The organism is Mucilaginibacter sp. SG538B (assembly GCF_013376065.1).
Taxonomy (GTDB): domain Bacteria; phylum Bacteroidota; class Bacteroidia; order Sphingobacteriales; family Sphingobacteriaceae; genus Mucilaginibacter; species Mucilaginibacter rubeus.
Map to the genome: position 1 here is coordinate 115344 of NZ_JABMJI010000002.1, position 57671 is coordinate 173014.

58 protein-coding genes and 1 tRNA gene (2 of these 59 cut by a window edge) are annotated in these 57671 nt (G+C 42.6%); 48 read left to right on the plus strand and 11 right to left on the minus strand.

Going from position 1 to position 57671, the window contains the following annotated elements:
* The 27 genes from FHW88_RS09780 to FHW88_RS09910 form a co-directional block, all read left to right on the plus strand.
* Positions 1 to 752 carry the 3' portion of a glycosyltransferase family 2 protein gene (locus FHW88_RS09780; protein ID WP_129569972.1) on the plus strand. 157 nt of this gene lie to the left of the window's left edge, so the window shows 752 of its 909 coding nt (coding positions 158-909); its start codon lies beyond the left edge, outside the window; it ends in the stop codon at positions 750 to 752.
* 395 nt (positions 753 to 1147) lie between these two features.
* The gene (locus tag FHW88_RS30395; protein ID WP_371328325.1) at positions 1148 to 1378 is read left to right on the plus strand and encodes an acyltransferase; all 231 of its coding nucleotides are present in this window, start codon (positions 1148 to 1150) and stop codon (positions 1376 to 1378) included.
* On the plus strand, positions 1375 to 2274 hold the full coding sequence (locus tag FHW88_RS09790) for an NAD-dependent epimerase/dehydratase family protein (protein WP_176625131.1): 900 nt from the start codon (positions 1375 to 1377) through the stop codon (positions 2272 to 2274). The genes FHW88_RS30395 and FHW88_RS09790 overlap by 4 nt, the downstream gene beginning before the upstream one ends.
* Positions 2253 to 3398: a glycosyltransferase gene (locus FHW88_RS09795; RefSeq protein WP_176625133.1), complete on the plus strand. Its 1146-nt coding sequence runs from the start codon at positions 2253 to 2255 to the stop codon at positions 3396 to 3398. Before FHW88_RS09790 ends, FHW88_RS09795 begins: the two co-directional genes overlap by 22 nt.
* Positions 3399 to 3407: 9 nt before the next feature.
* On the plus strand, positions 3408 to 4340 hold the full coding sequence (locus FHW88_RS09800; RefSeq protein WP_176625135.1) for a glycosyltransferase family 2 protein: 933 nt from the start codon (positions 3408 to 3410) through the stop codon (positions 4338 to 4340).
* Positions 4337 to 5488 carry a glycosyltransferase family 9 protein gene (locus FHW88_RS09805; RefSeq protein ID WP_176625137.1) on the plus strand — a complete coding sequence of 384 codons (1152 nt, stop codon included), beginning with the start codon at positions 4337 to 4339 and terminating at the stop codon, positions 5486 to 5488. The genes FHW88_RS09800 and FHW88_RS09805 overlap by 4 nt, the downstream gene beginning before the upstream one ends.
* A 56-nt stretch (positions 5489 to 5544) precedes the next feature.
* Positions 5545 to 6933, plus strand: a complete 1389-nt coding sequence (locus FHW88_RS09810) for an MBOAT family O-acyltransferase (RefSeq protein ID WP_176625139.1) — start codon at positions 5545 to 5547, stop codon at positions 6931 to 6933.
* Positions 6933 to 8042, plus strand: a complete 1110-nt coding sequence (locus FHW88_RS09815) for a hypothetical protein (RefSeq protein ID WP_176625141.1) — start codon at positions 6933 to 6935, stop codon at positions 8040 to 8042. Before FHW88_RS09810 ends, FHW88_RS09815 begins: the two co-directional genes overlap by 1 nt.
* A gap of 20 nt (positions 8043 to 8062) precedes the next feature.
* Entirely contained in the window at positions 8063 to 8899 is an 837-nt protein-coding gene (locus tag FHW88_RS09820) for a glycosyltransferase family 2 protein (RefSeq protein WP_176625143.1), read from the plus strand.
* 28 nt (positions 8900 to 8927) lie between these two features.
* Complete coding sequence (locus tag FHW88_RS09825) at positions 8928 to 9869, plus strand: glycosyltransferase family 9 protein (RefSeq protein ID WP_176625145.1); 942 nt, start codon at positions 8928 to 8930, stop codon at positions 9867 to 9869.
* Positions 9862 to 10788 carry a glycosyltransferase gene (locus tag FHW88_RS09830; RefSeq protein WP_176625147.1) on the plus strand — a complete coding sequence of 309 codons (927 nt, stop codon included), beginning with the start codon at positions 9862 to 9864 and terminating at the stop codon, positions 10786 to 10788. The genes FHW88_RS09825 and FHW88_RS09830 overlap by 8 nt, the downstream gene beginning before the upstream one ends.
* Positions 10778 to 11632, plus strand: a complete 855-nt coding sequence (locus tag FHW88_RS09835; RefSeq protein ID WP_090530008.1) for a hypothetical protein — start codon at positions 10778 to 10780, stop codon at positions 11630 to 11632. The genes FHW88_RS09830 and FHW88_RS09835 overlap by 11 nt, the downstream gene beginning before the upstream one ends.
* A gap of 102 nt (positions 11633 to 11734) precedes the next feature.
* A complete protein-coding gene (locus FHW88_RS09840; RefSeq protein ID WP_176625149.1) occupies positions 11735 to 12559 on the plus strand; it encodes a glycosyl transferase in 825 nt (274 codons plus the stop codon).
* A 120-nt stretch (positions 12560 to 12679) separates the two neighbouring features.
* A complete protein-coding gene (locus tag FHW88_RS09845; RefSeq protein WP_176625151.1) occupies positions 12680 to 13495 on the plus strand; it encodes a hypothetical protein in 816 nt (271 codons plus the stop codon).
* A gap of 11 nt (positions 13496 to 13506) precedes the next feature.
* On the plus strand, positions 13507 to 14436 hold the full coding sequence (locus FHW88_RS09850; protein ID WP_176625153.1) for a glycosyltransferase family 2 protein: 930 nt from the start codon (positions 13507 to 13509) through the stop codon (positions 14434 to 14436).
* A complete protein-coding gene (locus FHW88_RS09855; RefSeq protein ID WP_255485287.1) occupies positions 14436 to 15434 on the plus strand; it encodes a glycosyltransferase in 999 nt (332 codons plus the stop codon). Before FHW88_RS09850 ends, FHW88_RS09855 begins: the two co-directional genes overlap by 1 nt.
* Positions 15431 to 16459: a glycosyltransferase family 4 protein gene (locus FHW88_RS09860; RefSeq protein ID WP_176625157.1), complete on the plus strand. Its 1029-nt coding sequence runs from the start codon at positions 15431 to 15433 to the stop codon at positions 16457 to 16459. Before FHW88_RS09855 ends, FHW88_RS09860 begins: the two co-directional genes overlap by 4 nt.
* Positions 16456 to 17673 (plus strand): hypothetical protein, encoded by a 1218-nt coding sequence (locus FHW88_RS09865; RefSeq protein ID WP_176625159.1) that lies wholly within the window; start codon positions 16456 to 16458, stop codon positions 17671 to 17673. The genes FHW88_RS09860 and FHW88_RS09865 overlap by 4 nt, the downstream gene beginning before the upstream one ends.
* A gap of 3 nt (positions 17674 to 17676) precedes the next feature.
* Positions 17677 to 18960, plus strand: a complete 1284-nt coding sequence (locus FHW88_RS09870) for a hypothetical protein (protein ID WP_317171360.1) — start codon at positions 17677 to 17679, stop codon at positions 18958 to 18960.
* Entirely contained in the window at positions 18947 to 19837 is an 891-nt protein-coding gene (locus tag FHW88_RS09875) for an FkbM family methyltransferase (protein ID WP_176625161.1), read from the plus strand. Before FHW88_RS09870 ends, FHW88_RS09875 begins: the two co-directional genes overlap by 14 nt.
* Entirely contained in the window at positions 19838 to 20995 is a 1158-nt protein-coding gene (locus FHW88_RS09880; protein WP_176625163.1) for a glycosyltransferase family 4 protein, read from the plus strand. It abuts the gene before it with no gap.
* A 105-nt stretch (positions 20996 to 21100) separates the two neighbouring features.
* Complete coding sequence (locus tag FHW88_RS09885; protein WP_176625165.1) at positions 21101 to 22510, plus strand: exosortase Y-associated Wzy-like protein; 1410 nt, start codon at positions 21101 to 21103, stop codon at positions 22508 to 22510.
* Positions 22511 to 22591: 81 nt separating this feature from the next.
* The gene (locus tag FHW88_RS09890; protein WP_176625167.1) at positions 22592 to 23215 is read left to right on the plus strand and encodes a class I SAM-dependent methyltransferase; all 624 of its coding nucleotides are present in this window, start codon (positions 22592 to 22594) and stop codon (positions 23213 to 23215) included.
* Entirely contained in the window at positions 23212 to 24075 is an 864-nt protein-coding gene (locus FHW88_RS09895; protein ID WP_176625169.1) for a glycosyltransferase family 2 protein, read from the plus strand. The genes FHW88_RS09890 and FHW88_RS09895 overlap by 4 nt, the downstream gene beginning before the upstream one ends.
* Positions 24072 to 24638 (plus strand): exosortase Y, encoded by a 567-nt coding sequence (gene xrtY / locus FHW88_RS09900; protein ID WP_176625171.1) that lies wholly within the window; start codon positions 24072 to 24074, stop codon positions 24636 to 24638. Before FHW88_RS09895 ends, xrtY begins: the two co-directional genes overlap by 4 nt.
* A complete protein-coding gene (locus tag FHW88_RS09905; protein WP_229701750.1) occupies positions 24604 to 25176 on the plus strand; it encodes a putative colanic acid biosynthesis acetyltransferase in 573 nt (190 codons plus the stop codon). The genes xrtY and FHW88_RS09905 overlap by 35 nt, the downstream gene beginning before the upstream one ends.
* Before the next feature lie 31 nt (positions 25177 to 25207).
* Positions 25208 to 26779: a hypothetical protein gene (locus tag FHW88_RS09910; RefSeq protein WP_176625173.1), complete on the plus strand. Its 1572-nt coding sequence runs from the start codon at positions 25208 to 25210 to the stop codon at positions 26777 to 26779.
* On the opposite strand, the gene obgE is transcribed toward FHW88_RS09910, so the two are convergent.
* The 4 genes from obgE to FHW88_RS09930 all read right to left on the minus strand — a co-directional run bounded on the left by obgE (position 26772) and on the right by FHW88_RS09930 (position 29163).
* Entirely contained in the window at positions 26772 to 27779 is a 1008-nt protein-coding gene (obgE, locus tag FHW88_RS09915) for a GTPase ObgE (RefSeq protein ID WP_090530054.1), read from the minus strand. The two genes, FHW88_RS09910 and obgE, sit on opposite strands and share 8 nt — an antisense overlap.
* A gap of 112 nt (positions 27780 to 27891) precedes the next feature.
* Positions 27892 to 28470: an adenylate kinase gene (locus tag FHW88_RS09920; RefSeq protein WP_090530057.1), complete on the minus strand. Its 579-nt coding sequence runs from the start codon at positions 28468 to 28470 to the stop codon at positions 27892 to 27894.
* 98 nt (positions 28471 to 28568) lie between these two features.
* A tRNA-Arg gene (locus tag FHW88_RS09925) sits at positions 28569 to 28642 on the minus strand.
* A 59-nt stretch (positions 28643 to 28701) separates the two neighbouring features.
* Positions 28702 to 29163 carry a redoxin domain-containing protein gene (locus tag FHW88_RS09930; protein ID WP_176625175.1) on the minus strand — a complete coding sequence of 154 codons (462 nt, stop codon included), beginning with the start codon at positions 29161 to 29163 and terminating at the stop codon, positions 28702 to 28704.
* Between the two features lie 178 nt (positions 29164 to 29341).
* Between FHW88_RS09930 and FHW88_RS09935 the strand changes: the two genes are divergently transcribed.
* The 3 genes from FHW88_RS09935 (at position 29342) to FHW88_RS09945 (ending at position 31485) form a co-directional block, all read left to right on the plus strand.
* Complete coding sequence (locus FHW88_RS09935; protein WP_176625177.1) at positions 29342 to 29872, plus strand: hypothetical protein; 531 nt, start codon at positions 29342 to 29344, stop codon at positions 29870 to 29872.
* A gap of 103 nt (positions 29873 to 29975) precedes the next feature.
* Positions 29976 to 30926 (plus strand): hypothetical protein, encoded by a 951-nt coding sequence (locus FHW88_RS09940; RefSeq protein ID WP_176625179.1) that lies wholly within the window; start codon positions 29976 to 29978, stop codon positions 30924 to 30926.
* A gap of 16 nt (positions 30927 to 30942) precedes the next feature.
* Positions 30943 to 31485, plus strand: a complete 543-nt coding sequence (locus FHW88_RS09945) for a hypothetical protein (RefSeq protein ID WP_176625181.1) — start codon at positions 30943 to 30945, stop codon at positions 31483 to 31485.
* Between the two features lie 104 nt (positions 31486 to 31589).
* Here FHW88_RS09945 and FHW88_RS09950 read toward each other — a convergent pair whose 3' ends face one another.
* Positions 31590 to 31763: a hypothetical protein gene (locus tag FHW88_RS09950; protein ID WP_176625183.1), complete on the minus strand. Its 174-nt coding sequence runs from the start codon at positions 31761 to 31763 to the stop codon at positions 31590 to 31592.
* Here FHW88_RS09950 and FHW88_RS09955 point away from each other — a divergent pair.
* From FHW88_RS09955 to atpC, 5 genes are all read left to right on the plus strand, one after another.
* Positions 31756 to 32319, plus strand: coding sequence for a hypothetical protein (locus tag FHW88_RS09955; RefSeq protein ID WP_176625185.1), 564 nt, complete (start codon positions 31756 to 31758; stop codon positions 32317 to 32319). The genes FHW88_RS09950 and FHW88_RS09955 overlap by 8 nt on opposite strands.
* A 110-nt stretch (positions 32320 to 32429) precedes the next feature.
* Positions 32430 to 32882 (plus strand): hypothetical protein, encoded by a 453-nt coding sequence (locus FHW88_RS09960; RefSeq protein WP_176625187.1) that lies wholly within the window; start codon positions 32430 to 32432, stop codon positions 32880 to 32882.
* Between the two features lie 347 nt (positions 32883 to 33229).
* Positions 33230 to 34216, plus strand: a complete 987-nt coding sequence (locus tag FHW88_RS09965) for an NAD(P)H-quinone oxidoreductase (RefSeq protein ID WP_176625189.1) — start codon at positions 33230 to 33232, stop codon at positions 34214 to 34216.
* 174 nt (positions 34217 to 34390) lie between these two features.
* The gene (gene atpD / locus FHW88_RS09970) at positions 34391 to 35896 is read left to right on the plus strand and encodes a F0F1 ATP synthase subunit beta (RefSeq protein WP_090530069.1); all 1506 of its coding nucleotides are present in this window, start codon (positions 34391 to 34393) and stop codon (positions 35894 to 35896) included.
* Positions 35897 to 35978: 82 nt separating this feature from the next.
* Positions 35979 to 36230 carry an ATP synthase F1 subunit epsilon gene (gene atpC, locus FHW88_RS09975; RefSeq protein WP_176625191.1) on the plus strand — a complete coding sequence of 84 codons (252 nt, stop codon included), beginning with the start codon at positions 35979 to 35981 and terminating at the stop codon, positions 36228 to 36230.
* A 222-nt stretch (positions 36231 to 36452) separates the two neighbouring features.
* On the opposite strand, the gene FHW88_RS09980 is transcribed toward atpC, so the two are convergent.
* The 3 genes from FHW88_RS09980 to FHW88_RS09990 all read right to left on the minus strand — a co-directional run bounded on the left by FHW88_RS09980 (position 36453) and on the right by FHW88_RS09990 (position 39153).
* Positions 36453 to 37958, minus strand: coding sequence for a TlpA family protein disulfide reductase (locus tag FHW88_RS09980; protein WP_176625193.1), 1506 nt, complete (start codon positions 37956 to 37958; stop codon positions 36453 to 36455).
* A 144-nt stretch (positions 37959 to 38102) separates the two neighbouring features.
* Positions 38103 to 38492: a Fic family protein gene (locus FHW88_RS09985; protein WP_229701751.1), complete on the minus strand. Its 390-nt coding sequence runs from the start codon at positions 38490 to 38492 to the stop codon at positions 38103 to 38105.
* Positions 38446 to 39153 (minus strand): ankyrin repeat domain-containing protein, encoded by a 708-nt coding sequence (locus FHW88_RS09990; RefSeq protein ID WP_090530078.1) that lies wholly within the window; start codon positions 39151 to 39153, stop codon positions 38446 to 38448. Before FHW88_RS09990 ends, FHW88_RS09985 begins: the two co-directional genes overlap by 47 nt.
* 389 nt (positions 39154 to 39542) lie before the next feature.
* On the opposite strand from FHW88_RS09990, the gene ilvD reads away from it, so the two are divergent.
* The 13 genes from ilvD to ilvA all read left to right on the plus strand — a co-directional run bounded on the left by ilvD (position 39543) and on the right by ilvA (position 53511).
* Positions 39543 to 41249: a dihydroxy-acid dehydratase gene (ilvD, locus tag FHW88_RS09995; protein ID WP_175490025.1), complete on the plus strand. Its 1707-nt coding sequence runs from the start codon at positions 39543 to 39545 to the stop codon at positions 41247 to 41249.
* A gap of 137 nt (positions 41250 to 41386) precedes the next feature.
* The gene (gene ilvB / locus FHW88_RS10000; RefSeq protein ID WP_176625195.1) at positions 41387 to 43123 is read left to right on the plus strand and encodes a biosynthetic-type acetolactate synthase large subunit; all 1737 of its coding nucleotides are present in this window, start codon (positions 41387 to 41389) and stop codon (positions 43121 to 43123) included.
* A gap of 23 nt (positions 43124 to 43146) precedes the next feature.
* A complete protein-coding gene (gene ilvN, locus FHW88_RS10005) occupies positions 43147 to 43749 on the plus strand; it encodes an acetolactate synthase small subunit (RefSeq protein ID WP_091213124.1) in 603 nt (200 codons plus the stop codon).
* Positions 43750 to 43938: 189 nt separating this feature from the next.
* On the plus strand, positions 43939 to 44997 hold the full coding sequence (gene ilvC, locus FHW88_RS10010) for a ketol-acid reductoisomerase (protein ID WP_176625197.1): 1059 nt from the start codon (positions 43939 to 43941) through the stop codon (positions 44995 to 44997).
* A gap of 161 nt (positions 44998 to 45158) precedes the next feature.
* Positions 45159 to 46574: a 3-isopropylmalate dehydratase large subunit gene (leuC, locus tag FHW88_RS10015; RefSeq protein WP_176625199.1), complete on the plus strand. Its 1416-nt coding sequence runs from the start codon at positions 45159 to 45161 to the stop codon at positions 46572 to 46574.
* A 91-nt stretch (positions 46575 to 46665) separates the two neighbouring features.
* A complete protein-coding gene (locus FHW88_RS10020; RefSeq protein ID WP_176625201.1) occupies positions 46666 to 46956 on the plus strand; it encodes an antibiotic biosynthesis monooxygenase family protein in 291 nt (96 codons plus the stop codon).
* 50 nt (positions 46957 to 47006) lie between these two features.
* Positions 47007 to 47597 (plus strand): 3-isopropylmalate dehydratase small subunit, encoded by a 591-nt coding sequence (leuD, locus tag FHW88_RS10025; protein WP_176625203.1) that lies wholly within the window; start codon positions 47007 to 47009, stop codon positions 47595 to 47597.
* A 78-nt stretch (positions 47598 to 47675) separates the two neighbouring features.
* On the plus strand, positions 47676 to 48470 hold the full coding sequence (locus tag FHW88_RS10030; protein ID WP_176625205.1) for a methyltransferase domain-containing protein: 795 nt from the start codon (positions 47676 to 47678) through the stop codon (positions 48468 to 48470).
* A gap of 67 nt (positions 48471 to 48537) precedes the next feature.
* The gene (gene leuB / locus FHW88_RS10035; protein ID WP_176626767.1) at positions 48538 to 49608 is read left to right on the plus strand and encodes a 3-isopropylmalate dehydrogenase; all 1071 of its coding nucleotides are present in this window, start codon (positions 48538 to 48540) and stop codon (positions 49606 to 49608) included.
* Between the two features lie 15 nt (positions 49609 to 49623).
* On the plus strand, positions 49624 to 50037 hold the full coding sequence (locus FHW88_RS10040) for a hypothetical protein (RefSeq protein ID WP_176625207.1): 414 nt from the start codon (positions 49624 to 49626) through the stop codon (positions 50035 to 50037).
* A gap of 154 nt (positions 50038 to 50191) precedes the next feature.
* Complete coding sequence (locus FHW88_RS10045) at positions 50192 to 50947, plus strand: methyltransferase domain-containing protein (protein WP_176625209.1); 756 nt, start codon at positions 50192 to 50194, stop codon at positions 50945 to 50947.
* A gap of 144 nt (positions 50948 to 51091) precedes the next feature.
* Entirely contained in the window at positions 51092 to 52258 is a 1167-nt protein-coding gene (locus tag FHW88_RS10050; protein WP_090530095.1) for a 2-isopropylmalate synthase, read from the plus strand.
* 2 nt (positions 52259 to 52260) lie between these two features.
* Positions 52261 to 53511 (plus strand): threonine ammonia-lyase IlvA, encoded by a 1251-nt coding sequence (gene ilvA, locus FHW88_RS10055; RefSeq protein ID WP_176625211.1) that lies wholly within the window; start codon positions 52261 to 52263, stop codon positions 53509 to 53511.
* A gap of 306 nt (positions 53512 to 53817) precedes the next feature.
* On the opposite strand, the gene ftcD is transcribed toward ilvA, so the two are convergent.
* From ftcD to hutU, 3 genes are all read right to left on the minus strand, one after another.
* On the minus strand, positions 53818 to 55509 hold the full coding sequence (gene ftcD, locus FHW88_RS10060; protein WP_176625213.1) for a glutamate formimidoyltransferase: 1692 nt from the start codon (positions 55507 to 55509) through the stop codon (positions 53818 to 53820).
* 52 nt (positions 55510 to 55561) lie between these two features.
* Positions 55562 to 56788: an imidazolonepropionase gene (hutI, locus tag FHW88_RS10065; RefSeq protein WP_090530104.1), complete on the minus strand. Its 1227-nt coding sequence runs from the start codon at positions 56786 to 56788 to the stop codon at positions 55562 to 55564.
* Between the two features lie 102 nt (positions 56789 to 56890).
* On the minus strand, positions 56891 to 57671 hold the end of the coding sequence (gene hutU / locus FHW88_RS10070; RefSeq protein ID WP_176625215.1) for a urocanate hydratase. The gene runs 890 nt beyond the window's last position; the window shows 781 of its 1671 coding nt (coding positions 891-1671); its start codon lies off the right edge, out of view; it ends in the stop codon at positions 56891 to 56893.

The following is a 57671-nucleotide window of genomic DNA, read 5'->3' on the forward strand; positions in this document are numbered from 1 at the left end:
AAACACGTTCGGTAATTGAGCGCATAAACTGGGATTGTGAAGTTAAAACACTATTAAGGGATAAAAACCTCGGCTGCAAATCGGCAGTTAGCGAAGCCATCAACTGGTTTTTTGAAAATGTTAACGAAGGCATCATTTTAGAAGACGACTGCCTGCCCGATAGAACATTTTTTCCCTTTTGCGAAGAACTGTTGACAAAATACCGTTTTGACGATAAGGTAATGTCAATATCCGGTTCAAATTTACTAACCGATGGCTGGAAAAAAGATGCCCAATCATATCATTGGGGGCATGGCGGTATCTGGGGTTGGGCAACCTGGAAACGTGCCTGGAACCTTTATGATATAGAAATGAAAGACTGGCCCAAGCAGCAAACAAAGGATAGAGTTGAAGCGCAGCTTGGTACTACCGACTGGTACAATAGTTATTACGGCATGTTTGAATCATCCTTTAACAAATCATTAAATACCTGGGATATTCAATGGTTCTATAGCATTCTGATCAACGGTGGCATGGCCGTTAACCCTTGCGTAAATCTTGTAAAAAACATAGGCTACGGAAATGGGACACATACGCATTCGGCAGATGATGCTATTACCGATCTACCATTGGGCACAATGATATTCCCGCTAAAACATCCTAAAAAAATGCTTTTGGATGTCGCTTATTTAAAACAGGTTTATGCCCGGCTTAACAAAAAATACAAAAGTTCTGTTATACGCAGGGCGCTTAAATTTTTTAAGATAGCATAATGAAACAATTCATAAAACGGTTATTGCTTGGCCTTTTTGAAAAAATAAACCTTGTCCATTTAATTTACCTGCTTAATGAAAAACAGGCAAAACGCAACATTCAGTTAAGCATTACCGATCTCGGGGCCACTTTTTATCCGGAGGCGGTGGTTTCGAACTCGCTCGACAAATCAAGAATAGTGGTTGGCAAAGGAACCCATATCCGGGGAATGCTCAATATATTTAAGTACGGCGGTAAAATTGTGATTGGCGAAAACTGCTACATTGGCGATCACACCAGGATCTGGTCGGGCGAAAGTATAACCATTGGTAATTTTGTGCAAATCTCACATAATGTAAATATTATGGACACAAATGCGCATGAGCTTGAAGCCATTGAAAGGGCCGAACGGTGGATGGACCTGGTACACAACGGGCACTGGGCCGATAAAGGCAATGTACACACCGCACCGATAATAATTGATGACTATGCCTGGATCAGCCTGAACGCTGTAATTTTAAAAGGCGTTACCATTGGCAAAGGCGCTATCGTAGCAGCAGGAGCAGTGGTTACTAAAAATGTTGAACCGTTTACCATGGTTGCCGGGAACCCGGCAAGTTTTATAAAAACATTACCACAGCAATGAAAATACTTGTCATAGGCTCCAAAGGATTTATCGGTTCGGCCTGTTACAGCTATTTTAAAAATCAGCCAGGCTATGAAGTTTATGGCGCTGATGTGGTGGTAGAATATGACGATCCCAACTACTTTTTAATTGATGCTATCAACGCCGATTTTAAGAAGGTATTTCATAAACAACAGTTCAATTGGTGTATTAACTGTGCAGGGGCTGCGTCAGTGCCCGAATCATTCAATAACCCTGAGCGCGATTACCTGCTAAACGTTTATCACCTTGTGAGCATCCTCAATGCCATAAAAGAAGGTAATGCCAATTGCAGGCTCATCCAATTGTCAAGCGCGGCAGTTTACGGTAATCCGCAAATGCTACCTATTACAGAGTCCCATACGCTTAATCCGCTCTCACCCTATGGTGTGCATAAAAAACAAGCCGAAGAGCTCTGCCAGCTATATCATACTCATTTTAGCTTAAATGTTCATATCTTCCGTGTATTTTCGGCATATGGAGCCGGTTTGAAAAAGCAGCTGTTTTGGGACCTTTACAAAAAATCGCAGACTCAAACAAATATCACATTGTTCGGTACCGGTAACGAAACACGCGAATTTATTCATGTTACCGATATTGTAAATGCCATGAACCTATTTATCAATGCCGATAGGCCCGGGTTCAGCATTACAAATATTGCTAATAATAATACCATCACTATAACAACAGCAGCCAAAACTTTTTTGAAATATATAGGCTTTAGCGGCGGTTTATCATTTACAGGCACCAACCGCGTTGGCGATCCGTTATACTGGCAAGCCGATAACAGCCGGCTAATTAGCCTGGGCTACCAACAAAAAGTAAATTTTGAGGATGGTATTAATACCTATTGTAAATGGCTAAAAGGAAAAGAATAGGACTAAGCTACACCTACAACGAAAACTGGATCGGCGGCACTTACTACATCGAAAACCTGGTAAATGCGTTAAACGCCCTTAATGATGAGGAAAAGCCGCATATTGTTTTGCTTACCGATAGTTACGAAAGCTTTAGGACGGCGCAGCAAAAATTCAACTATCCTTATATCAGCTTTCAGTTGGGTTCGGGCGAAGCAAACAAAGGTTTCCAATTGCTGAACAGGATAACAAACCGGCTGTTTAACATTCGTTTGTTTAGCCAGAAAATTAAAGCCCTTGATGCTGTTTTTCCTTATTATAAAAGTGAGCAACAATCGGCTGCTAAAAAGAAAATATATTGGGTAGCTGATTTCCAGGAACATTTTGCCCCTGAATTTTTCAGTAAAGACGATATTGCCTCGCGCCTGAAAAACCAGCAGGAAATTCAAGCCTCTACCGGGCATTTAATTGTGAGCAGCAATACTGCGCTCGGACATTTCAAATCCATTTTCCCTCAGCATACGGTTAAGGTAAACGTTCTGCCTTTCGCAGTAGCGCATCCTCCGTATCAGGATATCAACATCAAATTACTGCTTGAAAAGTATCAGTTGCCCGCCCGTTATTTTATCTGCCCCAACCAATTCTGGAAACACAAAAATCAGCTGGCAGTTTTGAAAGCAGTTAAAGAACTAAAAACGAAAGGCATTGAAATTACCGTAGCTTTTACCGGTAATACCAACGACTACCGGAACCCTCATTATTTTACAGAGATGAAAGCGTTTGTTGAAGACAATAACATCGGCAACAACATTAAGTTCCTGGGTTTTATTGACAGGCGTGATCAGCTTCAGTTGATGAATAATGCCATTGCCATTATACAGCCTTCGTTGTTTGAGGGCTGGAGCACTGTTGTGGAGGATGCTAAGCTAATGAATAAATTTTTACTGGTTTCAGATATTGAGATCCACAGGGAGCAGTTGGTTAACAGTTCGGCACGCTTTTTTGATCCGAATAATATTAATCAGTTAGCGCAACTGCTTCAGCAGTTCAGTGAACATCAAACCCCTCCCCCGCTCTTTGAAAGTAACACTTATCATGAAAGCGTTAAAAAATTTGGCCGAACATTCCTGCAGATCATTGACTGAACAAAAAACATGACCCTTCCCGATCTTCAGTCATACCGTTCAAACTTTATCAATAAAGGTGTTCAATTGCCCTTGCCCATAGTAGCTGGTACCGAAAACGGATTATTGCACCAGTTACCCCTACCTCCGTCCGGTAAAACCGGATGGCCCTGGGATGAGCAGGTTGCACCAACTATTTATGATAACAGAATAAACTGGCCTAAGCTTACCATCGTAACCCCATCATATAACCAGGCCGGTTTTCTGGAGCAAACCATCAGGGCTGTGCTTCTGCAAAATTACCCCAACCTGGAGTATATCATCATTGACGGCGGCAGTACCGATCAATCCAAACAGATTATTGAAAAGTATGCCCCATGGATCAGCTATTATCAAAGCGAAAAAGATAATGGCCAAAGCAATGCCATTAATCAGGGGTTCAGTCTTTCATCGGGCCGGTACCACGCCTGGATCAATAGTGATGATTACTATCTTAAAGGCGTTTTCCATAAGGTGTTAAATAAATTCATGAGCACCAATGCAGATTTTATATACGGTTACGGGAACGACTACAATGTGGTATCCGGCAAAACAACCACAACGCGCGTATTGCCTTTTATTGATTATTTTATCAAGATTCCGAGCCTTGTGCAGCCCTCCACTTTTTGGAGCGCCTCCATTCATGAACCCGTTTGGGAGGAGCTACATTGTTCCCTTGATTTTGAATTATGGCTCAGACTGGTAAAAGGACACAGCAGGGCATTGATCAAAGAGCCGCTTTCCGTTGCCAACGTGCATGATCAGGCCAAAACCCATTCGCCAAAAATGAAAGCACAATGGGAAGCCGATCATCAAAAAATATGGGGGGCAGATGCTCATGGTACTGTTTATGAATGGAAGAAAATTGTTTTTTTAAACAGGATCAGGATCAGATTATATAAGATATTTGGATATTACTCATGATGTTGCCAAAAAGAAGTACAAACAAGATCCTGAGGATCCTATTCCATTTCTTTAACCAAACGGCCCTTCCTTTTAAAAGTAACCGGATTTTAATTGTAAGACTTGATGCTATTGGTGATTACATTCTTTTCAGAAACTATGTAAGATGTATCAAACACGCACCAAAATTTAAAGGCTATAAACTGACGCTCCTTGGAAATATAGGATTTAAAGATATAGCCGAAGCATATGATAAAGACGTTATTGATGAATTTATCTGGATAACGCCCTCATTAATTTATGATATAAATGAAAAAATAAGGTTATCATTTGCCATTAAAAAAAAAGCATTTGATATCTTAATCAATCCGGTTCATTCAAGAGTTTTTCACACTGACGAGTTTATATCCCAACTTGGAGCCAAACAAAAGATTTGCAGCAGCGGCGATTATACTAATATGGAATCATTAGAAGAATTAAAACGCTCTTATAAATTTTATGACAGTATTATAGATGTGCCCGGAACTGATTATTTTGAATACCTGAGAAATCGCAAATTTATTGAAACCCTTACAGGTCAAAGAATTGATACCGCATTAAATTTGCCAACCAAAAGTAAGCTAATCGAAAAAGAGGCTTTGCAATTGGTAATATTTCCCGGTGCGGGCCAGGAGTATAGAAGGTGGGGAACAAACTTATTTGCAACAGCAATTGATTCCATAATGGCAAATTCAACATTTAAAGTTACGGTTACAATTGCGGGCTCATCTGCAGATTCATGCCTGGCTACGGAAATAATATCACAATCAAAAAACAAAGAAAAAATTGAGGATAAAACCGGTAAAACTAATCTTGTCGAATTAATTGAACTTATCAACAATGCAGATTTACTAATTTCAAATGATACCAGTGCTATACATATAGCTGCAGGTACACAAACTACCGCAATTTGTATCTCTAATGGCAACCATTTCGGTCGTTTTGTCCCCTATCCCTTAACCATTGCAAACAATATATACACGTTTTATCCTTCTGAAGAGTTTAGCAATAAACATAACTATGCATTACTGAACGATTTATACAAGCGCGGCTCCAACCTGAATATCAACAATGTCGATCCTATTGTAATCAGTAATAAGGCAATATCAATTCTTAATAATGCAAGCTAAACCAGGTGCCGACGTCAAAATTATTGTGAACTAAATTATATATCTGCTTTTTTTAAATGCTTTTTAACTCCCTGTTGTTCCTTATATTTTTTGTAATTGTAACTATTACATATTACCTGCTGCCGCATAAATTAAGATGGATGTGGCTTTTAGCCGCAAGCAGCTATTTTTACATGTACTTTAAGCCGGTATACATCCTCATCATTCTTTTCACCATTATTGTTGATTATTGTGCCGGCATCCTGATAGAAAAAGCCACAGGCAAAACCCGCAGGTTTTACCTCATTTTAAGCCTGGTCACCAATATTGGTGTACTGGCTTTTTATAAATATTTCAACTTTTTGGCCGGGAACCTGAATTTGCTATCTGACATATTCCATGGCCCGCAATTGCCATTGCTTGATTTTATATTGCCCATTGGCTTATCGTTCCATACATTCCAGGCTATGAGTTATACCATTGAGGTTTACCGGGGCAATCAGCCCGCCGAGCGTCACTTTGGCCTTTATGCCTTGTATGTAATGTTTTACCCGCAAATGGTAGCAGGCCCAATTGAACGGCCCCAGCATATTTTGCCCCAGTTGCACCGGGTCAACAATTTCCGAAGCAGTAACTTGATAACTGGTTTATTTTTCATGACGATGGGCCTGTTCAAAAAAGTAGTGATTGCCGATAGACTGGGCCTTTACGTCGATCCTGTTTTCAACAATCCGCATGGTCATTCGGCACTTGAACTGCTCATGGCTATCTATTTTTTTGCCTTCCAGATCTATTGCGACTTTAGCGGGTATTCGGATATCGCCATTGGCGCAGCTCTCGTTTTGGGTATCGAGCTAATGCAGAATTTTAACTTGCCCTATCTCGCCTCCAATGTTTCTGATTTTTGGAAACGCTGGCATATCTCACTTTCCACCTGGTTTCGTGATTATTTGTATATCCCGTTGGGGGGCAGCAAGATTAATTTCCGGGTAACCTGCATTAACCTGCTTATCGTATTTATGATAAGCGGCCTGTGGCATGGCGCCAACTGGAAATATCTTGTTTGGGGCCTGATTCATGGTTTGCTGCTCGTTGCTTACCAGTTATTCAACAAGTACGATATCGGGATCAAAGGCTTTACCTTCCTGAAATGGCTTTTCACTTTTAACCTGGTTTCTCTTGCCTGGGTGTTTTTCAGGGCAGCTACAGTATCCGATGCTTTTTATATTTTAAGTAAAATATTGGCCGGTAAAGGATTTACCTATTCGGCCGGTAATTTGATGTCTGTCCCTGAACTTTGGTATTGTGCCTTTATTATCATTATCCTGCTTTTAGGCGAACGTTATTTGCGAAAAGCGAAAGATTATTCAAACACAACAAAGGCGGTCATTATAGGCGGGCTTATCCTTGCCTGTTACTTTTTAGGGATCTTTAACGAAGCTCAGTTTATTTATTTCCAGTTTTAATGCGTAAGGTTACCAGTTTATTCATATTGCTCATTAGTGTTGCGTTGCTGCTTAGTTCCATGAACCGGTCATTCATCAATAAATTATATTTTGACAAATATTTCAGCCATATTTATTCCAAAACAACAAAGGAAACCAACTGGTATAAAGCCTTTTTTTCCTATTCGGACAAGTGGCGCTATGGCGATCTTTACGGCATGTCAAATCTGCCTCAATACAAATTTGAACTCGAACTTTTTAAACACTACAACCCCAAACCCGGCAGGCAAAACACCAATAGGGTATTATATATTATAGGCGACAGCTTTTTGGCAGATAAAATACTTTACGGCGCTTTTGATGCATTTGATAATGTAATTTTCCTTGATCGTCGTTTTGCCTTCGGTCCAATTAAACTGGATAGTACCAAACAAAACTATCTCATAATGGAATTTGCCGAGCGTAACCTGGTCAGCTATGATATCAGCAAAACAGATGAAACAAGGTGGACAAATAATGAAATTAAAAATGGCCTAAATTTTAGTAATGCCCCCCGGTTGGGTAACCAACCGCCGGCAGCATCTATTTTTGAACGGGTAGGCAATGTCATCTTTAACAAGGATCTAAGCCGCAATCTCGAACTAATTCTTTTTGATAATAAACTGGCGACCTCTTTCAAAGAGATCAAAGCATCACTCAACTATAAACTTTTTAATCGCGTAGCCAAAGAGGTAACGGAGAGTACTGATAAAAAAAGACTTCTTTATAATATTACCGTTGATACCGCCAGTTTACAGTCAGCATTCAGGCCTAAAACCGGGGCCGCTTTAGATTCTATAGTCCGCAACCTGGATATTGCACGCGATTATTATCGGGCTATTGGGTTTAAAAAGGTTTTCCTTTCAGTGATCCCAAATGCGGTTTCAATCTATGACGATAAACGGATGCCTTATAATCATCTGTTAGAAAAAGTTGAGCAAAAAACTGATCTTCCTGTAATACCACTATATAAAACTTTCAAAGCCGAGAAGCGCAATCTATTCTACCGCAGTGACACACACTGGAACCCACAAGGCTTGGATACCTGGGTAAATGAAGCGGACAGGGTATTAACATCAAACCTCAATTGAAGCCATTTTTTTCCGTCGTCATGCCGCTATATAATTGTGAAGGCACGCTACAGCAGGCATTAGATAGCATCACCTGCCAGACCTTTAAAAACTATGAGCTGGTTTTGGTTGATGGCGGCTCAAATGATAATACACAATATATTGTCAACAATTTAAAAAAAAAAGGAGAGGTTAATATCCAGTTCATTTCTGAACCCGACAAGGGCATTTATGATGCCATGAATAAAGGAATTGATATGGCGACCGGTCAGTGGCTTTACTTTATTGGGGGCGATGATACTTTCAGCAGTTCCACAGTGCTGGGTCAGGTTTATCAGGCCATTCAAAATGAACCTGCCGATCTTGTATATGGTAATGTGACAGGTGCTACATCAAAAACAAAATATGCGGATGATACTATTGATAAAGTATTATCACGCGGCATCCATCACCAGGGCATTTTCTATAAACGCGGGATATTTAATTACACCGGTAAATACAACATAAAGTTTAAGGTGGCTGCTGACTACCATTTAACGTTGAAAGTATTTTGTAACCCCGTATTTAAAACCAAATATATCGATCTGGATATCGCACGTTTTGGCGAGGCTGGTTTAAGCTCATCAACTTATGATTATCGTTTTTTCAGTTATCATTATAAGTTTCTGTCAACCCATAAGGCCCTCGGCAAAATCAATGATAAAGCTACATGTTTGCAGCAATCAATTTACTGCTGCCTGTGGCTGACGAAGGAAAAACAAAGTATAGCTTTTGCCTGGTTCAATATTTTATACTACATAACCGGTTTAAACGGACTCAGCATCTCATTCAGATTTAAAACTTTTTTAAGAATGATGTACTGGAGCCTGAAAAAGTGAGATGATAATTGGAAGCCTCAGAGCAATTTTGAAAAACCGAATTAAAACCATAAAATCAACACTGTTTTACTTTTATAAATACGGTATACCATCCTATATCATTGCTTTCGGCGAATCATTGGGCGATAACCTGCTGCTCACTGTATTAAGTCGGGAACTCTACGGGCGCAGACGTAAAAATATCTGGGTAAAAAGTAACCAGCAACAACTCTTTGAGCATAATCCGAATATCAAACTTATTTTACCTTTTGGGGCATTACTATCCGGTTTGCTTCTTAAAGCCTTCAACGTAAAAACTGTTTTCCCCAAATACACCGTTTATCATCCCGAAACCGACGGCGACGAAATACCCGAAAAGCATATCATTTTAAAAATGGCCGATGATTTACAGCTTAAAGGTAAAATAGATCTTAAGCCTGTTTTAATTTTAACGGCTAATGAACGGGACGCAGCGAAATGGGCAAAAAACCATATCGTAGTAACAACATCCAGCTCAGCAGCATTGTTCCCAATGGGTAACAAAGAATGGGACGTTAAAAAATATCAACAGGTTGTTGATCAGCTTTGTCAAACCCACAAATTCATCCTGTTAGGCTCTCAAACAGATGCGCCGCTGAAAAACGTTATCGACCTGCGCGGGAAAACTACTATCCGGCAAACAGCAGCCATATTAAGTAATGCGGCCCTTTTGGTATCACATGTAGGGTTTATGATGCATTTGGCACGCTCAGTCGACTGCCGGTCGGTAATCATATATGGTGGACGCGAAAAACCAGACCAATCGGGATATCATAGTTTTAAAAACATATATTCTGCGGTTGAATGCTCACCATGCTGGTTACATAATACCTGCCATTATGATAAAAAGTGCATGCAAATGATTTTGCCCGGCACAGTTGAGGCGGCTGTAATAGAACAACTGGCTTTAATTAACGAACCTTTGCCTGCCGATATCTTATATAATGACTGAGTTAAGCGTAATTATCCCAACTTATAATCCGGATGCAGCAAGATTACGCCAAACGCTTTCGGCCTTAAAAAGCCAATCATTGCCTGCCAACAAATGGGAGTTAATCATTATCGACAATAATTCATCCAACAATTTCCGGCAGCAGCTTAACTTAAGCTGGCATCCTGCCGCCCAAATTGTAGATGAAACAAAACAAGGGTTAACCTATGCCCGGCTTAAGGGCTTCAATGAATCAACGGGCGATATTATAGTAATGATTGATGACGATAATATGATTGAAGGCGGTTATCTTGAAAAAGCCCTCAGCATATTTGGCCAAAACCCCAAAATGGGTTCTATAGGTGGTAAATCAATCCCGCTGTTTGAAACTGACCCGCCCGAATGGCTGTGTGAGTTTTACGGAAGCCTGGCCCTGCGCGACCTTGGCGATACCCCCTTAACAGCGGCATGGAATAATCAATATCCAACAGCTGCACCCATAGGCGCAGGGATGGCTATAAAACGCGAAGCGCTATCATCCTATTTGGAAAAAATAACACAGGGCAAAAACAACATCAGCGATAGGTTGGGTAACTCCTTAAGCTCCGGCGGCGATAACGATATTGTGCTCGAGATCCTTAAAGGCGGCTGGCAGGTTGGTTATTTCCCTCAGCTCATACTACAACATATTATTCCTGCTCAACGTATGCACGCAGGTTACCTTGCACGTTTGCTTAACAATACCAATAAATCATGGGTGCAGCTACTGCAAAGCCACGGTATAAACCCATGGCAACAAATTACAAAATCGGGGGCTACATTACGGAAAGCTAAAGCCTGGTTTACCTACAAAGCATGGAAAAATGCTGCGGCATATATAAAATGGCAGGGCGCATGTGGTATGTATGACGGCCTTATAAAGAACAACCATGCTCAATAAAATAAGCAATTCACTGGCTTATCGCTTACCAGTACTTTACAGGAGCTTACTTAAATATAAGCCCCTTGTTGTAGGGCAGCCCAAAGCATCATCGGCTTATACTGTACTTATGATGACAGGCAAAAGCATCATAGATATGACGCGCCTGGCCGTATATTCTATTGCAAAATATTGGGAAGAGATTCCCAAACTGATCATCGCATCCGACGGATCGTTATCTCCGGAAGAAATCAAAAGTAAATTTAAGTTTTGGCCGGGTGAGCTTATTGTTAAGCACTGGCAACAAAGCGCGGTATATCATCAGGGCAAAAACAGGATCAATCTTTTAAACTATGCCGAGAGCCATGTGCTTGGCAAAAAATTGGCTGTGATACTTCACCAGGCCGAGATCCAACCTGTAATATGGATAGACAGTGACATACTTTTTTACAAGGATTTTAAAAAATATATTCCCCAACATAACGGGTTTGTTTGCGGCGGAAGCCAGGAGGGACACTCAACTTATGATGACCGCGTTTTGAATTTCTACGGTAATAACCTCTATGATACTTATACCTTCAGTTCGGGCTTATTAATTATTTATGGGCCCAGAATTTGCGAAGACTTTCGGCTGGAGGAATTATTGTTTCACGTAAGTAACTATGTGCATTATTTTACCGAACAAACTATTTTTGCTCATATAGCAAGTTCATCAATTGGAATACCCTGGACAACAAAGATTATAAAAAACGATCACCAGGATAGCCAACAGATTAAGCCTATGAAAAAAAAAGGCATCGTGGGCAGGCATTATACTGCAAACGTCCGACATTTATTCTGGCGCGACTCGTTGTTTAATTTATAGCTTTCCTTGTTACAACAAGTCATTAATTTTTTATACCGCAATCCGCGTTCACAATTACAAAAATTCAGGCGTTTTGGTGGCTATTTCAATTACCGAAACATAATGAACGGGCGTAGGGAGATGGAACAGCGTTCGCTTGAGTTGCCCCCGGTAGTTTCACATACTAATGGGTTGCCGATTTACTTTTTAACAGGTAAAAACTACCTGTACCAAACGCTTTATTGCATCCAATCGTTAATTAAGTCAACTGCTGCGCAATTTAAATTCATATTGGTTGATGACGGCAGCTTTAATGCTGAACTGGTGGAGAGGGTAGCAAAACAGCTGCCCGGCGCACAGGTAATTACAGTGAAGCAAATCAGTGAAAACCTGCAAAACACATTGCCCGAAATATGTTATCCGTACCTGCATAAAAAAAGAGCAGTATATCCTCACATTAAAAAACTAACAGATGTGCACACCATCCCAGGCGATGACTGGAAACTGGTACTGGATTCGGACATGCTTTTTTGGCACGAACCCAAGGAGATAATTACCTGGCTTTACGCCCCGCAACAACCTTTGCACATGATTGATTGTACAGAAGCTTATGGATATTCTCAGCAATTAATGGAACAACTGACCGGAGCACCTGTAAAACCGTTGCTTAATGTGGGGGCTATCGGTTTAAAAAGCGAAGCTATTGATTGGGACAAGCTGGAAAACTGGGTTAAAACACTGGAGGAGCAGGAAGGAGCTTCTTATTATTTAGAGCAGGCGTTATCGGCCATGATGATAGCCGACACTGATGCTGCTGTTTTAAAAGCCGGAGATTATATTGTTAACCCCGGCCCGGATCAGATAAAAAACAAAACAGGCATTCTTCATCACTATGTCGACCTTTCAAAAGAAGGTTATTTTAAACAAGCCTGGAAACATTTTTTATAGCCCGTGTCATTAGGTAAAATAGCATACAAGTATTTTTTTAAACCAACCTTTTCTATAAGGTATCATATCAGTCATTTCGGGCTGAAAGGTTGGCTGAGCATGCAGCGGGGCGAGCGGCAAATGAAAAAAGCAGCGCTGAAGTTATCCCCGGTAACATTATCTTCGGATTATAAATTGGAGGTAAGTTATCTTACAGGTGCTAAATACTGGCACCAAACCATTTTTTGCGCCTATTCCCTTGCCAGGTTATTGAAAGGCCATGTACGCATCAATGTTTATTCAGACGGCACTTTAAGTCCGGAACTAAGCGGATTTATCATCAAGGCGCTCCCTAATGTCAATATCATTAGCATTAAAGACCTGAGCATACAAATTGACGAAGTATTGCCTGAAAAGGATTTTCCGCTGCTAAGGGCCTTACGCGAAGAGAACGCATTTTTCAGGAAACTGGTAGATATGCGCATCAACAATCGTTATATCATACAGTTAGATAGTGATATGCTGTTTTTTAATGAGCCGAAAGAACTGATCGATGCTTACAGAAACAATGAAAACTACTTTATGCAGGATACCATACCTGCTTCTTATTATGTTTTACCAGAGGATGTTATCAGCAAGGACCTGAACATTTCCATGTGCAAAAAGATCAACAGTGGCATTCTTGCCTACAATTCATCAAAAATAGATTGGCATTTTGTTGAACGTACCTGTGCATACCTTATGAAAAATGTACAGAATGTTCACCCCCCCATGTTTGAGCAAACACTAAACGCAATAATTATATCCTGGCTGGAGGGGAAGCCTTTAAACCAGCCGTACCGGATACTTTACGCCGATAAAAACGAAAAAACAAATTCGTCTGATATTGTTCGTCATTATATCTTCAAGGCTAAACTGCCTTATTTTACTACCGAGTGGAGACAAGTAATCCGATAGTTTCCGTTTGCATGCCCGTCTATAATGCAGGCAAATATATTGCAGAAGCCGTTGGTTCGGTGCTTAAGCAAACCTATACCAATTGGGAGCTCATTATTGTTAACGATGGTTCTACGGATGACACCGCCAGGGTACTTAAACAGTTTACCGATCCGCGCATCAGCGTTCATCAGCAGGAAAACAGCGGGCAGTGCGTTGCAGCAAACAAGGCCTTTGGTCTTTCAAGCGGCCGGCTTATTAAATTTATGGATGCCGACGATCTGATCTCGCCCGGTTATATTGCAGAACAGGTTAAACGGATTGGTGATAGCGATGATGTAGTAGCTTCAGCCGCCTGGGGCCGTTTTTATCACGATGATATTAGTTCCTTTAAAGTAAATGAAGACCTCATCAGGGAGGATTGTAAACCCATTGACTGGCTGGTATCGTCAATGGATGGCAAACAAGCCATGATGCAATGTGCCTTATGGCTAATCCCAAGGGCTGTGCTTAGAAAATCGGGATTGTGGGATGAGCGCCTGAGCCTGATCAATGATTTTGAATTTATCATCAGGGTATTGCTCAATGCCAGCGAAATTCGTTTCGCCGAAAATTCGCTGCTCTATTACAGAAGCGGGCTGCAAAGCTCCTTGTCGTCATTAAAATCGACAAAAGGCGCCCAATCCGCCTATGATTCCATCAATATGGGTACTTCACACATGCTGGCCTTTGAACCCAGCACCCGCGTTAAAAAGGTATGCGCTTCCTGTTTTCAAAACTTTATATACTCTTTTTACCCCTTCCATAAAACACTTATTAAAGGGGCGGAACACAAGATAAAAGACCTTGGCGGCACAACTTCAACATTTCCGGCAGGCGGTTACACCTGCTTACTTCAAAAAATTATCGGCTGGAAAATCGTGAAAAAATTAAAATTGCTGCTATCAGGAGCACCCCAATAATGACGCGTTGCCGCATTTACTTATTTACTTATAAAAGGAACCACCTGTTGACGCGCGCTGTAAAAAGCCTGCTTAACCAAACTGTTACCGGTTGGGTCTGTGAAGTACACAATGATTGCCCCGAAGATCCTTTCCCAGCGGCGTTTATTTCGTCATTAAATGACCATCGGTTTATCATGAAAAACCACGCTAAGAACCTTGGAGCTGTCGCTAGCTTTAACCTCGCTTTTGCCGGTTGCGATGAGCCATACGTCAGTATCCTGGAAGACGACAACTGGTGGGAGCCCGACTTTTTGAAAGAGATGACGGCGGTTATGGATAACGATGCTAACATAAAAGTTTCATGGTGCAACATGGTACTTTGGCATGAAGAACCGGGTAACCTTTGGACAAATACACATAAAACTATCTGGCCTGACGGGCAATCTCAATACTTTTGGTGGCCACAACACAGGCAGGCCATAAGTGCTTTACACTCGAACGGAGCTATGTTGTACCGCGGGGAGCATGCATCAGCATACTTAGTGCCGCAGTCTATACTATTTAATGCAGTCGAACTGATCAGGGAGCGTTCTTTTGAGCATCCGATTTACCTTCATGGTAAACCATTAGCCAATTTTGCTGTTACCCTGGCTACGGCGCGCGATAACGATCGGTATAGCTGGATAGCTACACAGGTCATGCTGTTGGCAAGCTTCATTACGGCATCTCCAGACAAAACGAAAACCATGAAGAAAAGTCTTGCATACCACCGGCTGCAAAGACCAGTCCCTACGGCTACATTTTTCCTTGCCAATATCTTTATCCTGAAGGACAATCGAATATACAAATACTTTACCATTGCCGACTGGCTGCTGTTTGGAAAATGGCTACTTGGCAACGGCCGTCAATTAAATTACATCAAACAATACATTGCATTGCACTCGGACACTTACCAGTTCCTCCTCAGACAAACCGGGTTAAGATACCGGGAAGCTGAGCAACACGCACAAAATTGAAAATAGCCATTATAGTAAACCCGCTGATCCCGGTGCCTCCCGAGCAATACGGCGGCATCGAACGCATTGCTTTTATGCTGATCCAGGAACTTAAAAAAAAAGGCCACGATATTACCCTGTATGCCAATGAACATTCGCAGCCGGGCTGTAAACTCATTAGCTACCATGAATCGGCAAATTATGGCGTTAAAGATCTGGTGAAAATTAACCGGCTTACATCAAAAATTGCTTTTCAGCATTTTGATATTATACATACCTTCGGTCGCATGAGCAATATTGCGTTGCTAATGTTAAGCCGAATCCCAAAAATCGTATCCTATCAGTTGCCCCCTACCGTATCGCAGGTAAAAAAGGCAGTAAGTATCGCTCATAAAAACACATTGAAATTTACCGCTTGCAGCAATTACATAGCCAATCAAATCAATGCGTTTGCTGATGTAACTACTATTTATAACGGGGTGGATTTAAACGACTACGATTTTAATGCAGGTGTTCCCAATGATGCCCCCCTCGCTTTTTTAGGCCGGATCCAGCATGAAAAAGGGACAGCTATTGCTATACACACGGCAAAAAAAACAAATCAAAAACTGGTAATAGCAGGCAATGTACCCAATGAGCCAATACACCAGCAATATTTTAATGAACAGGTAAAACCCTATATTGATGGCGAGCAGATCAAGTACATAGGCCCGGTCAATAACCTTCAGAAAAATGACTTGCTTCGTAACTCAAAAGCTTTCCTGATGCCGGTAACCTGGGATGAGCCCTTTGGTATTGTAATGGCCGAAGCACTGGCCTGTGGTACACCCGTTATCGGTTTTAATCGCGGCGCAATACCGGAGATAGTCATTAACGGGTCAAATGGCTTTGTATGCGCCACAGAAGCCGACATGATAACGGCGATTAACAGCATTGACTCAATCAGCAGGGCCAACTGCCGGAAGATAGCGGAACAAAAATTTAGCGCCGGTGTACTGGCCAAACAATACGAGGAATTATACCAGCTGGCAACGCGTAAAGATTGAAAAACGTTACTTTTATAACTACCGGCCAGCCAACTACTAACCCTCGCCTCGTGAAGGAAGCCGAAACTTTGCACAAGCTTGGTTATAATGTTAAAGTGATCTGCTGTTTTTACCAGCAATGGGCCCAAAAAACCGATGAAGCTTTAACAGGCAAATATCCCGGTATGTACATTTATTGCGGAGGCGATCCGGTGATACAAAAAGCAACTTACCTTAAAACCCGTATTCGCCAAAAGTTAAGTACGCTGCTGTTTAAATATACCCGGCATTTCGATATACCTGAAAACGCTATCAGCCGCACACATACCGAAGCGTTGTCTATAGCTAAAAAAATAAAAACAGATCTTTATATCGCCCATAACCTCGGCGCCTTGCCCGCAGCCATACAGGCAGCAAAACATTACAACGTAAAAGTTGGTTACGATGCGGAAGATTTGCATTCGGGACAGTTTGCATCAACTCACAATGAAAGTTACAAGCTCAATAAATACATTGAGGAAAAATACTTTCCCCATGTTGATTATTTTACTGCCGCCAGCCCGCTCATTGCAGAATTTTATCAACGCGAATACCGCTATTTAAAACCTGTTGTAATAAACAACGTGTTTCCTAAAACAGCGCTGCAAATCAGCCCTAATTATAAAGCTCACGAACCATTAAAACTGTTTTGGTTTTCGCAAACGGTAGGCCCCGAACGAGGACTGGAAGATGTAATTAAAGCGATAGCTGCTACAAATGGCCATGTTCGGTTACACTTGTTAGGCAGTAGCAATGAAACTTACAGATCTGCATTGTTGAACCTCGCCAAAGAATTTAAAATAAGTGATGATCAACTTTGGTTTCATGAGCCCATTGGAGCGGGCGAGATTTTCGATTTCGCGAGCCAGTTTGATATTGGCATAGCCACCGAAACAGGCATTCCTTTAAACAGGGATATCTGCCTTACCAATAAGATCTTTACCTACATACAATGTGGACTGGCAATGATAGTGAGCGATACGCAGGCGCAAGCCTTATTTATGGAGCAATATCCGGATACAGGAAAACTATACCAAAAAAGCAACCTGCAATCACTAACGGATTGCATTAGCTTTTACCTCCAAAACCCGGATATTTTATACCAAACCCGTTTACAAAACTACCAGCTTGGCCAAACAGCATTAAACTGGGAAACCGAAAGCCGTACCTTTTTAAGTCTTGTTCAAAAAGTATAAAAAGTGAATAAAAAGCTGCTCATTATTTCGCCATACTTCCCGCCGGTAAATGCCGCGGATATGCAGCGTGTGAGGATGAGCCTTCCTTATTTTGCAACCTGCGGCTGGGATGCCGAAGTGGTGACCATTGATGCCCAGTATGCCGACCTGGCAAAAGACGAATTTTTGTTGCAAAGTCTCCCTCCGGAGATTAAAGTTCACAAAGTGAAAGCATTCCGCAAGGCACTCACTTCAAAAGTTGGTTTGGGCAGTATTGCCATCCGCTCGTTATGGCATTACTGCAAAACGGTTAACCGCCTGCTGAAGGACAACAAATTTGATCTTATTTATTTCTCAACCACACAGTTCCCGGTTTGTACGTTGGGTGCATACTGGAAAAAGCGATTTGGGGTTCCATACGTCATTGATATGCAGGATCCCTGGCATTCCGATTATTATATCAACAAACCTAAAAGCGAGCGGCCGCCAAAATATTGGTTCGTTTACCATTTAAATAAATACCTGGAGCCCATCGCCATAAAAAATGCGTCCGGGCTTATCAGTGTATCTGCCGGTTACATTGATGAGCTCAAATTACGTTATCCGGTAATTCAAAAGCTTCCTGCCGCTATTATAACCTTCGGAGCATTTGAACCCGACCTGCAAATAGCTAAAACTAACCAAAAGCTTTTTGCAGGGTTGCTTGACGATGGCTTTATCAATGTGGTATATATCGGCCGCGGCGGGAAGGATCTTCACAAGGCCATTAGCCCGGTGTTCGATGCATTAAGGACCGGTTTGAATACCAATAAAGAGCAGTTTGAAAAAATCAAACTCTACTTCATAGGTACCAGTTATGCCCCTGCCGGACAGGGGATAACCACTATACTTCCCCTGGCAAAACAATATAATGTGGAAGAACGTATTGTTGAAATTACCGACCGTATCAGCTACTATCAAGCTTTGCTCACACTGCAGCAGGCCGACGCGCTTTTTATCCCTGGGTCAGATGATCCTAAATACACAGCTTCAAAAATATTTCCATACCTGCTCACAAAAAGGCCTGTTTTGGCCGTATTTAATGCCGCAAGCTCTGCTATACCTATTATGCAGCAGTATGGTGTAGAACATGTTTACAACTATGATGACGTTACCTCCGAAAACCTATTTATATTTTTTGAGCAATTAATTAAGGGTAATTTCCAGACTGTTGAATATAATGCTGAAGCCATCGAAAAATATTCGGCACATGAAATGACACTGGCGCAGTGCCGGTTATTTGATAGAATTATTTATGAACGCCATTAAACGAACTGTCGGCTTTATTTTAAAACATCCTTTGGGAAAAAAACATCCGGCAAAAGCCTTATGGCGGTTTGCCTGGTGGCAGGTACAGTCAAGGCTTTCAAGGTCGAAGTTCATTATAAAACCTTTTGTTGGTGATGTTAAGTTTTATGCAACCAAGGGACTGAGCGGTATTACCGGTAATATATACACGGGGTTACATGAATTTAATGATATGGCCTTTCTGCTTCATTTTTTAAAGCCGGACGATATCTTTTTTGACATTGGCGCGAATGTAGGTTCATATACACTGTTGGCTTCCGGCATAGCCAAAGCTAATAGTGTTACACTTGAACCTGTTAAAGCAACTTTTGATATTTTAAACAGCAATATCGAGCTTAATTATTTGCAGGACGAAGTAAAGCTCATTAATGCCGGCGCCGGCGCAACAGTGGGCGAGATCAGATTTTCGGCCGATGAAGATACCGGAAACCATGTTATTACTAAAGATGAGAAAGGCAAAAACACTGTTATCGTACCTATAATCACTATTGATTCATTATTGGAAACACACAAACCCGCTCTTATCAAGATAGACGTGGAAGGTTTTGAGACCGAAGTGCTTAAAGGTATGGGATCTACCCTTAATTCGCCGCTTCTAAAGGCCATCATCATTGAGCTTAACGGTAGCGGCGGCAGGTACGGTTTTAGCGATCAGGATATTCACAAGTTGTTACTGTCAAAAGGTTTTAGGGCTGTTGCCTATGATCCTTTTAAACGCGTTTTAACCGGGTTAGATACCTTTGGTGCATACAATACTATTTACTGCAGAGACATTGAATTGATAAACCATCGCCTTCAAAATGCAAAAAGTTTTAATATAATGGGCGAGACTATCTGAATGAAAAATTTGGCCATAGTTATCACTCACCCCATACAGTATTATACACCGGTATTTAAGCTCCTGTATGAAAGGCAAAAAATAAACGTCATGGTATTTTATACCTGGGGCGAAGGCGGTTTGCAAAAATTTGATCCAGGCTTTGGTAAAACTATCACTTGGAACCTTCCGCTCCTTGAGGGTTATCCTTATGAGTGGGTAAAAAACATTTCGGCCGATCCCGGCTCGCACCATTCAAAAGGGATTGATAATCCTGACCTTATCAGTCAAATAAATAACTGGCAGCCCGATGTTATTATGGTGTACGGCTGGTTTTACAAAAGCCATCTCAAAATCCTCAAATATTTTAAAGGCAGGGTACCTGTTATTTTCCGGGGCGATTCAACTTTACTTGATGATAAAGGCGGTATCAAATCCGTATTGCGAAGCCAGTTTTTAAAGCGGATTTACCGCCATATTGATTATGCACTATATGCCGGGTCAAACAATAAGGCTTATTTTAAAAAATGCGGTTTAAAAGAGACGCAGTTATTTTTTGCACCGCATACTGTAGATAATGATCGCTTTGCCGAAGACAGGACCAATGAAGCCCTTACCCTGCGAAAACAGTTAGGCGTAGCTGATGATGAAAAACTCCTGCTTTTTGCAGGCAAGTTTGAGCATAAGAAAAACCCGCTGTCGCTGCTTGAAGCATTTATTGACATAACACAGCCGGGCACCCATCTGCTGTTCGCAGGAAACGGCATTTTAGAAACAGAACTAAAAAACAAGGCTAATCGACATAAAAATGTTCACTTTATTGGCTTTCAAAATCAGCTTTACATGCCTGTAGTATACCAGGCATGTGACATTTTTTGCCTCCCTTCAAAAGGGCCCGGTGAAACCTGGGGGCTGGCCATAAACGAGGCTATGGCCTGTGGCAAGGCCATATTGATATCAAACAAAGTAGGCGCGGGCACCGATTTGGTCAAGGATTATGAAAACGGACTGATCTTTAACGCGACCGACGGGATTGATCTAAAAAGCAAGCTAAAAACATTGCTACTCTATGATAAAACCGCTTTATTTACGATGGGGCAACAGTCCAGGGAAATTATTGAAGGTTGGAGCTTTGTCAAACAGGTTGAAGCGATAGAACAATTAGTGTTAAGTCAATAGTAATAAATCTTAACTCACAAGTTTGGTTTCTGACCTTTTTTTACTTATAACTTATTACTTCGGACTAATGGCTAAAAGGCAATTGATCAATAACATAATTAATAAATGCAGCAAAGCAAATCGATAGAACGATATATTGTGTTGTTTATACCATGGCTGCTGGCACTGGCATGTAAAAGTGATAGTGTGTTATCCTATTTTATTGCATGGGGTGGCTCATTTTTTATATTCATCATAACACTTACCGGCTGGGTACGTCCAATCCCCAACGACCGCCCCATGGCCGAACAGTTGATGAGGCCCTTATTTATCATCCAGATAATTTTTGCGGGGTACATGTGCAGCACATCCATCTTTTATTTTATGAATACCCTCGGCTATGAAAATTTCAAGCATGTATTTATTCATACGTTAAATGATAAAGATGCCCTGGGCTTAATTGCCCAATGCCAGCGTTATTACTGCCTTGGGCATGCTTCATTTGTGATGGGTATACTTATTTTCATGAACTATCCCGTAACTAAAAAATACTATATCGAAACCGAAAGGCTGGCAAATCTGCTCATGATGTCGGCAATTATCAGTTTTCCGCTTTCGCTGTTATTTCTTAAGATACCAGGCCTTTCCCAATTTTATTACCAGTTTAGCTCATTGAGCTTTATTGCCGGTACATTGGCGCTGGCCTTTGCCATACCACTAAAAAAAGGGGCCAATACGCTCATCTGCCTTTTTCTATATGCCTTTAATTTTTACCAGGCGCTTACATCGGGATTTAAAGAGCCTATTATTATTAGCGTGCTGGTTTTAGGGATCTTCCTGTATCCTACCTATAAAAAATTAGTAACCATCGCCTTTGTCCCTATCATTGTTTTATTATTTACGGTTTTACCAACATATAACCATATTTTCCGGGCCAATGCATGGAATGGAGATGCCGATAGCGGAGAAGCCTCACAACTGGCTCTTGACGCAGCGCTAAATAGCGATAACAGCGATGTTGACGAAACTAACTGGGATTTTTTAGTATATCGCTTAAGTGAAATCGATATGTTTACCCGCTTTGTGCAGTCGACACCTAAAAATGTGGATTTTTATGGATTGGATATTGTTAAACAATCGGCTATTGCGTTGGTGCCGCGGATTTTCTGGCCCTCTAAACCAATTACCGAAGCCATGATCATGCAGCGCGTTTATGATGCCGGGGTGGTTAACCGTAACTCTTCCGTATCAGCCAAACCTGCCTACATCGTTGATGCGTATCTTTCAGGAGGTGATTGGGGGATCTTTATTTTCCTTTTCGCTTACGGCGCCCTTGCACAACTAATAGCCGTTAAAGCCGAAAAACTTTTTGGGGGATATATATTAGGCACGGCACTTATATTTTCGGGCCTGTTTCAGATCATGTGGCGCGGCATCAGTTTTGAATTCTTGTTCAATACCATCTTCTGGAGCTATATCAGCATGCTGCTCATTCATAAGGCATTGTTAAATTCTAAAATTTTAAAAGAGATTTGAATTACGCAAACGATCGATATGATTTTGAAAGAGCTGCCTTAATGAAAAAATATAAAAATATGGATCCACAATAACCACCGCATGAGCGCTTATAAAGATTACGATTATCCCGATGCAAGCCCCTGCCATGTATTTAAGGAGCTCGAGAAACCACTTATGTCGTTATTAAATGAGGATAACAACACCAGCATTCTCGACCTTGGCTGCGGCAACGGTCACCTGGTAAATTATTTATTGGCAAGGGGATTTAACGCTTATGGTATCGATGCATCTAAACCAGGCATTGCTATTGCCGATAAAATAAATCCCGGCCGGTTTTTCGTTCATGATCTTTCGGTTGAAGGGTTACCGCAGCCATTAAGAGCTATACAGTTTAATACCATTATATCAACTGAGGTTATTGAGCACTTGTACGACCCCTACGCGTTTATACGCCTTTGCCGGGATGTTTTAAGCGAATCAAAAGGTGAGCTCATCATTTCAACGCCTTATCATGGTTATTTAAAAAACCTGTTTTTGAGTATTTTAAATAAATGGGATAATCATATCAGCCCTTTGTGGCAGGGCGGGCATATCAAATTTTGGTCGGTTAAAACGCTGACACAAATCCTCAACGAACATGGGTTTGAGGTAACAGCATTCAGGGGCTGCGGCAGGTTTCCCTATTTTTGGATGAGCATGATCATTAAAGCCAAACTTAAGTGAGCGAGAGCCTGGATATTATTATCTTAACTTTTAACGAGGAAAAGAACATTGGCGACTGCCTGCGAAGCGCGGCGGTGCTAAAAGCCAATATCTATATTGTTGATTCAGGTTCAAAGGATACCACACTGGCTATTTGCCAAAGGTACACGCAAAACGTCTTCAGCCATCCGTTTGAAAATTATGCAACCCAGCGTAACTGGGCTTTGAATAACCTGCCTTTAACAGGTACCTGGATACTTAACCTGGATGCTGATCACCGGGTAACACCAGAGCTTGCCGCCCAGCTTAACGATATTTTCTCCAAGTCCATAGATGCTGAAACAAATGGCTTCCTGATCAGCAGGCGTACCCTATTTATGGGCAAATGGATCAAACATGGCGGCCACTATCCAACATACCACGCCAACCTGTTCAGGCGCGGCTTCGGGCATTGCGAAGAAAAATTGTATGATCAGCATTTTAAAGTTACCGGTAAAACGCAGGTACTTAAAACTGATATCATTGATGTAATTACCGATTCGCTTACCAGTTTCATTGCCCGGCATAATCATTGGGCAACGCTGGAGGCGCAATACCTTGTTGAGCAGCAAAACGTCCCGGTTATTGACGATAATGGTAAGCTGGTACATCCACGGTTATTTGGTAACCCGATGGAGCGCCGCCGGTATATGAAAAAACGATATGAGTCGTTTCCTTTATTCGTAAGGCCTGTAATTTACTTTACTATAAGATACTTTATAAAATTGGGTTTTTTAGATGGAAAAACCGGGCTGGTATTCCATTTTTTACAAGGTTTTTGGTTCAGGTTTTTGATTGATGCTAAAATTTATGAGTTACGAAAGGAGAGCAAAAAACAATGAAACAACCTGCTTTTTTAAATAACCCGGCGATACGGTTCATGCTGCTGTTTGTATTGCTGTTTGCCATATTTTATAGCTTTAACATTTTCTTTTTCGGTATTACTAATTCCGGCGGGAATTATAACGCTTTCTTAGCCGAACACCTGAATTATATTGCGGCTTTGAGACAGGTTTTATTGGATTGTAGTGTCATGATCCTGAAGCGGCTTGGTTATGCTGCCATTGATAATAATTCCGAGTTACTGGTTGCAGGTAAAGGGACACTGGCCATAGTTTACAGCTGCCTGGGTTTAGGATTGATCAGCTTTTTTTCCGCCTTTGTACTGGCCTATCCATCTCCGTTGCGCTCAAAATTGGTGTTCCTGTTTTCTGGGATCTTTGTTATCGAATTTTTAAACGTGATTCGTTTTGTTTTACTGGCCATCTTCTGGTCGAAAAAGGCAAACCGGATAGTTGATCACCATACCATTTTTAATATACTTCTTTACATTATTATAGCGTTTAGCCTGTATATTTGGATCAAACGTAATGATAAGCTTACCGGCGCTGATGTTCAGAACTGACCTTTCAACTTATAATAATTATCCTTATCATCCGGGCGGCAATGTTTTAAAACGCATTTTGTGGTACTACTGTAATGCCATATTCTTTAAAACAAGCATTATACCCTCAAGCGCGTTCAAAGTATTTTTACTGAAGCTATTTAGTGCCAGGATCGGTAAAAATGTAACTGTTAAGCCCTGTGTAAACATCAAATATCCATGGAATCTGCATATCGGCGATGAAAGCTGGATAGGTGAAAATGTATGGATAGATAGTTTAGTGCCCATCCATATCGGCGCGCATGTTTGCCTGTCGCAGGGGGCTGTGCTGTTAACGGGCAGCCACAATTACCAAAAAACATCCTTTGATTTGATAACCAAAGGCATAATTTTGGAAGACGGCGTGTGGATCTGCGCCGGGGCTATGGTAAATCCGGGCGTGACGGTAGCATCGCACGCGGTATTGACCAGCGGTTCTATCGCTACAAAAAACATGGACGCGTACGGCATCTATCAGGGCAACCCGGCGGTAAAGATCAGGGAACGGGAAATCAGTTAAAACTTAAACATCATCTGCTTAAAATAATTATATGCTGAAACAGAAACTACAAACCCACCAAATCATTTTATTGGTTATTAACGGGATTGTTTTCATTATGGGCATTATGCTGATCATAGCCCCAGCCGCCATTTACCCCGACCCCAGCAAGGGCTTCCAGGTAATGCGCTCAATGGAACTGGGTTCGGCATTTAATGTCATGGTTAAACCCGATCAGAACGATATCAGCAAAAACGCGTCAGAATTCCTCGCCTGGTGGTCGCCGGGGCAATACCTGGTGCCCTATTTCTTTAAACTTATTTTCAGCGTCAACACCGGTCGCGCTTCTTCAATAGTAACCCTGCTATTTTCGTTATCGGGCATTTTCGGCTTTTATTACTTCTTTAAAAAAGCGGGCTTTACGCCAATGATCTCGGCTTTAAGCGTACTGTTCATCGTAATTCAGTTATCCTTTTTTACGCCCTATGTATTTTATAACGGAGGCGAAGTACTACTTTTTGGTTACACCGGCTGGTTTTTATACGGGTGCATAGCCATTGAAAAAACTAACTGGAAACTGGCCGTATTCCTCTTTATAGGTGGAATATTAGGCTTCATTTGCAAATCGTCATTTTTATGGATGTATGCTGCCACTTGCCTTTTTTTATGGCTTAGGTTTTCAATGGGAACAAAAGACATCATTCGCTGGATAAAAAATGGCATATGGATAGGAGTCCCTGCGGTATTATCCTTATTTATGATCTATCATTTTTATCTTTCAAAAGGTGCTAACCCCTCATCGATAACCGGGGGCATAAAGCTGGTTTGGGAAACTTTTGGCTTTCCTTTGGCCTCGCCAATATTAACCGCTTTTTCGGTAGATGACCTTACAAACGGCCTTTTGTTTCATGATGACCCTCCCATGTTTACTTACTTTTGGGGGGTGATCATCGTGCTGATCTGTGCAGTATTAAGCATTTTATTAATTTGGTTTATTGTAAAAAAGGCGCCTCACAAAAATTATGCGCTGCTACTGGTGGTTTTTTATGTGGTATCGGTGTTGTTTTTCGGACAATCATTTTTGAGACAAGCCAATATTTCATATGAAGCAAGGCATTTGAGACTCATCGGGCTCATTGCTGCACCCGGCATCATTTACCTGGTAAGCAGATTGCAAACTGGTTATAAATACCTGTTTTATTTTATATGTTTTGTAATAACTTACTCCAGCTACAAATACTTTGTGCCAAGCTACTTTCAAAATAAAAATATCGGCGCAAGGGGATATTCGGGGATAGCACAGTTATTTATCGATCAGCCATCGCTAAACTATATCCGCAACCTGGATAAGCAAAACAACAACGCCATTTTTGTATTTAACAGCCCTGATCTGAGCCTGGAAATTGAACGCAACCGCACCATAACCGTTGAAACCATTGGCGCTGAAGTGGCTATCGATTACGATGACTACGTATATAATGGGCACGCCGGACCACTGTACATAGTTTTGCCCGCCGATTACATCGGTCCAAAGTCAACTATCATGCGCAAATGTTTTCCTGGCTATACCGGCTTTAAAATGACGATGCTTAGTAATGACTACATTTTATGGGAGGCTAAATAACGCTGGCGTTGATCTCTTTCCAAAGCAGGTCTTTTAGCTGATCGATATTTTTCTGTGCCACAGATGATATAAATATAGAGGGGATCCCATCAGGGATCTCCTTTTTCATTTCTGCCTGCAGCTCATCGTCGAGCATGTCGGTTTTGGTTATGGCTAACACACGAGGCTTGTGCATCAGTTCGGGATTATATTCTTCCAGCTCATGCAGCAGGATGCTGTATTCTTCTTTTATACTGCGCGATGTATCGGCAGGCACCATAAACAGCAATACTGAATTGCGTTCAATATGTCTCAAAAACCTAAATCCTAAACCTTTGCCCTGTGATGCTCCTTCGATAATGCCCGGAATATCGGCCATTACAAATGAACGGCCGCCACGGTATGATACGATACCTAAATTAGGCACCAGTGTGGTAAATGCGTAATCGGCAATTTCGGGCTTGGCGGCCGATACCACCGAAAGCAGGGTGGATTTACCTGCGTTAGGGAAACCTACCAAACCAACATCAGCCAGCACTTTTAGTTCGAGGATATTCCAGTCCTCACGGCCATCTTCGCCGGGTTGGGCAAAGCGGGGGGTTTGTTGGGTTGATGTTTTAAAATGCCAGTTACCCAAACCACCGCGACCACCGGGAGTAAGGATCTTGGTTTCACCATCTTTGGTTATTTCAAAAAGTACTTCGCCGGTTTCAGCATTTTTCACGGTTGTACCAAGGGGCACTTCCAATATTTCGTCGCGACCGGTTTTACCGGTACGCAATGAGCTGCCGCCCGAATCGCCATCACCAGCAATTACATGTTTACGGTATTTAAGGTGTAGCATTGTCCACAGTTGAGCGTTACCTTTTACAATAACATGGCCTCCCCTGCCACCGTCGCCACCATCAGGACCACCTTTTGATGTTAATATATCACGATGCAAATGGGCAGAACCAGCACCTCCGTGGCCTGAGCGGCAACAGATCTTCACATAATCAACAAAATTTGAACCCTGCGACATAATTTTTGATTTAGACGGAAAGTCCGAAAGTCAATAAAGTCCGAAAGTTAAGAATTTTAATCTTCCTAACCTGCGGACTTTACTGACTTCCGGACTAAAGACTTCCGAACGACTATTTTTTATACTCTTCAATTACATTAACAATAGCATCGAAGATTTCATCCACCGAACCTACGCCGTTAATGCTTTTAAATTTATTTTGATTTTGATAAAAACCAGCTACAGGAGCAGTTTTATCATTATACTCTTTAATACGCTTGCGGATCACCTCGGGATTGGCATCATCTGGTCTTCCAGATTCCTTACCACGCTCTAACAAGCGACGCTCCAACTCATCATCGCCAACTTCAAGGGCAATCATACCCGAAATTGCCGATTGCTTTGATTCCAGTAACTCATCCAAAGCTTCTGCCTGAGCAACTGTACGCGGGAAACCATCAAAAATAAAACCTTTGGCGTCTTTATTAGCATCAAGCTTATTGCTGATCATGCCAATAACCACGGCATCCGGAACAAGCTTCCCTTCATCCATCAGTTTTTTAGCTTCTAAGCCCAACGCTGTACCTTGTGTAATCTCGCCACGTAACAAATCTCCGGTTGAAAGATGGATCAAATCGTATTTTTCAATAAGTTTTTTCGACTGAGTACCTTTCCCGGCTCCGGGAGGGCCAAACAAAACCAGATTTAGCATGCTCTTGATAAATTAAAAGCCTTTCGGTAATACAACAGAAAGGCTTACAGTTAATTTGCACCAGCGGTGGAAAAGTTCCGGACTGCAGTGCTTTGTTGTGCACTCGAAGGGAGTCGAACCCCTAACCTTCTGATCCGTAGTCAGATGCTCTATCCAATTGAGCTACGAGTGCTTTCCGAAATGGAATGCAAAGATAGATTTTTAAACTTTCGCTGCAAACTTTTATTCAAATTATTTTACAATTTCGGCAATAGCATCAAAATTTGGCAGTTGGCCGGCATCTTCAAGCACCTCCGCATAAATGATATTCTGCTCTTCGTCAATTACAAAGGCGGCACGCTTTGAAACACCCTTAAGCCCCATCACAAACTGATCATAAATAGCACCATAAGCCGTAGATACTTCTTTGTTAAAATCAGAAAGCAGATCGAACTGATAATTATTCTCTTCTTTAAACTTAGCCAGGGTAAACGGCGAATCAACAGAGATGCCTAATATCGTTGCGTTAAGGCCATCATAGTAACCAAAGCTATCGCGCATGGTGCAAAGCTGCGTGGTACAAACGCCTGTAAAAGCTAAAGGAAAAAAGCGAATAACCACTTTACGGCCTTTAAAATCGGCTAACGAAACGCTTTTTAAGGCCGATGAAATTAAGATGAATTGGGGAGCCGGCTGGCCTGGTTGTAATGACATACGTATTTGTTTTTGTAATGCAAATAAATGATAATTATACAGCATTTACTAATCAGGATTACCGCGCTGCTATATACAGTAAAAAAATATGCGGGTATCTGTATTAAATTTTTACAACTTATATTTTAATTATTTGAAATATTATTTTGATATTTAATTAACCAAACCCAATACACAAATGAAACGGTTAATTACCAGGTATAATTTAAAAACAAAAAGCCTTTTATTTTCATTTCTCGCCATCTGTTCGATAATTGTTGTTTATAGCTGTAAGAAGGAAAACCACACCAACAAAAACGCCGATCTTGCCAGCCCAGTTATATTAAGGGCAAAAAACTGGTACGAAAGTGTTTATCCACTGGTTTCCAAAACAAGTGTACTTTCAACAACGAACAATCCTGATTTAAGCCGGTTGGTAAGCCCGGACTGGGGCCGATCAAAAAACTACACCAGATACGACGATGATGTAATAGAAGCACCTATTAACGAAGATGCTCAGCTTAATTTTGATTTATCAAACAACACAGGCCTTATTTACAATAATAAATACAGCCGAAGTTGGTTTTTATTGCTGAATAAGTTTGATAAATACAGTGCTTATGTCATGACCGTTATAGCCGACTCGGCCTATGTAAAAAACAATCCCGATAAGCTTAAGCTGAACAGTTATAATAAACACGATGCCAACTTTACAGGTATTGTGATATAGTACGCCGCAGGGTAAATATGTAAACGGCTGGTTTTATAAAAACGGCGCAATATCCGGCTATCTGCCCCCCGGCCAAACCACCGAAACCGGTAAGGGGGCAACCGTGCAAAACATAAAAACAAACGCGCTGATCACCGTGAAAACCTGCCAGGATTTTATACAAAAAACTTATTACAACGGCCAATTGGTAGCCACTACGGTGCTGGCCACCTATTGCACTACTACAACTGTTGATGATGGAACCGGCAACGACGGAGGAGGAGGCGGTGGTGGCGGCAGCATAGGCGGAGGCGGAGGTGGTGGCGGGAGCAGCGGCGGCTCGCCAAATACACCGCAATGTAATATACCTTATATTAATGATGCCGTAAAAACGGTTAAAGTTAACAGCCTGCAAACCCAACAGGCCGCCCCGCCCGATGATGGCGGCTTTCCGCCTCCGGCAGATCCTATTCCTTGCCCGCCGCCGCCAGTGGTTAATTTGCCCCCGGTGACAACGATTATTACCAATAACGTTACGAATCCTTGTTTGAAGAAGATGGTAGATGCTACAATAATTTCGGGAATGAGCACTCAAATTAACAGTCTAATTAGGAATGTATTTGGAGGATCTACAAGCATAAATCTTGATTTTGAAGATGTTAATACTCTACCAAATTACGCTGATGGCAAGACGCTACCAAATAACGGAGTGGTTAACGGATCTCTTGATGCCCACATACAGCTTAACGTGAATTTGTTACCAAATTATTCCCAAGAATATGTAGCTCGGGTAATCATGCATGAGGCATTACATGCTTATATGGATTCGAAAGGAATTGTTGCCGATGAGGAACATGAAACTATGGTTATAAATTATGTGTCACAAATGGCCTCTTCTCTTAGAACTATGTTCCCGAATTTAAGTGAATCCGATGCCAAAAACCTCTCGTTAGGTGGATTGCAATTAACAAATACATTTCAAACTAAAATTGAAAATGATATTCAATTGTCCGGAAATTTTACAGCTATCAATTTAGCGTATTCGGTAGGTTCACTCGGTACAAGATGTCATTAATAAAAACAACACCATTATGAAAACAGCTATTTATAATTTAATGCTCATTTTAGCCCTTTCCTTATTTATGAGGAGCAATGCTTTGGCCCATTTAAAGGCAAATAAGCCAAACAGCAGAGAATCCGATCTTCAATCGGATACTGACAATATTACAAGAAAAATCTCAAACGCAATTTACAATACGTATTATAATCCGGTTTATTGGAAGAAGAGTGAAAGGGCAACTTTTACCATTCTTAAAGTAGAAATCAATAAAATTGGTCAAATAGTGGATATTCGATTTTCAGATAGCGCAGACAGTGTTTTTACAGATACATTTGTTAAAAATATTAACAATCAAGACTTCAAATCAGCTCTAACTGATTTGGTGAAAATTAAAGATTATAAAAATATTGCCATACTGATCCCTATTTATTACGAGCCTAAATTTGAATTACACCCTTCCGTTGATTATAATCATATTGAACTTATGTTGAAATTTAATAAAAAAGGAGTATCAGGGAACACCGTTTTCTTAAAACCTGTAACGATCCGAGTACTTAGCAAAGGAAATAGTTAAAAAGCCATTTTATAACCTGTGCATCGATAGCAATAGTGGCGGCTCGCCAAATACCCCTCAATGCAATATTCCTTATATTAACGATGCCGTAAAAACAGTTAAGGTTAATAGCTTGCAAACCCAACAGGCCCCCCACCCGATGATGGCGGTTTTCCGCCGCCGGCAGATCCTATTCCTTGCCCGCAGCCGGTCGTTAATTTGCCCCCGGTAACTACAACATTAACGATTAAAACAGATAGCTTATCTAAAAATTTACCGTGTGCAACTAAGTTGATCATCGATAATTTGGCTGGTTGTGGCGTTTATTCTGACTTGATAGCTGCATTTACTACCGAAAAAAAGCCAGACCTTAATTGGAATAATGCCTCCTTGCCATGGGCTCCTAAAGGAAACTCAGGCACGATCGAATTGGGCCTCACAACGACGGACAAAGCACAAGGTACAGTTAACCGAAGTGCGACTGTTTCTTTAAACACAAATATATTGCGTAATAGTTCTCAATTAATGATCGCGGCTATTGCTATACATGAAACTTTACATGCTTACATTAACTATAAAATAATTACTGGCGGCCCAACGTTTACCGCTCCTCCATACTACGATTCGAATAAACCCTGGTTATATTCAGTTGATGCGTATGCCTGGATGTTGGGGTTACCAAGTAATTTCAGAGATCATTGGAGCATGCTTGACGAATATTTCGACAAGGCTGTCAAGTCTTTAAAGACATTTGATAATGGCGCTCACACAGATCAAGAATATGCGATGACAATATTATATGGATTAAATAATGGAAGCGACTATTTGCCAATGCAGGGGCTCATTAACAGATGAATATAATAAGTTAATGACAAGATATGGTATTACTCAGGCAAGGTTAGATGCTTTTTGGCCAACACAACTTTATGCAACAGCAAATAAATTGCCAAATAATTGTCAATAATATGAAGATAGTTTTTTTGATTTCGATGTTTTTTACCACGTACACAGTAAACGCCCAAATCACCCCCAAAGCTGATTCTGCCTTTTATCTTTTGGACACAACTAAAACTTTAGCTTCGGATAAATTATGGCACACATACCGGGAGGGGCTTGTTAAATTTTATGAGTTGAAAATATATGCTTCATGCTCTGAATTGATGGATAAACCAACTTTTGCTTATAGTAGCCATTTTCAACAACCTGCTAAACTAAGCCCTGATAAACTTAAATTAATTAAGATATTTTCATTGGCTGAATTAATCTATAAATTGAAACAATTTGCGGAAGAGGATAAAGCAACTAAATACGATGTTAAAAAGCCATTTTATTTATATTTTATCGAGCCAAACTCTGGTGGTTATACTTTAGTGAAAACTCAACTTGAAGGAAGTGGACCTAAATCCATTACTAAATGAAATATAAAGTAGTGTTTTATACAATGAAACAGATCGTGATTATTTTAGCTTTTGGGAGATTACGTTGTTATCGGCAGTAGCTCAGCTAAGTTAAACATTTATGGTGGAAAAATCATGATCAATTCTTGGGTTGTTGTATAGATTATGATTCAGGGGATCCCCGCCTGATGACGGCGGTTTTCCGCCGCCGGCAGATCCTATTCCGTGTCCGCCGCCTATCGACTGTCGCAAGTATGAGGGGCTGGAAGAGGGCAATGGATACTTGTGTCATTTCTGCTTGTATCGTCGAAGAACGAAAACTTTCCGGACAAACATTTTAGCGCTAACTTAGCTTTCAACTACAATCTATGAAAGCAATAGTGATCACCCAACCCGGCGGGCCCGAAGTTTTGCAGCTAACCGATAGGCCAAAACCCGTTATCGCCAACGATGAAGTGCTGATAAAAGTAATGGCCGCGGGTATTAACCGACCTGATGTTTTTCAACGCAAAGGAAACTATCCGCCGCCGGCAGGTGCGCCGGCGGATATCCCTGGCCTGGATGTGGCCGGTACTGTTATTGAAGTTGGCAAAGCCGTTACCCGCTGGAAACCCGGCGACAGGGTTTGCGCTTTGGTTGCCGGCGGTGGTTATGCCGAATATTGTAAAACGCCCGAGGGCCAGTGCCTGCCTGTTCCTGCCAGTTTAAGTTTCCCCGAAGCTGCTTCCCTCCCCGAAACATTTTTTACCGTTTGGAGCAATGTTTTTGATCGCGGTAGCCTTCAACCCGGCGAATCATTATTGGTACACGGTGGCTCAAGCGGCATTGGCGTTGCAGCTATTCAAATGGCCAAAGCTTTAGGCAGTACCGTTTACACAACGGCTGGTTCCGACGATAAATGCAGCTTTTGTGAGCAGCTTGGAGCTAATAAAGCCATTAACTATAAAACCGCTGATTTTAAAGAAGGGATCAAAGCACTCACCAATGGCGCTGGTGTTAATGTGATATTGGATATGATAGGCGGCGATTACATGCCTGGCAATATTGATTCGCTGGCTGTTGAGGGGCGGCTGGTCATGATCAACGCAATGAATGGCCGCGAAGTACAGCTTGATTTGGGCAAAGTAATGGCAAAAAGACTGATCATTACCGGCTCGATGCTACGCAGTAGGGACACAGCTTTCAAAGCAGCCATCGCCCAAAACCTTGAACAAAAAATATGGCCATTGTTATCGTCAGGAAAAATCAGGCCCATAGTGTACAAAACTTTTGATGCCGGCGAGGCCGCCGAAGCTCATAAGCTTATGGAAAGCAGTACTCATACAGGCAAAATTGTATTGACTTTCGTGCAATAAAAGCAAACAATTAGCAATGTTGAAATTATCCTCCAAAAATCTTAAAACACTATGTAAATAATTGGATAGAAATCTTAACTTTGCGCCTCTGAAATAGCATCTTATACATTCCTGTTACAAATGATGTATGTTGCTGTTCAGTAAAAGCATTTTTTAAAAAACACCAGGTTATATATGCCAAACATTGGAAAAATTTCAAGGATCATTGGTCCGGTAGTCGACGTAAGTTTCGCTGATGACGCTCATCTTCCTAAAATTTATGACGCATTAGAGATCACGAAAGACAATGGCCAAAAAGTTATTTTAGAGGTTCAGCAGCACTTAGGCGAAGACCGTGTACGTGCTATCGCGATGGACTCGACCGACGGCTTGTTACGCGGTATGAAGGTATTGGATACCGAAGCTGCTATCAAAATGCCGGTAGGCGATAATATCAAAGGTCGTGTATTTAACGTGGTAGGTGATGCTATCGACGGTATCCCGAATCTTGACAAAGTAAATGGTCGCCCTATTCACGCAACCCCTCCAAGGTTTGAAGACCTATCTACCGAAACTGAAGTACTTTTTACAGGTATTAAAGTTATCGACCTTTTAGAGCCTTATGCAAAAGGTGGTAAAATTGGTTTGTTTGGTGGTGCCGGTGTAGGTAAAACTGTATTAATCCAGGAACTGATCAACAACATTGCAAAAGCTTATGCAGGTTTATCTGTATTTGCCGGTGTTGGTGAGCGTACACGTGAAGGTAATGACCTTTTACGTGAGATGCTTGAGTCAGGCATTATAAAATATGGCGACGCTTTCATGCATTCAATGGAAGAAGGCGGTTGGGACTTAACTAAAGTTGATACCGAAGCCATGAAAGATTCAAAAGCAACATTCGTGTTCGGTCAGATGAACGAGCCGCCGGGTGCACGTGCACGTGTGGCCCTTTCAGGCTTAACTATTGCCGAGTATTTCCGTGATGGTGATGAAGATGGTAAAGGCCGTGATATCCTTTTCTTTATCGACAACATCTTCCGTTTTACCCAGGCAGGTTCAGAAGTATCAGCGCTATTAGGTCGTATGCCATCAGCAGTAGGTTACCAACCAACGCTTGCTACCGAGATGGGTACCATGCAGGAGCGTATTACTTCAACCAAACGCGGTTCAATCACATCTGTACAGGCCGTTTACGTACCTGCGGATGACTTGACTGACCCGGCGCCGGCTACAACCTTCGCCCACTTAGATGCTACTACCGTACTTTCACGTAAAATTGCCGAGCTTGGTATTTATCCTGCGGTGGATCCATTGGATTCAACCTCACGTATCCTTAGCCCAGCTGTTTTAGGTGATGAGCACTACAATACAGCTCAACGCGTTAAAGAAACTTTACAACGCTACAAAGAGCTTCAGGATATCATCGCCATCCTTGGTATGGACGAGCTTTCTGAAGAAGATAAGTTAGTTGTATCACGCGCCCGTCGTGTTCAGCGTTTCTTGTCACAGCCATTCCACGTTGCCGAGCAGTTCACCGGCTTAAAAGGTGTACTGGTTGACATCAAAGATACCATCAAAGGTTTCAACATGATCATGGACGGTGAAGTTGACGAGTATCCTGAAGCAGCTTTCAACTTAGTTGGCAGCATTGAAGATGCTATTGAAAAAGGCAAAAAGCTGTTGGCTGAAGCTAACTCTTAATAAGAAGCAAGAAAATAAGACTCAAGAATCAAGAACAGGAAAAACCTGGCTCTTGATTCTTAAATCTTGAATCTCAAAAAGCATGACATTAGAAATCCTTACTCCCGATAAAAAAGTTTACGAAGGCGAGGCCTCCTCGGTAACCTTACCTGGTGCTTTGGGATTATTTGAAATACTGAACAACCACGCCCCTATTATTTCCACCCTTCAGGATGGCAAACTTACCGTACGCGGTGGTGCAGCTAAAGAAGAAGTGTTTTTTATTAAAGGTGGTGTTGTTGAAGCATTGAATAATAAAGTAACTGTTTTGGCCGAAGGTATTCAGCACAAATAGGCGCTACTTTATAAATTTATAAAGCCCGGATAAGCTTTTATCCGGGCTTTTTTGTACCCTTTTTTGGGGAGGATACGTAAACGCCATTTTTGTAAAGTACGAAGCAATCTCCTATTAGCAGAGCGGCCCATGCAAACAAACTACCCTGTAATTGCCATGGGGATTGCTTCATACCTTACAATCAATAATGACCTATATTTTTATCAATCATAACCTTTCTCGTTAATGCGCTTGTTTCAAAGCCTTGTCAAGCTCTGCTGTAAGTGTATACCCGGATGATGGCCTTTCGCTGTTATTATTTACAATCTTGCCATCGGTTCCGATTGTAATATAATGAGGGATACCTGTTACGTTATATTTTTGACATACCGGGTTTCTTGTCCAGCCCTCTGCAATGAGGTTGGCACCACTTACATTTAATGAGGCCAAACTACTTTTCCACGCTTTCTCGTCCGAATCAACACAGATGTTGAGGAACACTACATTCTTATCTTTATACTGCTCGTGCAAAGCTGCAGTCGTGTTCTTTATTTCGTAAACGCAAGGGCCGCATCCTACGCCCCAAAAATCGATATACACTACTTTTCCCCGGAAGCTTTTCAAGGACACCACCTCACCCTTATCATTCTTCAAACTAAATTCAGGCGCCAGATTACCGGGTTTTAATTGCCGTACAGTTGCATAAAATTGCGCAAGAGTATCTGCATATCTTGGCGTTTTAACCTTAGTTTTAAAATCCTTGTAGATGTTCTCAGCATCGTCAAACGAATAGTAACCAAAATCCATCTCTATGGCTTTCGTTACAAACCAGTCACGAAGCTCAATTAAATGGAGATTGGCCAGGCCCAGATAATATTCATCCCAAGCAGGAGCAAAAGGCGTCATTTTCTTATCCCAATCCGATCCTATTATCGTTGTATTATTCAATCCCTTATAAAATCGGACGTAGTTAAAAATAAATTCTTTGTAGCTATTGCTGTTTTTAAAAGAAAACTCTGATTGGGCGTGATATGCTCCGGCAGGAAATTGCTGATTGAGCGCTTTTCCTGTAGCAGAGGTGTCGTTTATATGCAACTCATATTTAGATAACAAGTGATGACTATTCAAAAAACCAACATACTGATAATAAACATCGGTAATTAACTTCTGACTTTCGGGATGATCAAGATGCACCGCAGCTGTCATCATCACTTTATTATATAACTTATTGATCTTCTCAAACTTTGCGGAATCGGTGAGTTTATTATCATATAAGGATTGTCCCAAATCCATCGACTCTTTACGGTAGAGATTATACATCAGCATCATGGTTTGCAACCGCTCGTTTGTATGCTGGAAAGGAGAGGTGATGCGGAATGTGCTTTTAAAGTCCTTATTATCCCAACTAAGTACCAGGGTATCGTTCCTTTGGGCGCAAACGGTGATAGCATCATCATTGAGGTACAGATAGATATCTTCGGTATCTCCGTCAATATTTATAGATGTATTGAAATTGCCGTCCTTATCAACCGGTATTGTTAATGAGTAGTTAGTTAAATCGCCGGTTACAGCCATCTCCCAATATTTATCAGTAAAGTTTTTGACGTTCCCTTTAATTACAGCCGTGGCTTTTGGAGTTGAGACAATTAGCGGCTTATTTTCAGCAACAGCTTTAACAGGTTTCTTTTTTATCTGGGCATTTGCCGTTGCTACTAAGAGCAGTAGAATTATACAGGTTAGGTTTTTCATTCAGGGTGACAGGGTTAGATTATTTCAAATATAAAGAAATAAACTATTCGAATAAATCAACTCTTATTTTTAATTCTACAACTTAGGATTCATACTTACCATTTTACGGGGTGCAAATGTGCAGAATAATGGGTACTGAACTATTTAAAGAGATTGAGGCAACATCAGCAAAAAAGGCAGAGCCGCAGAATAATCCAGCAACTCATATTCCAGTCCCAGCAGCCTGATGTTATTGATGGTCATAGTGATATTTTTCCGCTTGCAGGAACCAGGCTTTAGGACCGAGCTTTCGGATATGAACCATTTTTCAAACAGGCGTGCAGTACGTCCATTGCCATCTTCAAAAGGATGGATCTTCACAAACATCAAGTGGATCATTGAGGCAGAAAAGAATGCTTCCGGAACGGCCAACTTAGCTTGCAATAACAGCTCGATATCATTAAAAAGCGACTCCAGTTTTTGTTCGACCAAATCAGACGAAGCCTCGCTAAAGCAAATCACAGATTTCTTTGTAACCGTTGCTTTTAGCAGCATCGCAAATACTCACCCCATCCTTATTAATAAAGGTTTTATCGGCATGATGCTGTAGCAATAATTTAACTATTTCGGCCAGGCCCTGTTTAGCAGCTAAAAACAAAGCCGTTTCGCTATCCCGATTTACCGGGTTTGGATCGGCACCTTTTTCAAGCAGTAACTTTATCACATCATAGTGCCCCTTATAAGAGGCTATTAATAACGGGGTAGATTTATCTGCCGCTTTACAATTTACATCAACTCCTTTGGTTAACAGCAAGGCAACCGTTGTTGCCTGTCCGTTTCTTGATGCTATAATGATGGGGTTCCAATTGTGCTCGTCTTTAGCATTAATATCTGCACCTTTTTCAATCAGGTAGGCGGCCATTTCGGTACTGCCGCTTTGGCAAGCCACCATCAGGGGTGTCCAATTTGATTTTGGAACAAAGCTTAAATCAGCTCCCGCTTCCACCAACATCTTTACAGCTTTAAGATCGTTTTGCCCTACTGCTTTAAGCAAGGGTGTCATATCATTTTTACCTCTTATGTTTATATTCTTTGGTGATTTCAATAATTCGGAAAGCTGATCGTAATTTTTGTTTTCGATGGCGGTAAATGCATCTTGCGAGAAACTTTTTGTTACGCTAAATAGCAGTAATGTCAGGATTAGGATTTTGTTCATTGTAAGTATATGATATTAATGCCTGAAACTAATCATTTATCAACTTCCATTAGCACAGCCGGATACTTTTTTTCTAAAGTTAAATTACCATTCCCCCCATTTCAGGCAGAAAATCGACAACTTACTATGCATGCATAAAAAACATACCGAATACCGTTTTGAACTTTGGTATATTTCATTAAAAATTTTATATCTTTATTTTAACATAAAACAGAATTAAATTTTATAAAATAAAAAAAATTAAAATAAACTACTTATTTCAAAAAATCAGTGCCTACTATTGCTATTGCCTGATGCTATGGCTACCTTACATATATTGATTTTCGATACCAAGTAAACCAGTATCATCAACAAAATTAAATACTAAAACTGTCTACATATCTAACAAAATGAGTTCATCATCAGATACCACCAACGCTATAGAATTGAACAAGTATAGCAAAACCTTTACCCAGGACCCAACCCAGCCTGCTGCACAGGCCATGCTTTACGGGATTGGCTTAACCGACGATGATATGCGCAAAGCACAGGTCGGCGTGGCCAGCATGGGTTACGATGGTAACACTTGCAACATGCACCTCAATGACCTGGCTAAGCTGGTTAAACAAGGTATCTGGGATGAAGACATGGTAGGCCTCATTTTCCACACTATAGGTGTAAGTGATGGCATGAGCAATGGTACCGAAGGTATGCGTTACTCATTGGTGAGCCGCGATATCATTGCCGACTCAATTGAGGCTGTAACCGGCGCTCAGTATTATGATGGCTTAATTACACTACCGGGTTGTGATAAAAACATGCCAGGTTCCATCATGGCTATGGGCCGTTTAAATCGTCCTTCAATCATGGTTTACGGTGGTACTATCAAACCAGGCCACTGGAAAGGTGAAGACTTGAACATTGTATCTGCATTTGAGGCTTTGGGCAAAAAGATTGCCGGCCAGATAGATGATGTTGATTTTATGGGCGTTATTAAAAATGCCTGCCCAAGCGCCGGCGCCTGTGGCGGTATCTATACAGCGAATACCATGGCTGCCGCTATCGAAGCATTGGGTATGAGTTTACCGTATTCATCATCAAACCCTGCCCTAAGCGCTGAGAAAAAAGCAGAATGCCTTGCCGCCGGTAAAGCTATCAAGGTATTGTTAGAAAAGGATATTAAACCATCAGATATCATGACCCGTGAGGCATTTGAAAATGCAATTGTTGTGATCATGGTATTGGGCGGCTCAACCAACGCTGTATTGCACCTGATTGCGATGGCAAAAAGCGTTGACGTTAAATTAACCCAGGATGATTTCCAGGCTGTAAGTAACCGGATCCCGGTATTGGCCGATATGAAACCAAGCGGTAAATACATGATGGAAGATCTGCACAACATTGGCGGTGTTCCGGCTGTAATGAAATACTGTTTAGAGCAGGGCTGGTTACATGGTGATTGCCTTACTGTTACCGGTAAAACCATTGCCGAAAACCTTGCCGAGATCCCGGCCCTGGAGTTTGAGACTCAAAAGATCATCAAACCGAAAGAAAACCCTATTAAAGCTACCGGTCACCTGCAAATTTTGTACGGAAACCTTGCCGAAGGTGGTAGCGTTGCCAAAATCACCGGTAAAGAAGGTGAACGTTTCACCGGCCCTGCCCGTGTATTTGACGGCGAGTTTGAACTGATTGCCGGTATCCAGAGTGGCCGTGTTAAAAAGGGCGATGTTGTGGTGATCCGCAACGTAGGCCCTAAAGGCGCGCCAGGCATGCCGGAAATGCTAAAACCAACCTCAGCCATATTCGGTGCTGGTTTGGGTAGTTCAGTTGCATTAATTACAGATGGACGCTTTAGCGGCGGTACGCATGGCTTCGTCGTCGGTCACATCACACCCGAGGCTTACGATGGCGGGTTTATAGCGATGGTAAAAGACGATGATATCATTAATATTGATGCTGTTGCCAATACTATAAACGTTTCGCTACCGCAAGAAGAAATAGCCGCACGCCGTGCCGCATGGCAAAAACCGGCGCTGAAGGTTACCAAGGGTGTGTTATACCGTTACGCTAAAAACGTAACTACCGCTGCCGAAGGCTGCGTTACCGACGAATAATTAATGAACAAAATGGCTCATAAAAAAGCCATGAATAAAATGAACACAAACTAAGCCCGTTCATTTTAGCAAATTAGAGACAGATAGAATAAATCAGTTTAGCACCAAAAAGTGCTGTGAATATAAAAAATACAGGTATGGAAACTGCACAAGAAACCTTAACCGCGCCAGCCGCCACCGAAACCGTAAACGTTTCAGGATCGGTAGCATTATTGGAAGCATTGATAGCCGAAGGTACCGATACCATTTTTGGTTACCCAGGAGGCGCTATCATGCCCATTTATGATGCTTTGTTTGATTATAATGATAAACTGAACCATATACTGGTACGCCACGAACAGGGCGGTATTCACGCCGGCCAGGGTTATGCACGTACATCGGGCAAAGTGGGTGTGGTATTTGCCACCAGCGGCCCGGGCGCTACCAACCTGGTAACAGGCTTGGCCGATGCCCAGATCGATAGTACCCCATTGGTTTGTATCACCGGACAGGTATTCGCGCACCTTTTAGGTACCGATGCCTTCCAGGAAACTGACGTAATCAACATCACCACCCCGGTTACCAAATGGAACTACCAGGTAACTGATGCCACCGAAATCCCGGAAGTTATTGCCAAGGCATTTTACATTGCCCGTAGCGGCAGGCCAGGTCCGGTATTGATAGACATTACCAAAAACGCGCAGATCCAGTTGTTTGATTTCGCAGGTTACAAACCATGCGATCATATCCGTAGCTACAGGCCGAAACCAATCGTTCGTCCGCAATATATTGAGCAGGCTGCTGCCCTAATCAACAGCGCTCAGAAACCTTTCATCCTGTTTGGTCAGGGTGTTATTTTGGGCGGTGCCGAGCAGGAGTTTAAAGCCTTTGTTGAAAAAAGCGGTATCCCTGCAGCATGGACAGTGCTTGGTGCCGGTGCTATCCCTTCCGATCACCCGTTAAATGTTGGTATGTTAGGTATGCACGGCAACTACGGCCCTAACGTGTTAACCAATGAGTGCGATGTATTGATCGCGATAGGTATGCGTTTTGACGACCGTGTAACCGGTCGCCTGGATAAATATGCTAAACAAGCAAAAGTTGTTCACTTAGATATTGACCCTGCCGAGATCGACAAAAACGTAAAATCAACCGTACCGGTTTGGGGCGATTGCAAGGAAACACTTCCATTGCTGACCAAGGCCATCGAAAAGAAAGAACATACAGAATGGTTAGCTAAATTCAATGACTACACCCGCCAGGAAGTTGAAGCAGTTATCCATAACGAGCTTAACCCAACTACTCCAGAGATGACTATGGGTGAGGTAATCAAACAGCTTAACGAGATCACCAAAGGCGAAGCAGTTATCGTTACCGACGTAGGCCAGCACCAGATGGTAGCCTGCCGTTACGCGCAGTTCAATAACACCCGCAGCAATGTAACCAGCGGTGGTTTAGGTACTATGGGCTTTGCATTGCCAGCTGCTATAGGTGCCAAATTTGGCGCGCCAAACCGCACAGTAGTAGCTATTATTGGCGATGGTGGTTTCCAGATGACCTGCCAGGAATTGGGTACCATTATGCAAAGCGGTGTTGACGTAAAGATCATCATCCTTAATAACCGTTTCCTGGGCATGGTAAGGCAATGGCAGGAGCTGTTCAATTCACGTCGTTACTCATTTGTTGATATTCAAAGCCCTGATTTTGTGGCATTAGCCGCAGCATACCGCATCCCCGGCAAACTGGTTGATGACCGTGCTGATTTAACTACAGCGTTAAATGAAATGCTGAGCGCACCGGGGTCATTCCTTTTAGAAGTAATGGTTACCAAAGAGAACAATGTGTTCCCGATGGTACCACAAGGATGTAGTGTAAGTGAGATCAGATTAAAGTAAAAGCCTTCTAAAAAAGACAGATCATGAGCGAAGCAGAAAAAAAACAGGAATTTAACATCACCATATATACCGAAAACCAAATTGGTTTATTAAGCAGGATAGCTATTATATTTACACGCCGTAAAATCAATATCGATAGCCTGAACACTTCTCCATCGGAGATTGACAGTATTCACCGCTTCAATATCGTAATTAACGAATATGAAGAGGTAGTGCGTAAACTTACCCGCCAGATTGAAAAACAGGTTGAGGTATTAAAAGCATACTATCATACCAACGAAGATGTGATTTGGCAGGAATTAGCGTTATATAAAGTATCAACTGATGTAATTGCAGAGAAGGTTAGCGTTGAGCGTTTATTACGTGAAAACGGTGCCCGCGCGGTAGTGATCCGTAAGGATTACACTGTGTTTGAAACCACCGGTCACCGTGAAGAAACAGATAACCTGATCAACATTTTACAGCCTTACGGCCTGATAGAATTTGTACGCAGTGCCCGTGTAGCTATCATTAAGGATAGCGAAGGCTTTAACAGCAAACTGCGCGAATTTGAAAGGCTTGAACCAGGTGAAGAGGTGATCGAAAACGAATACCTTAACCAGGGCGAGAAGGTGTTTACGATGTAATCCCGCCGAAGGCGGAGAGATTAGTGATTGGAGAATAGAGATTAGGTTAGAAAAGACAATCAAAATCATCAATCAAAAAATCGGCGTAATCACCCAATAATCGGTGTAATCCAGAAAAATAAATTACTCAATACAAATAAAATCGGTGAGATCACCACTAATCGGTGAAATCACAAAAATCAAAAAACAATGGCAAAACTAAATTTCGGCGGCACTGAAGAAAACGTAGTAACCCGCGAAGAGTTCCCTTTATCAAAAGCTCAGGAAGTATTAAAAGATGAAGTAGTAGCGGTAATTGGCTACGGTGTACAAGGTCCGGGCCAGGCCCTGAACCAAAAAGATAACGGTATCAACGTAATTGTTGGTCAGCGTAAAGGCACCAAAACTTGGGATAAAGCTATCAGCGATGGCTTTGTACCGGGCGAAACACTTTTTGAAATTGAAGAAGCCCTGGAAAGGGGAACTGTAATTTGCTACTTATTAAGCGATGCAGCCCAAATCGCAGTATGGCCAACTGTTAAAAAACACTTAACTCCAGGCAAAGCATTGTATTTTTCTCACGGCTTTGGCATCACTTTCAACGAGCAAACAGGTATCGTGCCTCCTGCTGATGTTGATGTGTTCCTGGTTGCTCCTAAAGGTTCAGGTACTTCATTACGCCGTATGTTCCTGCAAGGCCGTGGCTTAAACTCAAGCTACGCTATCTTCCAGGATGCTACAGGTAAAGCATTTGAGCGTGTTATCGCTTTAGGTATCGCTGTAGGTAGCGGTTACTTATTCGAAACCAACTTCAAAAAAGAAGTATACAGCGACTTAACCGGCGAGCGTGGTACTTTGATGGGTTGTGTTCAGGGTATCTTTGCTGCTCAGTACGATGTATTGCGTAGCCATGGTCACTCTCCATCTGAAGCATTTAACGAAACAGTTGAAGAGCTTACTCAATCGTTAATGCCACTTGTTGCTGAAAACGGCATGGACTGGATGTATGCTAACTGTTCAACTACTGCTCAACGCGGCGCGCTTGACTGGTGGAAAAAATTCCGTGATGCTACTAAACCGGTATTTGAAGAGCTTTACGAAAGCGTTGCTACAGGTAAAGAGTCACAACGTTCTATCGACTCAAACAGCCAGCCAGATTACCGCGAAAAACTGGATGCCGAACTAAAAGAATTACGCGAAAGCGAATTATGGCAAGCAGGCAAAACCGTACGCAGCTTACGCCCTGAAAACCAGGTTGTAGAAGCTTAATAAATTAGGTGAAAGCCGAAAGGTAAAAGGCGAAAGCCTTAAAATAAACTCACCAACACGTCATTGCGAGGCACGAAGCAATCCCAAACTTTACAGATCGGATCTGCTAATCGGGGATTGCTCCGTACCTCGCAATGACGTTACTAAAGAAAAATAATAAAATGGGACAAACATTATTTGATAAGATCTGGGATGCGCACGTCGTCAGTAGCAGCGAGGGGTTCCCGGATATTTTGTATATCGATACACATTTCATTCACGAGGTAACCAGTCCGCAGGCATTTGATGGTTTGCGTCAAAGGGGCTTGCCCGTTTTCAGGCCAAAACAAACTGTGGCTACTGCCGATCACAACGTTCCAACCATTGATCAGCACTTACCCATTAAAGAAGAACTTTCACGCTACCAGGTAGATATGCTAACCAAAAACTGTAAAGAGTTTGGTGTTGAGCTATATGGCTTAGGCCACCCGTACCAGGGTATTGTTCACGTTATAGGCCCCGAGCTGGGCATCACCCGTCCGGGTGGTACTTATGTTTGCGGCGACAGCCATACTTCAACCCACGGCGCTTTTGGTGCTATTGCCTTTGGTATAGGTACTTCGCAGGTTGAGCAGGTATTGGCTACCCAGTGTTTACTTCAGTCGCGCCCAAAACGCATGAAAATTGAAGTAAACGGTAAACTACAAAAAGGCGTTGGCGCAAAGGATATTATCCTTTACATCATTGCGCAGATCTCGGCCGCCGGCGGTACCGGTTATGCTGTTGAATATGCAGGCGATACCATCCGCTCATTGAGCATGGAAGGCCGCATGACCATCTGTAACATGAGTATTGAAATGGGCGCCCGTTGCGGACTTATTGCTCCCGACGAAACCACCATTAGTTACGTAAAAGGCCGCGAATTTGCCCCTAAAGGCGAAGAGTGGGATAAAGCAGTTGCTTACTGGAAAACTTTATACTCTGATACTGATGCATCTTTTGATGAAGTATTATCCTTTAAAGCCGAAGATATTGAGCCGATGATCACCTACGGAACAAATCCGGGTATGGGCATCGGTGTTACACAACACGTTCCTGAAACTGCTTCGTTTGAAGCTAAAGAACAGGGATCATATAAAAAAGCCCTTGATTACATGGGCCTGCACGATGATGAAACGCTATTGGGCAAACCAATTGATTACGTGTTCATCGGCAGCTGTACCAACTCGCGCATTGAAGATTTACGCCAGGTAGCCGAGTTTGTAAAAGGCAAACACAAAGCCGATAATGTTACCGTATGGGTAGTTCCCGGCTCAAAACAAGTACAACAACAAGCCATTGCCGAAGGCCTGGACAAAATATTTAACGAAGCAGGTTTCCCGCTCCGCGAACCAGGCTGCAGCGCATGCCTCGGCATGAACGAGGACAAGATCCCGGCAGGTAAATACTGCGTATCAACCTCAAACCGCAACTTTGAAGGAAGACAAGGACCTAATAGCCGTACATTCCTTGCAAGCCCGCTTACCGCAGCAGCAAGTGCCATAACAGGTGTGGTTACGGATATAAGAGAATTTCTGAAGGAAGAGGAATTGGTTTAATTAGATATGAGACGTGAGATTTGAGATATGAGACAAAGCTTCAATCACACTCTCTTATATCTCACTTCTAACAGCTCAAGTCTATAAATAAGTGATACTCGAAGTAGCCATACTAAATGTTATCCCCGGCCAGGAAGATGCTTTCATTGAAGCATTTTCCAAAGCAAAGGGTGTCATATCAAAAATGAAAGGCTACATTTCACATCAGTTAAAAAGATGTATAGAAAATACAAGCCAGTTTGTTTTATTGGTTGAGTGGGAAAAACTTACCGACCATACAGAAGGCTTCAGAGGATCAAAAGAATACGAGGAATGGAAAGGTTTATTACATCATTTTTATGATCCTTTCCCAACTGTTGAACATTATACTGATATTGAGTAGGGAGATACTAGATCTCACATCTCATATCTAACATCTCAAATCTAAAAAAGATGGCAACTAAAATATTTAAACACATTCAAACCACTGTAGTGCCTTTGCCTATCGAAAACATCGATACGGATCAGATCATTCCTGCAAGGTTTTTGAAGGCTACCACCCGCAATGGTTTTGGCAATAACTTATTTCGCGATTGGCGTTATGAGGGCAATGATGCCCCCAAAGCTGATTTTGTGCTTAACGATCCAAACTTTAGCGGTAAGGTGTTGGTTGCAGGCAAAAACTTTGGCTGCGGCAGTAGCCGTGAACACGCTGCCTGGGCTATATCTGATTATGGCTTCGACGCAGTTGTGAGCAGCTTTTTTGCCGATATCTTTAAAGGAAACGCACTTAACAACGGTTTGCTGCCTGTACAGGTGAGCGATGATTTTCTGAAAAAGATCTTCGACGAAGTTTATGGCGACAACAAAGCCGAAGTTGAAATCGACCTTGAAAGTCAGACTATCAAAATCTCATCAACCGGCGAACAGGAAAGCTTCGAGATCAACCCTTACAAAAAAGCTTGTTTAATAAACGGTTACGATGATATCGACTACATCCTAAGCCAAAAAGGCAAGATTGAAGAATTTGAAGTAGCCCGTTAAGGTTAAAGGCGAAAGCTAAAAGGTCAGAAAAAATGGCTCAATGACCTAATGACAGCGGAGCTTAATGACGCAAAGCAAATGACAACAACAAACAAGCATATCCAGAGAGAAGGTAAAGGTACCGCCAAGTTATTCGACGAACGGAGTTTAGCGAATGATTATTCAACCCTTGCCCCCTTGCTCAGGCCCGGCCTGAAGGTGCTGGATGTGGGTTGTGGCACAGGCGCTATCTCTAAAGATATTGCTGCTTTGGTTGGTGAAACTGGTCATGTTACAGGCATTGATAATACCGAATATTTTATCCAGAGCGGTAAGGAAACTTATGCTTCGGTTCAAAATATGGAGCTCATTTATACTGATCTGTTCAGCTTTGAGCCGGAAGAAAAGTACGACCTTATTGTTTCGGCCCGTGTGCTACAATGGTTAAACAACCCGGTTGAGGCTTTAAAGAAAATGCATTCGCTGTTAAAACCGGGTGGTACAGTATCCATTTTGGATTATAACCACGAGGCTTTGCAATGGCAGCCGCAGCCACCGGCAAGTATGCAGCGCTTTTATGCTACCTTTTTAAGGTGGCGGGGCGATGCAGGCATGAACAATCATATCGCCGAAGACCTGCCTGAATATTTGCAGGAAGCAGGTTTTACCAACATCGAAGTATTTAATGCCGATGAGGTTTACCAAAAAGGCGAATATAACTTTGAAGGCAAAGCAGGTATCTGGGCAAAAGTAGCCCAGTCAAGGCAAATGGTTGAAGAAGGTTATATTGATGATGAATCGCGCTTGCAGGCCATTGGCGAGTATACCGAATGGGTAGAAAACGAGGCCGAGCAAATGGTGATGAAACTAAAAGAAGTAAGAGGAATTAAATAGGCTTAAGTCCTGAAATTATTAACCATAAAATAAAAAATCCCCCTTTAGGGGGTTTGGGGGCATGGGAATTAAAAAACACATTTTAGTAATACCCGGCGACGGGATAGGCCCTGAGGTTACCACCTGGGGTAAAGCAGTTTTAGAAAAAATCGGTCAGGATTTTGGCCACGAATTTACGTTCGACGAAGCCCTGATGGGTCATGCAGGTATCGAGGCAACCGGCAATCCGCTGCCCGATGAAACACTGGCTAAAGCTAAAGCAAGCGATGCTATCCTGTTTGGCGCTATCGGTCACATCAAGTATGATAATGATCCGTCGGCTAAAGTACGTCCGGAGCAGGGATTGTTAAAGATCCGTAAAGAGCTTGGTTTGTACGCCAACCTGCGCCCTATTATGCTGTTTGATGAGCTTTTGGATGCATCGAGCCTTAAGCCTGAAATACTGAAAGGTACTGATATCCTTTTCTTCCGCGAGCTAACCGGCGACGTTTACTTCGGCGAGAAAAAACGCAGCGAAGATCGTAATACAGCATCAGACCTGATGATCTACTCCCGTTACGAAGTTGAGCGTATTGCTATCAAAGCTTACGAAGCAGCCCGTGTACGTGGTAAAAGGTTATGTTCTGTTGATAAAGCAAACGTACTTGAGGCTTCACGCTTATGGCGCGAGGTGGTGCAGGAAATTGCCAAACAATACCCTGATGTTGAAACAGAGCACATGTTTATTGATAACGCAGCTATGCAGCTGGTTAAAAACCCTAAAAAGTTTGATGTAGTATTAACCGCTAACCTCTTTGGCGATATCCTTACCGACGAAGCATCGCAAATTGCAGGTTCTATGGGTATGCTGGCTTCGGCTTCGGTAGGTGATGGCACTGGATTTTTTGAACCGATCCACGGTTCAGCACATGATATTGCCGGTCAGGATAAAGCCAATCCACTGGCATCGATATTATCAGTAGCTTTAATGCTTGAAATTAGTTTCGGCTTAAAAGATGAGGCTAAAAAGATAACCGATGCTATTGATAAAACGCTGAAAGACGGCTACCGCACCGGCGATATCGCTGATGCTAATACCGACAAAGCCAAAATTTTAGGCACTACGGCAATGGGCCAAAAAGTGCTTGAATATTTATAGTAGTTAGCCATTGTCATGATGACGAAGTTCAGCATCTTCATGATGATTTTGTTCCTCTTTTGCGGCTACGGAGCCAGTAACGGAGGAGGGACATTTGCCTTTATCGAGGTGCTGATGGCCATGAACATGGATGATAACGAAAAGCTTGAAAACCTGGTTTTGTTATTTGCAATAGCAGGTCAGACAGCCGGAGTTTATGCCATCATACGCTCAAACAGCAGGCTGATGTTATGGGTGATTATAGCCCTCAGCCTGGTAGTAATAGTTGTTACCGCAGCTTCGGCAGATGCCATTGGCAAGGTGATTTGGGTTAATAGTTTGTTTGTGGTAAGTGCGGTGGTTTATACCATACTGTATATTAAGAACAAAATAAGAGCGCAGGAAAGTGCGATTCCTTCCTTGGGGAAGGAGGAGGAAGGGGTTAGATAAGCGCGTAGCAGAAACCCCTCCCTGCCACAACCTGCCGCACCCCTCCCAAGGGAGGGAATTGAAATAAAATCGGTGAAATCATCTACTAATCGGTGAAATCCCAAAAAAACAAAATCGGTGTAATCAAAAAACATCGGTGTAATCATATAAAACAATGAAATGGAACGCTGATTTGTACGACCAAAAGCATGCCTTCGTATTTAAATACGGGGAAGATGTGCTTGAGTTGCTGGACGTGAAACCCGGTGAGCGCATCCTTGACCTGGGTTGTGGTACAGGCCATTTAACCAAGCAAATACAAGATAAAGGAGCTATTGTAAAGGGTACTGATTACTCACCCGAAATGATAGCCCAGGCTAAACAGCTTTATCCCGAGGTTGATTTCGCGGTAGAGAACGCGGCTGATTTCCACACTGCTGAAAAGTATGATGCTGTGTTTTCAAATGCAGCGCTGCATTGGGTGCTTGACGCTAACGGTGCTATTCACAGCGTAGCCAACAGCCTTAAGCAAGGTGGTAGGTTTGTAGCCGAAATGGGTGGCAAAGACAATGTTGAACGTTTAATTGAGGCTACCAAATTGGTACTGCATAACCACGGTTATAATGAAAAAGCCGATACCAAAATATGGTATTTTCCTTCGGTTGGCGAATATGCTACCAAACTGGAAGAGCATGGTTTCAGGGTGACCTACATGATTCATTATGATCGCAGAACTGAACTACAGGATGGCGACCAGGGTGTAGCCAAATGGATTACTATGTTTGGTGCACAGTTTTTAGAAGGCATTCCCGAGGATGAGAAAGAACAAATCCTGGCCGAGATCACTAGAAAGCTTGAACCTTTTTATAATGACAACGGCCAATGGTATGCCGACTATAAAAGGTTAAGATTTATTGCCATTAAAAAGTAGGACTTAGATATGAGACGTGAGATTTGAGATATGAGATTTTTTCTCTAACTTAAATTTTGCGTTTTGATAAAAAAAGAAATAAACACTGATGAAGGATATGAGTCTCAAATCTCATATCTGACATCTCAAATCAAAATAAAAGATATGTTACACGATCCCAACCGCGTTTATGTTTTTGATACCACGCTCCGCGATGGCGAGCAGGTACCGGGTTGCCAGTTAACAACCCCCGAAAAGATTGAGATAGCTAAGGAACTGGAACTACTGGGCGTGGATATTATTGAAGCAGGTTTCCCGGTTTCAAGTCCGGGCGACTTCCAAAGCGTTGTTGAAATTTCAAAGGCCGTTAAAGAACCTACCGTTTGCGCACTTACCCGAGCCAACAAAGGTGATATTGACGCTGCTGTAGCATCTCTGCAATATGCCAAACGCCCGCGTATCCATACGGGTATCGGTTCGTCTGATATGCACATTAAGCATAAATTCAATAGCACCCGCGAAGAGATCTTAGAGCGCGCTGTTGAAGCCGTTAAATACGCAAAAAAATCAGTTGAAGACATTGAGTTTTATGCTGAAGATGCCGGTCGTGCAGATGTAGTTTACCTGGCGCAAATGGTTGAGGCTGTTATTGCCGCCGGTGCTACTGTAGTAAACATTCCGGATACTAACGGTTACTGCCTGCCCGATCAATACGGTGCCAAAATCAAGTTTTTGAAGGAGAACGTTAAAAATATTGATAAGGCTATCATTTCGGTACATTGCCATAATGACCTTGGTTTGGCTACTGCCAACTCAATTGCCGGTTTACAGAACGGCGCACGCCAAATTGAAGGTACCATCAATGGTATCGGCGAGCGTGCAGGTAATACCTCTATCGAAGAAGTGGTGATGATCCTCAAAACACACCATACTTTAGGCTTGCATACCAACATCGACTCTAAACGGTTCTATGAATTGAGCCAGATGATCCGCACACAAATGCGGATGCCGGTACAGCCTAATAAAGCTATTGTAGGTGCCAATGCCTTTGCCCATAGCTCAGGTATTCATCAGGACGGCTTCCTGAAAATGCGCGAAAACTATGAGATCATTCGCCCTGAAGATGTAGGCTTTCCGAGCGCCACAATAGTGCTAACCGCGCGCAGCGGCAGGCATGCTCTGAAATTCCATCTGGAGCGTTTAGGATATACGCTGGATAAGGAAGAACTTGCTTTTGTTTACAATAACTTTTTAACGCTTGCCGATAGCAAGCTTGACATAAATGACCAGGATTTGCAAGGCCTAATGGCCCACCGACTGGTAAAAAACTAACAATGGAAACTGATACAAAAAGCCAGCTTGATTTTGAAGCGGCATACCAGCGGATAAAAGACGTTGTGAAACGTACCCCGCTGCAATATAACGCCGGTCTTTCGGCAAAATACGAGTGTGAGGTTTATTTAAAACGCGAAGACCTGCAGGTTGTTCGCTCCTATAAGTTGCGCGGCGCATACAACATGATCAGTCAGTTAAATGATGATGAGTTGAGCCGCGGTGTGGTTTGCGCCAGCGCTGGTAACCATGCCCAGGGCGTAGCCTTTTCATGCAATAAAAAGAATATCAAAGGTGTAATTTTTATGCCCGAAATTACCCCCAAACAAAAGGTTAAACAAACCGCCATGTTTGGCAATGGCAATATAGAGATCATACTCACCGGCGATACCTTTGACGATTGCCTGGCCGAGGCCCTCGCCTACACCGAAAAAAACCAGATGACCTTCATCCCTCCTTTTGATGACTACCGCGTTATTGAAGGCCAGGGAACCGTAGGCGTTGAAATACTGCAGGACCTGCCCGATGTCGAAGTGGCGATTATGCCCATCGGCGGTGGCGGCTTTGCGTCGGGAACAGGCACCTATCTTAAGAATAACAATCCTGATATCCGCCTGATAGGCGTTGAACCCGAAGGCGCCCCATCTATGCTGGGTGCCATAAATCATGGTAAGCCAATTACGTTAGACGAGATAGACCGCTTTGTTGACGGTGCTGCAGTTAAACGCGTTGGCGCATTAACTTATGATATCTGCAAAGATATCCTGGACGATATGCTGCTGGTACCCGAAGGTAAAATTTGTACCACCATACTGAAACTTTACAACGAGGATGCCATTGTGGTTGAGCCAGCCGGCGCACTATCGGTAGCCGCACTTGACGCCTGCAAAGAGCAGATCAAAGGTAAAAAGGTAGTTTGTATTATCAGCGGCGGCAATAATGATATTGCCCGCATGCAGGAGATCAAAGAAAAATCGCTGCTGTATGAAGGCCTGAAACATTACTTCATAGTACGTTTCCCGCAACGTCCGGGAGCTTTGAAACTGTTTGTGAATAGCGTATTAGGCCCTGGTGATGATATTACCCGTTTCGAATTCATCAAAAAGAATGAAAAAGAAAACGGCCCGGCATTGGTAGGTATCGAGCTGAAAAATGCTGAAGATTATCCGGCCTTGTTACAACGGATGCATGCGCACCGTTTCAATGTTATTGAACTGAATAAAGATCAAACTTTGTTTGAGTATTTGGTGTAAACTATGCCTTTGCGAGAAACGAAGCAGTCCCCGATATACAAGCCAGACTTGCATACCGGGGATTATTGTTTATATAGCTGTATAAAAACCATGTCATTGCGAGCGGAGCGTGGCAATCGCATACAATACAGAGCGGCCATGCTTCCGTGCGATTGCTTCGTGCCTCACAATGACATAAAGGAGAGCCCCTTATAAATCATCTGTCCTCCTACCAGGCACAAGTGAACATTCCCACAGTCATCCGCGCAACACTTGCGCCATTGGCGTTAAGTCTGTCTTAAAATGACGTTTTGGGAGCAGCTTCGGCTATTCCAACCCTATTTTCTCATTCACTAACTCAATAATCTCCGCTTCCAGCGCAATCGCTTTCCGCTCAATTTCATTGCCACGATAAATAACGTCAACTACATAGCTTTTATCTTTATAACCCGAAGCATTGATCTTTACATTCATGAATGCACCTAATACCGCGGTACGGGCGCAAAGGGCGGCCACTCCTGCATCGGTTATGGAATTGGGGTTACCTGTTAGTGTCATTGCTTTAATCACCTCCATGCTGTCTAAAGCTGCCTCCATTACTTTAAAAGGAATTTCAATAGCATAGCGGGTAGCATCCTGTATGGCTTTATCACGAACTGCCTTTTCCTCATCGTTTGATTTTGGCAGAGAGAACGCCTGCATGATCTGGTTAAAGGCTGTGGTATCCTGATCAACCAATGCTAACAGCTCATTTTTAAATTGCTGGCCTTTTTGCGCCCAGTCGCTAAACTCCTGCCAGCGGTTGTCCCATCCTTTTTTATGCGAGCTCAGGTTAGCCACCATAGTAGCCAGCGACGCTCCTAAAGCACCAACAGCTGCCGAGATCGAGCCACCACCCGGTGCCGGGCTTTCGCTGGCAGTTTCATCGGCCAGATCGGTAAGGCTCATGTTAATAAGTTTGCTGTCGGCTTTATCTTTCAGCAAATATTCAATGATCCGTTGTTCGGGTTTAAAGGGTGAAAGTTCATCAAGCCCCATTGATTTGATGGCTATGCTGATAAGTTCTTTTTCGCTTACTCCTGTAGATCGCTGCTGTTTCTCTAAAAAGTATTTGCCTGCATCAAGCATCGCTTTCAATGGGATCAATCCCACCAGCTCACTGCCGGTTACCCTGATGCCGCGTGCAGCAGCTTTATCGCACACTTCGTCAAAAGCTTTATGAACCGGGGTAACATTGATATTGGTCAAATTCATCGAGATCTGGGCAACGCCATATTCCTCAATGTACCAGCCGATAGCTTTTACAGATTTCAACGAACCCGGAATGGTTTTGGCTTTGCCATGTTCGTCATATACTATTTTACCGTTGATTGGGTCCCCTTCGCGCAGGGTACGGCCGGCTTCACGCACGTCAAAAGCGATAGAATTTGCCCTGCGGACAGAAGTAGTATTCAGGTTAACGTTATAAGCAACTAAAAAATCACGTGCCCCAATTACAGTTGCCCCGCGCTTAACATCGTTCTCCGCCGGACCGAAATCGGGTGCCCACTCGGGTTGTTTGATCTTCTTGAAAAAACCCTCATACTCCCCTGCGCGGATCACCGAGAGGTTACTCCGGCTTTTGTTAGGCTGCGCAGCCTCATACAAATAAACCGGGATCTGCAATTCATCACCTACACGTTTGGCCAATTGCTTAGCATATTCCGCAGTTTCCTCCATCGTAATATTACTGATCGGTATCAGCGGGCAAACATCTGTTGCGCCCATCCTTGGGTGTTCGCCTTTTTGCCTGCTCATATCAATCAGTTCGCCTGCTTTTTTTATGGCACGATAGGCGGCTTCAATCACTTTTTCCGGTTCGCCCACAAAAGTTACCACGGTACGGTTAGTCGCCTTTCCCGGATCAACATTGAGTAGTCTTACCCCCTCAACAGATTCAACTGCATCTGTTATCTGTTTAATGATATCGAGGTTAACACCTTCGCTAAAATTGGGTACGCATTCTATTAATTTGGTCATTGGTTCATTAGTTCAATGGTTCATTGGTAGCTAAGCAAGTTGCAAAACTTGCTTAATCGTTATTCTCTGCCGTCCAAACTTGGGCTGGTTTTAGTTTTCCCTGTTGGTATAAGATCTCACGGTAATCATTACATGGATAGGCCTGCATATCGGCAAGCTTACCTTTGGTTAATACACCGCGATCATTTAGTTTTAATGCCTGTGCCGCGCGATAAGTTAAACCCGCGAAAACTTCGGCCGTGTTTAATTTCTCAGCCGCCGCCATTACCGACGCCTGCATCAGCAGATCGCCCATTGGAGCCGAACCGGGGTTCCAGTCGCTGGCAATGGCGAGGCAGGCTGCGGCATCAAGCAGTTTCCGGGCAGGGGCATATCCCATTCCCAAGCCTAACGAGGCGCCGGGTAAAGTTACAGCAACAGTATCTGAATTGGCTAATAATTTTATCTCATAATCGCCGCTCGCTTCCAGATGATCCGCTGAGGCTGCCCTTGCTTTAACTGCAACTTCGCTACCTCCGGTTGTAAACTGATCGGCATGAACGGTAGCCTCAAATCCCATCTGCTTGGCCCTGCTTAAATAAAATAGGGCATCGCTGGTATTGAAAGCGCTTTGCTCAATAAAAACATCCACCCGGTTGGCCAAATCCTGTTGCTTTATCTTCGGCAACAGCTCATTCAGCAAATATTTCAGATATTCATTTCCGTCACCATCAAAATCTTTAGGTTTAATGTGCGCGGCGAGACAGGTTGGCACAATATGAGCATGAGTTTTATTACCAGCCTGACGAATAGCCTTTAGCTGTTTGAGTTCTTCAGTGGGCGACAATCCGTAACCGCTTTTGATTTCAATAGTTGTTACCCCCTCTGCCAAATGACGGGCTATCCGTTTCGTCATTAAACTGCTTAATTCAGTTTCGGTAGCTGCGCTGGTTTGTGTAACTGAATCCCAGATCCCGCCGCCCGAGGCTGCAATTTCCAGATAGCTTTTACCGGCATTGCGCATGGCATAATCCTTAGCCCGGCTACCTGCAAAACAGATATGCGTATGGCAATCCACAAAGCCAGGCAGCAAGATCTGATCGCCGGTTATTTCTTCTATTTGCACCGACGGGTGGTTTTTACGGAGCTTTTCAAAATCATCAACAGCTAATATAAGGCAATCTTCAACCAATACGCCGCCGTTGGTAACAATCTGCAATTGCTCATCCTTCAGCGCGCCTTTAAGCGGCAAGCCTGTTAAAGGCAGTATTTGAGTGAATGGACCTATTAGTTTTTTCATCTTTTTAAGCTGAATGCAAAAGGCTGAAAGCATAAAGCTTCCTTAACCAAATGAAGACATAAACAATATTTCGATAAAAGCTTTGAGTCTTTGACTTTTGCTTTAAGCTCTCAACCCAAACTTATCCGCCCATTCGGCAGCTTTATCATATCCGGCATCAGTATGCCTAAAAATACCCATAGCCGGGTCGTTATGTAATACCCGTTTCAGGCAAGTTGCTGCGCGATGGCTGCCGTCGGCCAGTACCACCATGCCGGCGTGCTGAGAATAGCCCATGCCTACCCCGCCGCCATGATGGAACGAGATCCAGGTTGCGCCGCCTGATGCATTGGCCATCAGGTTAAGCAACGGCCAGTCGGATACCGCGTCCGAGCCATCTAACATGGCTTCCGTTTCCCGGTTGGGCGATGCTACTGAACCACAGTCCAGGTGGTCGCGACCAATTACTATCGGGCCTTTTACTTTGCCGGATGCCACCAGTTCGTTAAATATCAGTCCGGCTTTTTCACGTTCGCCCATCCCAAGCCAGCAGATGCGGGCAGGCAGGCCCTGAAAAGCAATTTTCTCCCGAGCTTTTTTAAGCCAGGTAATCAAAGGTTTATTTTCGGGAAAAGCTTCGATCAGCGCCTGATCGGTAGCATAAATATCCTCCGGATCGCCGGATAACGCTACCCACCTGAACGGACCTTTACCCTCGCAAAACAGCGGACGGATATAAGCCGGCGTAAAACCCGGAAAGTTAAAAGCATCAGCTTCGCCACCCTGCCGCGCAAACTCGCGCAGGTTGTTACCATAATCGAAAGTGATAGCCCCTTTACTTTGCAGATCCAGCATCAAACTCACATGCCTTGCCATACTTTTCAGCGAAAGCCGTTTATATTCA

Excerpts from the sequence above, each read along its gene's own strand:
- FHW88_RS09850 (WP_176625153.1), top strand. The coding sequence starts at position 13,507 with ATGCCCGTCTATAATGCAGGCAAATATATTGCAGAAGCCGTTGGTTCG.
- FHW88_RS10030 (WP_176625205.1), top strand. The coding sequence starts at position 47,676 with ATGACAACAACAAACAAGCATATCCAGAGAGAAGGTAAAGGTACCGCC.
- FHW88_RS09885 (WP_176625165.1), top strand. The coding sequence starts at position 21,101 with ATGCAGCAAAGCAAATCGATAGAACGATATATTGTGTTGTTTATACCA.
- xrtY (WP_176625171.1), top strand. The coding sequence starts at position 24,072 with ATGAAACAACCTGCTTTTTTAAATAACCCGGCGATACGGTTCATGCTG.
- FHW88_RS09805 (WP_176625137.1), top strand. The coding sequence starts at position 4,337 with ATGATGTTGCCAAAAAGAAGTACAAACAAGATCCTGAGGATCCTATTC.
- leuD (WP_176625203.1), top strand. The coding sequence starts at position 47,007 with ATGGCAACTAAAATATTTAAACACATTCAAACCACTGTAGTGCCTTTG.
- FHW88_RS09930 (WP_176625175.1), bottom strand. The coding sequence starts at position 29,163 with ATGTCATTACAACCAGGCCAGCCGGCTCCCCAATTCATCTTAATTTCA.
- ilvD (WP_175490025.1), top strand. The coding sequence starts at position 39,543 with ATGAGTTCATCATCAGATACCACCAACGCTATAGAATTGAACAAGTAT.
- FHW88_RS09905 (WP_229701750.1), top strand. The coding sequence starts at position 24,604 with ATGATAAGCTTACCGGCGCTGATGTTCAGAACTGACCTTTCAACTTAT.
- FHW88_RS09800 (WP_176625135.1), top strand. The coding sequence starts at position 3,408 with ATGACCCTTCCCGATCTTCAGTCATACCGTTCAAACTTTATCAATAAA.
- FHW88_RS09990 (WP_090530078.1), bottom strand. The coding sequence starts at position 39,153 with ATGAACAAAATCCTAATCCTGACATTACTGCTATTTAGCGTAACAAAA.
- FHW88_RS09880 (WP_176625163.1), top strand. The coding sequence starts at position 19,838 with ATGAAAAATTTGGCCATAGTTATCACTCACCCCATACAGTATTATACA.
- FHW88_RS09980 (WP_176625193.1), bottom strand. The coding sequence starts at position 37,958 with ATGAAAAACCTAACCTGTATAATTCTACTGCTCTTAGTAGCAACGGCA.
- FHW88_RS09875 (WP_176625161.1), top strand. The coding sequence starts at position 18,947 with ATGAACGCCATTAAACGAACTGTCGGCTTTATTTTAAAACATCCTTTG.
- ilvA (WP_176625211.1), top strand. The coding sequence starts at position 52,261 with ATGGAAACTGATACAAAAAGCCAGCTTGATTTTGAAGCGGCATACCAG.
- atpC (WP_176625191.1), top strand. The coding sequence starts at position 35,979 with ATGACATTAGAAATCCTTACTCCCGATAAAAAAGTTTACGAAGGCGAG.
- FHW88_RS10050 (WP_090530095.1), top strand. The coding sequence starts at position 51,092 with ATGTTACACGATCCCAACCGCGTTTATGTTTTTGATACCACGCTCCGC.
- FHW88_RS09790 (WP_176625131.1), top strand. The coding sequence starts at position 1,375 with ATGAAAATACTTGTCATAGGCTCCAAAGGATTTATCGGTTCGGCCTGT.
- FHW88_RS30395 (WP_371328325.1), top strand. The coding sequence starts at position 1,148 with ATGGACCTGGTACACAACGGGCACTGGGCCGATAAAGGCAATGTACAC.
- FHW88_RS09910 (WP_176625173.1), top strand. The coding sequence starts at position 25,208 with ATGCTGAAACAGAAACTACAAACCCACCAAATCATTTTATTGGTTATT.
- FHW88_RS09965 (WP_176625189.1), top strand. The coding sequence starts at position 33,230 with ATGAAAGCAATAGTGATCACCCAACCCGGCGGGCCCGAAGTTTTGCAG.
- FHW88_RS09935 (WP_176625177.1), top strand. The coding sequence starts at position 29,342 with ATGAAACGGTTAATTACCAGGTATAATTTAAAAACAAAAAGCCTTTTA.
- FHW88_RS09960 (WP_176625187.1), top strand. The coding sequence starts at position 32,430 with ATGAAGATAGTTTTTTTGATTTCGATGTTTTTTACCACGTACACAGTA.
- FHW88_RS10040 (WP_176625207.1), top strand. The coding sequence starts at position 49,624 with ATGATGACGAAGTTCAGCATCTTCATGATGATTTTGTTCCTCTTTTGC.
- ilvN (WP_091213124.1), top strand. The coding sequence starts at position 43,147 with ATGAGCGAAGCAGAAAAAAAACAGGAATTTAACATCACCATATATACC.
- FHW88_RS09840 (WP_176625149.1), top strand. The coding sequence starts at position 11,735 with ATGAACGGGCGTAGGGAGATGGAACAGCGTTCGCTTGAGTTGCCCCCG.
- FHW88_RS09890 (WP_176625167.1), top strand. The coding sequence starts at position 22,592 with ATGAGCGCTTATAAAGATTACGATTATCCCGATGCAAGCCCCTGCCAT.
- FHW88_RS09945 (WP_176625181.1), top strand. The coding sequence starts at position 30,943 with ATGAAAACAGCTATTTATAATTTAATGCTCATTTTAGCCCTTTCCTTA.
- FHW88_RS09845 (WP_176625151.1), top strand. The coding sequence starts at position 12,680 with ATGAAAAAAGCAGCGCTGAAGTTATCCCCGGTAACATTATCTTCGGAT.
- atpD (WP_090530069.1), top strand. The coding sequence starts at position 34,391 with ATGCCAAACATTGGAAAAATTTCAAGGATCATTGGTCCGGTAGTCGAC.
- leuC (WP_176625199.1), top strand. The coding sequence starts at position 45,159 with ATGGGACAAACATTATTTGATAAGATCTGGGATGCGCACGTCGTCAGT.
- obgE (WP_090530054.1), bottom strand. The coding sequence starts at position 27,779 with ATGTCGCAGGGTTCAAATTTTGTTGATTATGTGAAGATCTGTTGCCGC.
- FHW88_RS09815 (WP_176625141.1), top strand. The coding sequence starts at position 6,933 with ATGCGTAAGGTTACCAGTTTATTCATATTGCTCATTAGTGTTGCGTTG.
- hutI (WP_090530104.1), bottom strand. The coding sequence starts at position 56,788 with ATGAAAAAACTAATAGGTCCATTCACTCAAATACTGCCTTTAACAGGC.
- FHW88_RS09810 (WP_176625139.1), top strand. The coding sequence starts at position 5,545 with ATGCTTTTTAACTCCCTGTTGTTCCTTATATTTTTTGTAATTGTAACT.
- FHW88_RS09830 (WP_176625147.1), top strand. The coding sequence starts at position 9,862 with ATGACTGAGTTAAGCGTAATTATCCCAACTTATAATCCGGATGCAGCA.
- ilvC (WP_176625197.1), top strand. The coding sequence starts at position 43,939 with ATGGCAAAACTAAATTTCGGCGGCACTGAAGAAAACGTAGTAACCCGC.
- FHW88_RS09820 (WP_176625143.1), top strand. The coding sequence starts at position 8,063 with ATGCCGCTATATAATTGTGAAGGCACGCTACAGCAGGCATTAGATAGC.
- FHW88_RS09855 (WP_255485287.1), top strand. The coding sequence starts at position 14,436 with ATGACGCGTTGCCGCATTTACTTATTTACTTATAAAAGGAACCACCTG.
- FHW88_RS10045 (WP_176625209.1), top strand. The coding sequence starts at position 50,192 with ATGAAATGGAACGCTGATTTGTACGACCAAAAGCATGCCTTCGTATTT.
- FHW88_RS09985 (WP_229701751.1), bottom strand. The coding sequence starts at position 38,492 with ATGCTGCTAAAAGCAACGGTTACAAAGAAATCTGTGATTTGCTTTAGC.
- ilvB (WP_176625195.1), top strand. The coding sequence starts at position 41,387 with ATGGAAACTGCACAAGAAACCTTAACCGCGCCAGCCGCCACCGAAACC.
- FHW88_RS09920 (WP_090530057.1), bottom strand. The coding sequence starts at position 28,470 with ATGCTAAATCTGGTTTTGTTTGGCCCTCCCGGAGCCGGGAAAGGTACT.
- FHW88_RS09950 (WP_176625183.1), bottom strand. The coding sequence starts at position 31,763 with ATGATCAACTTAGTTGCACACGGTAAATTTTTAGATAAGCTATCTGTT.
- FHW88_RS09795 (WP_176625133.1), top strand. The coding sequence starts at position 2,253 with ATGGCTAAAAGGAAAAGAATAGGACTAAGCTACACCTACAACGAAAAC.
- ftcD (WP_176625213.1), bottom strand. The coding sequence starts at position 55,509 with ATGACCAAATTAATAGAATGCGTACCCAATTTTAGCGAAGGTGTTAAC.
- FHW88_RS09835 (WP_090530008.1), top strand. The coding sequence starts at position 10,778 with ATGCTCAATAAAATAAGCAATTCACTGGCTTATCGCTTACCAGTACTT.